Origin of the sequence: Pseudomonas sp. EggHat1 (assembly GCF_014892995.1) — a bacterium.
GTDB classification, from domain to species: domain Bacteria; phylum Pseudomonadota; class Gammaproteobacteria; order Pseudomonadales; family Pseudomonadaceae; genus Aquipseudomonas; species Aquipseudomonas chaetocerotis.
The window spans coordinates 57,672-112,862 of sequence record NZ_JACKQK010000013.1; the positions used below are offsets into that span (position 1 = coordinate 57,672).

The window sequence follows — 55,191 nt, forward strand, 5'->3', positions numbered from 1 at the left end:
CGACCTGGCCACTGCCTATATCCGCGATACCGAGCTGGCCTTCGGCGAGATCGCCTACCTGCTCGGCTTTGCCTCGGCCGAAGCCTTCCAGCGCGCCTTCAAACGCTGGCTCGGGCAAACGCCGGGCGACTACCGCCGCGCGCAGCGCAGAGCAAGCTGATCAAACAGCAACCTTGATCACCAAGCGTTCGCAACTTAGAATCCTTTTCATCCGCGTTTGCGGTCGCTTCTTACTCCTTTCATTCCGCGCCGGCCTTGCCGTGCGCGCCAACGACCCCGCGAACATGTCCAAGAAATCCCGCTCCAGACTCTGGTTTCTCGTCCACAGCTGGCTGGCCCTACCGGTCTGGTTCTTCCTGCTGATCATCTGTGTCACCGGCACCCTGGCAACGGTCAGCCAGGAGATCGTCTGGCTGGCCAACCCGGACGTGCGCGCCAGCAAGCCGTCCGATGATGCACAGCGCCTGAGCTTCGGCCAGGTACTGGAAGCGATCAATCGCGCCGAGCCGGAGCTGATCGTGCAATCCATCGGCCGCCCGGACGAAGATCACTTCGCCCTCACCGCGCGTGTCAGTTATCCCGACGGCAGCTCGCCGTTGCTGTACGTCAACCCTTACAGCGGCGCGATCCAGGGCGTCAGCCCGGAGTTCGACTTCCGCCAGTTCACCCGTGCCCTGCATGGCTGGTGGCTGGTGCCGTTCACCAACGGCTACAGCTGGGGCTGGTACCTGGTGTCGCTGATGGGTCTGCCGATGCTGCTGTCGCTGATCACCGGCCTGGTGGTCTACAAGAAGTTCTGGAAAGGCTTCTTCAGCCCACGCCTGCGCGTGGGCCAGGGTGCGCGCATCTTCTGGGGCGACTTCCACCGCCTCTCCGGCATCTGGTCGATCTGGTTCATCGCGGTCATTTCCATCACCGGCATCTGGTTCCTGATCCAGGCGATTCTCGGCGATACCCACGTGTCGATCTCCACCGAAGGCGTACCGCCGGTGGTGGCGCGCGAGGAAGTGCCGCTGGCGCCGAGCGCTGCCGAAGTGCCGCGCATCAGCCTGGACGCCGCCGTGCTCAAGGCCACAGACATCATCCCGGGCCTCGAGCCAAGTTTCGTCAGCCTGCCCGGCTATGCCTATGGCCATTATTCGGTCTGGGGCCGTGGCTGGTATCCGCTGATGTTCCAGTCCGCCTCGATCAACCCCTACAACGGCGACATCGACTCCACCCGCCTGCTCAGCGACCGCTCCGGTCTGGAGTTCGTCACCGAGTCCATGCGTCCGCTGCACACCGGCGACTTCGGTGGCCTGTGGGTCAAGTTGCTGTGGTTCGTCTTCGGCCTGCTGCTGAGCATGATGGTGCTCAGCGGCCTGCTGATCTGGACCAAGCGCACCGCCCAGGCCACGGTCGCTGCGGTTAAGCGGCCGGCACGCGCCGCCAAGCCGGTCCCGATCGTCGCCACCCGTGAAATCTCGGAGAGCCGCCCATGAGCAAGGCCGCAATCGCCCCTGCCCCGTCCGCTCTGGGCCGTTTTTGGTACAAGTGGCGCTTCCACATTAATGTGCTGCTGGTGCTGATCCCGCTGGGTTTCATGCCCAAGTACTTCCAGGATGTCGCGCTGTTCCGTGGCGACAGCGGCCTCGGCGAGCGTGAGTTCGGCGAAGTCCAGGTCGGCCCCTGGAGCCTGCGCCTGGCCGAATTCCGCAATCAGCCGCCGCAACTGGAAGGTCCGGCCGGCTATATGAAGAGTTTCAACGCCGCGCTGTGCCAGGCGTGCATCAGCCAGGTCAAGGTGGTCTACCTGCGCATCGGCAAGCCGCGCAGCCTGCGCGCTGCCGGGGGGCTGTTCTTCGGCAGCCCCTATCGCATGGGCACGAGCATTCCCATTCCGCCACGCACCAAGCCCGACGCCGAGTTGTGGATCACCGCCGAGGGCTGGGACGGCACAGTACATCAGGCATCCATCCCGCTGGCCGAGGCTTCGCCCGCCACCCTCGCCTGGCTGAAACAACAAGGAGACAAACCATGATCCAAAGTGCCCGCATCGGTCTGCTGATGCTCTGTACCGGCCTGTCCCCTCTGGCTCTCGCGCACAACCCGATCTGCGAATGCGAGGAGCACGGTACCGGCGAAATCGTCTGCACCGGCGGCTTCTCCGACGGCAGTGGCGCCCCCGGCGTGACCCTCGACGTGATCAGCTACGAAGAAGAGGTGCTGGTGCCCGGCAAACTCGGCGATGACTCCAGGCTCAGCTTCAAGCGCCCGGATGGCGAGTTCTACGTACTGTTCGACGCCGGCCCCGGCCACGTCGTGGAAATCGACCACACGGAAATCGCCAGCCAATGACCACCCAAGTGGTACGCCCGGCTGGCGCCGGGCATGAAAGCCTGTGGGTAGCCGTCCTCAGCCTGTCGATCATCCTGCTGGCCGCAACAGTCATCAGCCTGCGCAGCGAGAGTCACGAGGAAGAAAGCGTCGCCGCCCACCAGATCGATGCCCGCCGCGACCTCAACGCTGCCGAGCAAGGTATCCATACCGAATTGGTCGTAGCCCTCGACGAGATCCTGATGCTGCAGGACGAACTGCAGACCTTGCCCGAGCCGCAGCAACTGGCCGAAGAAGGCATTCCGCCCTTCACCAACGACTCCAGCACCGCCACCCGCGGCCACCATGTCTGGCAGCTGCTGCATGTCGGCGATGACTACGCCTACCAGGGTCTGAGCGGCGACAGCGCCGTCGCCGGCTCCTTTCTGTTGCTGGCAAGCCCAGCGGATGCCGACATCTGGCTCAACCGCTCCAGCGATGTCGTTGCCCCACAGAACCTGCATGCCGATGCCCTGATCGCCGCCGGCTGGCGCCAGGTCGCCAGCCAATACGACGCCGGCGTCACCCGCCAGCATCGCCACTGAATATCGGGAACCCCTCCATGCCCTCTCGCTTCGTCTCCCGCCGCCTGCTGGCCAGCCTGCTGCTGAGCCTGGGCGCCGCCCTCGCCCCCGCGCTCGCCAGTGCCGACAACCACCGCCTGCGTATCGGCATTACCTTGCACCCCTACTACAGCTACGTCAGCAATATCGTTGGCGACCGCGCCGACGTGGTGCCGCTGATCCCGGCTGGCTTCAACCCGCACGCCTACGAGCCGCGCGCCGAGGACATCAAGCGCATCGGCGACCTCGACGTGGTGGTGCTCAACGGCGTCGGCCATGACGACTTCGCCGACCGCATGATCGCCGTCAGCGAGAAGCCGGACGTCCCCGTGATCGAGGCCAACGCCCGCGTGCCTCTGCTCGCCGCCACCGGCCAGGCCGCGCGCGGCGCCGGCAAGGTGGTCAACCCGCACACCTTCCTCTCCATCACCGCCTCCATCGCGCAGATCAACAACATCGCCCGCGAACTCGGCAAGCTCGACCCGGACAACGCCAAGTTCTACAGCCAGAACGCCCGTGCCTACGGCAAGCGCCTGCGCGGACTGCGCGCCGAAGCGCTGGGCAAGCTGACCGACGCCAAGGGCAGCGAGCTTCGCGTGGCAACCATCCACGCTGCCTACGACTACCTGCTGCGCGAGTTCGGCCTGGAAGTCACCGCAGTGGTCGAACCGGCCCACGGCATCGAGCCGAGCCCCAGCCAATTGAAGAAGACCATCGACCAGCTCAAGGAACTGGACGTGCAGGTGATCTTTTCCGAGATGGATTTCCCCTCCAGCTACGTCGACACCATCCATCGTGAGTCTGGCGTGAAGATCTACCCGCTGACGCATATTTCCTATGGCGAGTACACCGCCGGTAAATACGAAGAGGAAATGGCCCGCAATCTCGACACCGTGGTACGCGCCATTCAGGACGAAGGCGTATGACCGCGCTCGAAATTGCGCCGCCGCGCCTGCAGGGCCCCGGCATCGAATTCACCGGCATCGATCTCAACCTCGGCCGCACACGGATTCTCGACAAGGTCAGCTTCCAGGTGCGCGCCGGCAGCGTGCACGCCCTGGTCGGCCCCAACGGCGGTGGCAAGAGCTCGCTGATCAAGACCCTGCTCGGGCAGATGCCGCACCAGGGCGAGCTACGCCTGCACTGGCCGGCCAGCCCCGGGACCATCGGCTATGTACCGCAGGCACTGGAATTCGATCGCGGCCTGCCAATGACGGTGGATGACTTCATGGCCGCCATGTGCCAACGCCGCCCGGCCTTCCTCGGGCTGTCGCGGCGCCACGCCCCGGCCATCGAACAGGCGCTGGCACGGGTCGGCATGCTCGATAAGCGCAAGCGGCGCATGGGCGCGTTGTCCGGCGGTGAGCGCCAGCGCGTGCTACTGGCTCAGGGTCTGGTACCCGAGGCGCAACTGCTGGTGCTCGACGAGCCGATGTCGGCGCTAGACGAGCCCGGCGTCCAGGTGTTCGAGCAACTGCTGCGCGACTGGCGCCAGGCCGGCACCACGGTGCTGTGGATCGAGCACGACCTGCAGGCCGTCGGTCGCCTCGCCGACCGCGTCACCGGGCTCAACCGCCGCGTGCTGTTCGACGATACGCCACAGCAGGTGCTTACCCCCGAGCGCCTGCTCGAACTGTTCTCCAGTCATCCGCGCCAGCAAGAGGCCTCGTCATGAGTTTCGAAGACATCCGCCTGGCGATCCAGGCCTGGGCCAGCGCCGGCTATTTGCCCGAGGCCCTGGCCTACGGTTTCGTGGTCAACGCCCTGCTCGCCGGCCTGCTGATCGGTCCGGTGCTCGGCGGCCTCGGCACGCTGGTGGTGGTCAAGCGCTTCGCCTTCTTCTCCGAGGCGGTCGGCCACGCTGCGCTGACCGGCGTGGCCATCGGCATCCTGCTTGGCGAGCCATACACCGGCCCCTACGGCAGCCTGTTCGGCTACTGCCTGCTGTTCGGCATCCTGCTCAACTACCTGCGCAACCGCACCGGCCTGGCGCCGGACACCCTGATCGGCGTGTTCCTCTCGGTGTCGCTGGCGGTCGGCGCCAGCCTGCTGCTGGTGCTCGCCGGCAAGATCAACATCCATATCCTGGAGAACGTACTGTTCGGCTCAGTGCTGACGGTCAACGCCCAGGACCTGGCGGTGCTGGCGCTGGTCTCGCTGCTGGTGCTGGGCCTGGCACTGCCGCTGTACAACCGCATCATGCTGGCCAGTTTCAACCCGCAACTGGCCAGCGTGCGTGGCGTCGCGGTGAAGCCGCTGGACTACCTGTTCGTGATGTTGGTGTCGCTGGTCACCGTGGCTGCAGTCAAGGTCATCGGCGCCATCCTGGTCGGCGCTCTGCTGGTGATCCCGGCTGCCGCGGCACGACTGCTCAGCCAATCACTGAAGGGCTTCTTCTGGCTATCGGTACTGATCGCCACCTGCAGCACACTGGCCGGTATCTTTCTGCCGATCGCCCTGGAGCTGCCGGTCCCCTCCGGCGCCGCGATCATCATGGTCGCCGGCCTCGCCTTCGCCATCGCCGCCATCGCACGCGGCACACTGCCTAGTCTGAAAGGGAACCTGGGATGACCCTGCAACGCCTGAGCCTTGCCCTCGCCGCCTGCGCCCTGCTCGCCGGTCCGCTGCACGCCGAAACACAGCCCGTGCGCATTCTCGCCAGCCTGCCGATCACCTACGGTCTCGGCGCCAGCCTGCTCGACGGCAGCGCCGTGCAGCTGCAACGCGCCGCCCCGGCCAACTTGCCGGCCAGCCGCCAACCCTCGTACTTCGCCGGCCGTGGCGCGGGCGCACTGGACAAGGCCGCGCGCGACGCCGACGCCGTGATCGGCCTGCGCTCGCTGTGGCCGGACGACCCGCTCTACCCGCTGGCGCGGCGCAGCAACATCCGCATCGTCGAAGTTGACGGCGCACGTCCGGTGGACGGCGCCCTGCCCGGCATCGCCCTGCGCAGCGACGGCGGTGACGCCCTGGCTAGCCAGCCCTGGCTCAACATCAACAACCTGGGACGCATGGCCGATGTGATCGCCGCCGACCTGAACCGCCTGGCACCTGAGGCCAAACCGCAGATCGAGGCCAACCTGGCGACGCTCAAGCAGCGCCTGCTCAAACTCAGCGCCGCCAGCGAAAGCCGCCTGGCAGAGCTGGATAACCTGAGTGTGGCCAGCCTGTCGGATCACTTCGACTACCTGATCGACGGCCTCAACCTCGACCTTGTCGAGCTGAGCGTGGCGACGGACGCCGAATGGACGGCCGAAAACCTGGCGCAGCTTAGCGCCGAGCTAAGGGACAACGACGTCGCTGTCGTGTTTGTCCAGCGCCAGCCGCCGGCCGATCTGGCCAAGGCGATCAGCGACGGCGGCAGCCGCCTGGTGCTGATCGAAGACAACCAGCAAGCACCCGTCGCCGGGCTGGAAACGGCCATCGGCCAGGTACTAGACGCCCTGTCGCCCTGATCGAAGCCCAAAGTCTCTGCCCGGGGCCTGAGTAGCCCGGATGAAATCCGGGAATGCCGCGCCCCGGATTGCATCCGCGCCATTAGAGCGAGCGGCAGCCGCTTGAGCAGCGCCTCATCCGGATCGGCCCCGCACACGAGCCTGTTTTCAACGCAGCAGTGCTGACGCGCAGCAGGGCCTGGACAGGCCCTTACAGCTCGGTAGCGTCCTCGACGCCATCCACTGCGCCCTGCTCAAGGGCGCTCAGCTCCAGCAGTTCTTCCTGATAATCATCCATTACTCGACCCTCCCGCATGATCCGTTCAACGACGACACAAGGTGCATGCCCATCAGGCTAGAGCGGCGGTATGAAGGCAATATGACGAAAAGTCGCGGGCAGGAGAAATGGCCATCGACACTGGCCAGGAGCTGTCTGCGTGGGAACGGCTTTAGCCGATGACAAGCATGCAAAGCTTGCCGCTCGAACGCCTGCCACAGAGAAGCAGCCGCACAAACGGCGGCCAATAAAAAACCCGCTGATCTCGCGATCAGCGGGTTTCGTATATGGCGCAGCGGACGGGACTCGAACCCGCGACCCCCGGCGTGACAGGCCGGTATTCTAACCGACTGAACTACCGCTGCGTGTCGGTTGGACTTTCGTCCAGAAAACTCTTGAAGCTTTATTGCATCTGATGGCGCCCTTGCGGACTCTGCCATCTCAAACCGATGAAACATCGATCTGGGAAATAATGGCGCAGCGGACGGGACTCGAACCCGCGACCCCCGGCGTGACAGGCCGGTATTCTAACCGACTGAACTACCGCTGCGCGTCGGTGGACTTTCGTCCTTCTCTCTAAGGCTATGGTGGGTGATGACGGGATCGAACCGCCGACCCTCTGCTTGTAAGGCAGATGCTCTCCCGGCTGAGCTAATCACCCATGTGCCTTAGCGAGGCGCGCACTTTATGCAGGCGGCGATGCTAAGTCAACACCCTGCTTGAATTTTTTCTGAAAAAGACGGATTCACCGCCCACCTCATTCCATCTCTCCACACAACTCGGCCGCCCTCAATAGCGCTGCTGTCAGGCTATGGCGCTCCCAATCGGCCAGTGCGGCGAAACGCTGGTTGAATTCTGGCGGCATCAACGACGGCGCCTGCCGGATCAACTCACGCCCGGCAGCACTGATCAGCAGCCACTGCCGGCGACGATCCTGATCATCGCGCTGACGCTGCAGCAGGCCGTGCTCCTCGAGACGATCGAGCAGACCGGAAAGCGTCGCCGCAGTGAGGCTGACGCGACTGCTGAGCACACTGGCAGTCATCCGCGTCTCGCTGGCCAGCACCTGCAGCACCATCAACTGCATGGGCGTCAGTCCGCCGAAGCGAGCCAGACGCTTGGCATGCACCTCACCCGCCTGCTGCAAGCGCCGCAGAGCCTGGAACAGGGGCATCTCGAAGGCCATGACAGATGACAAATCTATTTCAACAGGAACTTTTTTATCGGTCATAAGCACCAATTCATAACAACCAAAACTTTGACATGAAAGCATTTTTTTGTTTTGGTGTAAAAGGCTCGACCACGAGCCACTCCCCAACGGCAACACCGGTAAGGAACTATGTGCGGAATAGCTGGAGAACTACGTTTTGATCGACGCCCCGCGGACCTGGCGGCAGTCGAACGCATCACCCACCACCTGGCCCCTCGCGGCCCCGACGCCCACGGCTTCCACAGTCAGGGCCCCATCGCTCTGGGCCATCGCCGACTGAAGATCATGGATCTGGCCGAAGCCTCTGGCCAGCCGATGATCGACAGTGATCTCGGCCTGTCCATGGTGTTCAACGGCGCCATCTACAACTACCCCGAGCTGCGCGCCGAGCTTGAGACGCTGGGTTATCGCTTCTTCTCCGGCGGTGACACCGAGGTGCTGCTGAAGGGCTATCACGCCTGGGGCGAAAAGCTGCTGCCCAAGCTCAACGGCATGTTCGCCTTCGCCGTCTGGGAACGTGACAAGCAAAGCCTGTTCATCGCCCGCGACCGTCTCGGCGTCAAGCCTCTGTACCTGTCGCGTACCGGCGAGCGCCTGCGCTTCGCCTCGTCGCTGCCAGCCCTGCTGCAAGGCGGCGATATCGCCAAGACGCTGGATGCCGTCGCCCTCAACCACTATCTGAACTTTCACGCCGTGGTGCCGGCACCGCGCACCATCCTGGCGGGCGTGGAGAAGCTGCCGCCGGCCACCTGGATGCGCATCGACGCCGACGGCAAGGTCGAGCAGAACACCTGGTGGACGCTGCAATTCGGCCCGCAAGGCGATGAAACCGGCTACGGCCTGGAAGAATGGCGCGAGCAGGTGCTGGACACCATGCGCGAAGCCGTGGCGATTCGTCAGCGCGCGGCCGTGGACGTCGGCGTGCTGCTGTCCGGCGGCGTCGATTCGAGCATGCTGGTCGGCCTGCTGCGCGAAGCCGGTGTGGAGAACCTGCTGACCTTCTCCATCGGTTTTCAGGATGCCGGCGGCGAGCGTGGTGACGAATTCCAGTATTCGGATCTGATCGCCCAGCGCTTCGCCACCCGCCACCACCAGTTGCGCATTGGCGAGCACGAGATTCTCGATCAGTTGCCGCAGGCCTTCCGCGCCATGAGTGAGCCAATGGTCAGCCACGACTGCATCGCCTTCTACCTGCTCTCACGTGAAGTAGCCAAACACTGCAAGGTGGTGCAGAGCGGCCAGGGCGCCGACGAGCTGTTCGCTGGCTACCACTGGTACCCGCAGGTCGATGGCGCAGACGATGCCTTCGCTGCCTACCGCGCCGCCTTCTTCGACCGCGAGCACGACGAATACGCGGCCTGCGTGCAGCCTGCCTGGCTGACTGGTGACATGGCCGGCGAGTTCGTTCGCGAGCACTTCGCCATGCCCGGCGCCGATGCAGCGGTGGACAAGGCCCTGCGTCTGGACAGCACGGTGATGCTGGTCGACGACCCGGTCAAACGCGTGGACAACATGACCATGGCCTGGGGGCTGGAGGCGCGCACGCCGTTCCTCGACTACCGCGTGGCCGAACTGTCGGCGCGCATTCCGGCGCAGTTCAAGCTGCCTGACGGCGGCAAGCATGTGCTCAAGGAAGCGGCGCGCAAGGTCATCCCCAGCGAGGTGATCGACCGGCCCAAGGGCTACTTCCCGGTACCGGGTCTCAAGCACCTGGAGGGCGCCACCCTGGGTTGGGTGCGCGACCTGCTGCTCGACCCCAGCCAGGATCGTGGTCTGTTCAACCCGACCATGCTCGATCAGCTGCTGACCAACCCGCAGAGCCAGCTCACCCCGCTGCGCGGCTCCAAGCTGTGGCAGCTCGCGGCGCTCAACCTCTGGTTGAGCGAACAGGGTCTGTAACTCATGTGGAGCGGCCCTCGGGTCGCTCCTGCAGGATCAATGGTCGTAGCCCGGTAAAGCCGGGATTTGTCGCGACTCAATGACGATCCGGCTCGGACCGGACGTCGTGAACACGGACAGGGACTATTCCATGCGCTCCACTGCCTTCAACCAACGCCTGCTGCGCGGCCAGACACCCTCTTACGAGCGTCTGCAGGCACGCCTGGCCGAGGATCACACCAGTCAGCCCAGCCAGCCACAAGCCATTCATTGCGGCTGGGGCCGCCTGCTGATCGGCCATACCTACCCCGACGCCAGCGAGCTGGCCGAGTCGCTACTGGGCGAGCAGCCAGGCGAGCGCGATATCGCGCTGTATGTGGCTGCACCGCACCAGGTGCTAGCCCATGCGCCACAGCAACTGTTCCTCGACCCCTCCGACACCCTGCGCCTGTGGTTCACCGATTACCGCCCGGCGCGCCGCAGCTTCCGTGGCTTTCGCATTCGCCGAGCGCAGAACGACGCGGACTGGCAGGCGATCAATTGCCTGTACCAGACCCGCGGCATGCTGCCGATCGACCCGGCCAAACTCACTCCCTACAACGAGGGCGGCCCGACCTACTGGCTGGCCGAGGATGAAGACAGCGGCGCGGTGATTGGCAGCGTCATGGGCCTCAACCATCAGCGTGCCTTCCGTGACCCGGAAAACGGCAGCAGCCTCTGGTGCCTGGCAGTCGACCCGCAATGCAGCCGCCCAGGCGTCGGCGAGGTGCTGGTCCGGCATCTGATCGAACACGGCATGAGCCGTGGCCTGAGCTACCTCGACCTGTCGGTGCTGCACGATAACAAGCAGGCCAAGAAGCTCTACGCCAAACTCGGCTTCCGCGAGCTGCAGACCTTCAGCCTCAAGCGCAAGAACGGCATCAACCAGCCGCTGTTCCTCGGCCCCGGCCCACAGGCCGAGCTCAACCCTTATGCACGCATCATCGTCGACGAGGCACTGCGCCGCGGCATCGAGGTGCAGGTGGACGACGCCGATGCCGGACTGTTTACCCTCAGCCACGGCGGCCGACGCATCCGCTGCCGCGAATCGCTGTGCGACCTGACCAGTGCAGTCAGCATGACCCTGTGCCAGGACAAGCGCCTGACTCATCGCGCCCTGTCGCGCGCCGACCTCAGCGTGCCGGCGCAACGCCTGGCCGGTAGTGCTGAAGATAACGCCACGTTTCTCGCCGAGCATGGTTCGGTGGTGGTCAAGCCGGTCGACGGCGAACAGGGCCAGGGCGTGGCGGTCGATCTGCGTACGCCGGGCGAGGTGCAGGAAGCCATAGAGCGCGCCCGAGTATTCGACCAGCGCGTGCTGCTGGAGAGTTACCACGAAGGCCACGACCTGCGTGTGCTGGTGATCGGCTACGAAGTGGTGGCCGCAGCCATTCGCCGCCCAGCCGAAATCATTGGCGATGGCCGCCACAGCATCGGCAAGCTGATCGATGCGCAGAGCCGTCGTCGCCAGGCAGCCACTGGTGGCGAAAGCCGCATCCCCAAGGACGCAGAAACCCTGCGCACCCTGCACGGTGCCGGCCTCGACTACGACAGCGTGTTGCCAGCCGGTGAACGCCTGGCCGTGCGCAAGACCGCCAACCTGCACACCGGCGGCACCCTGGAGGATGTAACCGCGATCCTCCACTCGGCCCTGCGTGACGCCGCCATCAAGGCCGCGCGCGCCCTGGAAATCCCCGTGGTCGGCCTCGACCTGCTGGTGCCCGCTGCCGACCAGCCGCAGTACGTGTTCATCGAAGCCAACGAACGCGCCGGCCTGGCCAACCACGAACCGCAGCCAACCGCCGAGCGCTTCGTCGATCTGCTGTTCCCGCTCAGCCAGACACCAAGCTGAGCCTTCTCCCCCGGCCCTCTCCCACATTCGGGAGAAGGGAAACCCAACGCCGAGGAGCTTGCATGCAACAACTACCCGAACCCGATCTCGACTACATGCAGAAGGTACTGCTGGAGATGCTTGCCATCCCCAGCCCTACCGGTTTCACCGACACCATCGTGCGCTACGTCGCCGAGCGTCTCGAAGAGCTGGAAATCCCCTTCGAGCTGACCCGCCGCGGCACCATCCGCGCCACCCTGCGCGGGCGCCAGAGCGAGTACGAGCGTTTCGACCGTGCCGTTTCCGTGCACCTGGACACCATTGGCGCCATCGTTCGCGAGATCAAGGACAACGGCCGTCTCGGCCTGGCGCCGGTGGGCTGCTGGTCGAGCCGCTTCGCCGAGGGCAGCCGTGTCAGCCTGTTCACCGACAACGGCGTGATTCGCGGCAGCGTGCTGCCCCTGATGGCCTCGGGGCACGCCTTCAACACCGCCGTAGACACCATGCCGGTGAGCTGGGATCACGTCGAACTGCGCCTGGACGCTTACTGCGCCACGCGCGCCGATTGCGATTCACTGGGCGTCAGCGTCGGTGATTTCGTCGCCTTCGACCCGCTGCCGGAATTTTCCGAAAGTGGTCATATCAGTGCCCGTCACCTCGACGACAAGGCCGGCGTCGCCGCATTGCTGGCCTCGCTCAAGGCGATTCGTGACCACGGCCTGCAACCGATGATCGACTGCCACCCGCTGTTCACCATCACCGAGGAGGTCGGCTCAGGCGCCGCCGCTGCCCTGCCCTGGGATGTCAGCGAATTCGTCGGTATCGACATTGCCCCGGTCGCGCCGGGCCAGCAGTCCAGCGAGCATGCCGTCAGTGTGGCCATGCAGGACTCCGGCGGCCCCTATGACTATCACCTATCACGCCAGCTGCTGCGTCTGGCTGCCGAGCAGGAAGTACCGGTACGGCGCGACCTGTTCCGCTACTACCACAGCGATGCGCAATCGGCGGTCACTGCTGGCCATGACATTCGCACGGCGCTGCTGGCCTTCGGCTGCGACGCTACCCATGGCTACGAACGCACCCATATCGACAGCCTCAAGGCACTCAGCCGCCTGCTCACCGCCTACATGATGAGCCCGCCGGTATTCGCCAGTGACGCCCAGCCGGCGCAGGGCTCGCTGGAGCGCTTCAGCCATCAGCTGGAGCACGATGCGCAGATGGAAAGCGATACCCGTGTCCCACCTGTGGACAGCCTGGTCGGGCAACATGATCGGGACGCTTGAAGGGTTCAGCGCATAAAGGCAAAGTGACACGAAAGGACGACAGGGGAGCATCAGCTCCCCTTTTTCTGGCCTGCGTCAGTGGCCAACCTTCGGGCCGTCGCCAAGCGACGTTGAACATGACACTCCGGCCATCTCTCATGGCCTTCTGAGGTTCACGGATGCCTCGCGTCTTTCTGGCCTTGTTGCTGTTCTGGCTTGCCTGCCCAAGTTGGGCCCTTACGCCTGCGCCGCTCGATAGCGATGACATGCGTCTATCCCTGGGCCCTTACACCGGCTACTACGAAGACGTGGACGGCACCCTCAGCGTCGAGCAGGTGCGGGCACTGGATGACAATGCCTTCCGTAACCCCGGCGGCGAACACGCCAACCTTGGCAAGAACGCATCCGTATGGTGGTTCAAGGTTCGCCTGGTCAATGCGCTTGAGCATGAGCTGGGCGGCTATCTCGAAGTCAATTATCCGCTGCTCGATCATCTTCAGGTTCACCTGATCAGACCCGACGGCAAGCGTCTGGAACAGGAAAGCGGCGATAGCTTCGCCTTCTCCCAGCGGCCGGTACAGGTGCGCAACTTCTGGTTTCCCATGCAGCTGGAGCCTGGTGTCAGCACCCTGCTGATCCGCGTGGAAACCAGCAGCACAGTGTTCGTGCCGCTGTTCTTCGCCACCTACGGTGCCAGCGCAGCCGCGCAGGAAAACCTGATGGGCTTCAACGGCGCGTTCTACGGCGTACTGTTCGCCATGTTCTGCTACAACCTGTTCCTCTACCTGTCGCTGCGCGAATCGGCCTACCTCTGGTACCTGGCCTATAACCTCAACGTCGGTCTGCTCGCGGCCTGCTTCGACGGCATGCTGTTCAAGCTGCTACCCGAGCACGTGGCCTTGCAGTCGGTCAGCATCTACATCCTGATGTACGTGCACTGCCTTACGGCCATCCAGTTCAGCCGCCATTTCCTGCACGCGCGCCAGTATTTCCCGCTCCTGGATACCGGCTTGCGTCTGTTGATGCTGATCTGCGTCGGCTGCCTGCTGTCGGTGCCACTGATCGGCTTCGCCGCCTGGAACATCCTGGCCAGCGTTACCGTATCACTGGTGTCGCTGATCCTGCTGCTGACCGGCCTCTACGTATGGCGTCGCGGCGTGCGTTATGGCTCCTACTACACCCTGGCCTGGGCCATCCTGCTGTTCGCCTTCATCCAGGCCACCACTGGCTCCCTGGGGCTGGAAGTGTTCGGCGTATTCGGCGCCACGGTGGTGAAAATCGGTGTGACCATCGAGCTGATCACCCTGTCCATCGGTCTTGCCGACCGCATCAACCTGCTCAAGGAAGAAGGCTTCCAGTCGCGCCGTGCCGCCGAGCAAGCCGCCTTCGAGAGCCAGGCCAAGAGCCGTTTCCTGGCCAAGATGAGCCACGAGATCCGCACCCCGCTCAACGGCGTGCTGGGCATGCTGCAGCTGCTGCGCGAAACGCCTCTGGATCGTAGCCAGCGCTTCTACGTAGACACCATTTCCAGCTCCGGCAGTTCGTTGATGGCAGTGATCAACGACATCCTCGACTACGCCCGCATCGAATCCGGCAAGCTCAGTCTGGAGCAGATCGAGTTCGATCTCGAAGACATGATTTCCGAAACACTCAGCCTGTTCACCGGCCAGGCCCTGGATAAACGCCTACGCCTCTACGTCAGCCTGGAGAACGGCGTGCCACGGCGCATTCAGGGTGATCCGACGCGACTTAAACAGATCCTGATGAACCTGCTCAGCAACGCCCTGAAGTTCACTGCCGAAGGCCATGTGGCGGTCAGCGTCAGCCGCCGCAGCGACAGCCATGGCAACCCGCATCTGGTGATCGCCGTCAGCGACAGCGGTATCGGCATTAGTGAGCAGGCACTGGCGCAGTTGTTCGAATCCTTCGCTCAGGGCGATTCCAGCACCACCCGCCGCTATGGCGGCAGCGGTCTGGGGCTGGCCATCAGCAAGGAGCTGGTGGAGATGATGGGCGGCAGAATCGAGGTGCAGAGCACTCTTGGCCAGGGCACTCGCTTCGCTTTCGACATGCCGCTGCTGGCCGAACAGGAAGCACCCGACGAACTCAGCCGCCTGCTCGCCGGACGCACCGCCCTGCTCGCCTCGCTCGACGGCCTTGGTCTGGATGCCATGAGCCGCCTGCTCGGACGCTGGGGCATGCGTACCGAGCGCTGCCAGACGCCGGAGCGCCTGCAGGACTACCTGGAGGATTTCGCGGCGCCGCCACTGCTGGTGCTGATGGCGCCCTGGCCAGGTGGCGTCAACCACTGGCTTGACTCACTCAGGCCCAAGCTGCAGGCGCAACAGCGCGTGCTGCTGGTCTGCCCGCCCGAGGCCTGCCAGCAACTGCCGGCAAGCCACGAACTACGCCTGCAACACCTGGCCCAGCCAGTGGCGATCAACGCACTGCGCCAGGCCTTGAACGGGCTGTATGAAGAACCCAGAGCACAGGTACATCAGTTGGTCAGAGAAATACGCAGCGACAACAGCGAAGCCCCCTGCATTCTGGTGGCGGAGGACAATTCAGTGAACCAACTGGTGGTTCAGGGCTTTTTGAAAAAACGTGGCTACAGCGTGCGCCTGGTAACCGACGGCCAGGCGGCGGTGGACGAATATGGTCGCGACCCGGCTGCCGTGCACCTGATCCTGATGGATTGCGAAATGCCAGTGATGGACGGCTTCGAAGCCACCCGGCAGATTCGCCGCCTGGAGCGCAGCCAGCATCTCGCTGCCGTGCCCATCATCGCGCTGACCGCGCATATCCTCGAGGAGCACCGCCAGCACGGCCTGGATGCCGGCATGGACGATTTTCTCGGCAAACCGCTGGATAGCGCATTGCTCTACAGCACGCTGGAGCGCCATCTCAAGCGACCCGGCATGGTGCACTGAGAGAACTCGCAGCACGGCGCCTACGGCTCTATCATGGGCGCCAATAACTGGAGTCACTCGTTGTGCTGATCCCTGCTGACCTGCTGCAAGCCGACACCCTCACCGCCCTGATCGAAGATTTCGTCACCCGCGACGGTACCGATAACGGTGACGAAACCCCACTGGAAACCCGCGTACAACGCGTACGCCGCGCCTTGGACAAGGGCGAGGCAGTGATCGTCTTCGACCCTGAGAGCCAGCAGTGCCAACTGGCGATGAAGCGTGACGTGCCCAGAGAATGGCTGGACGCCCTCAACGACAGCCTCAGTGATTGACCGTGTGCGCCAGCATTACCGATAGCTGACACAGCGGCCGCCCGCTTTCGGCCTGCCACTGGTTGAAGGCGGCCTGCACGGCAGCCAGGTCTTTCAAACTGGTCGGCGCCTTGTCGATCACGCCCTGCGCCTTGAGCGCGGCGACCATGTCATCGGTGGGGACGAAAGTATCCTTGCCCACCATGCGCAGGAAGCGCGGCGCCGACAGACCGCCAAGTTGACTGCCATGCTTGGCCAGGTATTTCCACAGGCCGACGATGTCACTGACCGGCCAATCGGCGATCAGCGCGCCGAAACTGCCTTTCTCACGACGCACATCGAGGATGAACTGAGCGTTGCGCGGTACGCTTTTCAGCTTGCCCAGGTGGCGAATCAGCCGCGTATCCTGCATCAGGTTTTCCAGGCGTTCGGCGCCCATCAGCACCACCTTCTCCGGGTCGAAGCCGAAGAACACTTCCTCGAACGCCGGCCATTTAGCGTCCACCAGGCTGTGCTTGAGGCCGGCGCGAAAGATGCGCAGGCTGATCAGCGACAAGTAGCGGTCGTCACTCAGCGCTCGTAGTTCGGCGTCGCTACGCGGCTGCGGCAGCATGGCTTCCAATGCCTTGGCCGAGCCGAAGCGGTTGAGGCAGAACTCGTGCAGCCACTTGTAATCACGCATGAATCGAATCCTTCATGAAACGGATGACAGAGCCTGCACGCAGCGCGTAGAACACTCAAGTCCCACAAGCGGCGACGCTCACGTAGGGCGGGTGCAACCCGCCAGTCCCGGATTGGCGGGTTGCACTCGCCCTACCCGCGCAGACGCTCGGCAGCCTGGCGCAGTGTTGCTTCGGTAGCGATCCAGCCCAGGCAGCCATCAGTAATCGACACGCCGTAACGCAGCTCGCCGGAAAGCGCCTGGCAACCGTCGAACAGGTGGCTCTCCAGCATCACACCGCGCAGGCTGGCATCACCGGCCAGGCGCTGGTCGATCACAGACTCCAATACAGCCGGCTGGCGCAGCGGGTCCTTGCCACTGTTGGCATGGCTGCAGTCGACCATGATGCGCGGCGCTATCCCCTGGCGCTGCAGTGCCTCACGTGCAGCGCCGACGCTGGCAGCGTCATGGTTCGGCGCACCGTGGCCACCGCGCAGCACCAGATGGGTGTCCGGGTTGCCGGTAGTTTGCAACAGCGCCGGGTGACCAAGGTCATCGATGCCGAAGTGCTGATGCGGGTGCGCCGCCGAACGCATGGCGTCGCAGGCGATGCCAACGCTGCCGTCGGTGCCGTTCTTGAAGCCCACCGGCAGATCCAGGCCGCTGACCATCTCGCGATGCACCTGCGACTCGCTGGTACGTGCGCCGATGGCCGCCCAACCGAGCAGATCATCGAAGTAACCAGCGGCCATCGGCTGCAGCAGCTCAGTGGCCAGCGGCAGGCCGCGAGCGAGGATATCCAGCATCAGTTGCCGCGACTGGCGCAAGCCTTCGGCCATGTCGCCACTGCCATCGAGATGCGGGTCGTACAACAGCCCCTTCCAACCCACCGTGGTGCGTGGTTTTTCCACGTAGGCACGCATCACCAGCAGCAGTTGGTCATCGACCTGCGGGGCCAGCTCGGCCAAGCGCTCGGCGTATTCGAGGGCGCTGGTACGGTCATGCAGGGAACAGGGGCCGACCACCACCAGCAGGCGCGAGTCGCGGCCATCGAGCACGGCGCGAATGGCGTCACGGTCGGCGGCAATACGTTCGGCAAGTGCGGCGGGCAGCGGCAGGCGCTGGCGCAAGACGGCGGGGCTGGGCAGCGGCTGGGCGCTGCGGCGGGCGATGCTGGTGACGGTGGAAGCGAGTTGAGCGGAGCTGTTCATGATCTGGCGGTTCCTTGGCCGGCGCGGTCGATACCGCGGCGGCGCTAACTGAGTGTTCGTTGCAAAGGTGTCAGGGCGGTGGTGACGCTGCTAAATCGCCAGTCGTAGCGGTAGTTGCGGTAATAACGGTTCATCTGTGAGTCCTCGATCTGTGGCCGTTTTTCGGCCGGAAAAAACAAAACCCCCGGTCGGGTTGCCGACCGGGGGTTTTCTGGAAAACGTCTCTGGTGGCGACCCTGGTGTCTCAGGCCGCCTGTGGGGTATCAGGCGCGCCTGTGGCTAAACCAATACCCAAAGAAATAATACGCGGCAGCCGCGACCGACTGCGCACGAGCCAGCGCGGTGCTCGTGGCACCGGCTTGCAGCATGGACAGGAGGTTGAGGCTGGCGGACATGGAATTCTCCAAAGCGATGGCCGAACCATACTCCAGGCCTTTGCAGCCTGGCAAGCGTCGCGGCTAAAGCCCCTCCCACATGCGACGCGAGCCGTGGGAGGGGCGTAGGGTGGATGTCGCTTTTTACATCCACCGATACCGTTCACGGTGGATCGATGAAGCGTGATCCACCCTACAGGATGCCTTACAGGCTCATCACATCGAGGAAGCGCGGCGTGGCGCTGTCGTCGATCTTCAAGCTCTTGAAGTCGAACAGGTTGCGGTCGGCCAGTTGCGAGGGGTGCACGTTCTGCAGGGCGCGGAACATGATCTCGACGCGGCCCGGGCTCTTGCGCTCCCACTCCTGCAGCATCTCCTTGACCACCTGACGCTGCAGGTTTTCCTGCGAACCGCACAGGTTGCACGGGATGATGGGGAATTCCTTGAGCTGGCTGTAGGCCTCGATATCGGCCTCGGCGCAGTAGGCCAGCGGGCGGATCACCACGTTGCGGCCATCGTCGGAGAGCAGCTTGGGCGGCATGGCCTTGAGCGTGCCGCCGTAGAACATGTTGAGGAAGAAGGTTTCCAGGATATCGTCGCGGTGGTGCCCCAGCGCCATCTTGGTCGCGCCAATCTCGTCGGCGTAGGTGTACAAGGTGCCCCGACGCAGACGCGAGCACAGCGAGCAGGTGGTCTTGCCCTCGGGAATCTTCTCCTTGACCACCGAGTAGGTGTCCTTCTCGATGATGTGGTACGCCACGCCGACGGATTCCAGATAGGCCGGCAGCACATGCTCGGGGAAGCCGGGCTGCTTCTGGTCCATGTTCACCGCGACGATCTCGAACTGGATCGGCGCCACCTTCTGCAGGTACAGCAGCACGTCGAGCATGGTGTAGCTGTCCTTGCCGCCGGACAGGCAGACCATCACCTTGTCGCCATCCTCGATCATGTTGAAGTCGGTAATGGCTTCGCCGGCCAGGCGGCGAATGCGCTTCTGCAGTTTGTTCTGGTTGACCGAAAGGGTGCCCATGGTGCGTCGAAATCCGAGGGAGTGGGAACGAAAGCGCGACATTTTACGCACAATGGCGCCGCGCCCCTACCCCGATAGCAATGAAATGCTAGTCTCGGCCGATGAACGACGATCTCGACCCCAGCCTGGACCTCGCCGAGCAGGTACTGCAATTGCTGCAGGCAGCACCGGACGGCATTGCCGAATACACCCTGATCCAGCAATTGAAAGACCGCCACAGCGGCCACATACCCAATCTGCCCCTGGCCGACAAGCTGGTGCTGTTTCGCACGCATTTCCTGCTGTTCAACGCGCTTTATCGCCTGCGCGAGCGATTGTGGGAGGAGAACTTAAACCAGTTGCAGATCAGCCCGCTGTGTATCCGCCTGCTGCCGTATCAGCCAGGCAACGCAGCGCTCAGTGAGCGCGACGGACTGCGCGATTACTACCTGGATATGAGCAACCTGCAGGGCACCGACGAGCGCGACGTCGAGCGTCTGCTCACCAGCTTCTGGACACGCATGCAGGGCGGTGAAGAAAAGCAGGCCGCACTCGAGCTGTTCGAACTGGCCAATGAACGGACACTCGATCTGCCACGCATCAAGCTGCGCTACCGACAAATGGTCAGCGAGCATCATCCGGACCGAGGCGGCAGCACAGAGCGGTTGCAGTCGATAAACCTGGCCATGGAAATTCTTGAGCGCTATTACCGCTGACTTCTAGAGAGCGATTTGCTCTAAAGCCAGACACCACGCCTGCTCCAGGCCCTGCCTATACTGCGACATAAGGTCGCATAGATTTCGGCCCGACACCCGGTGGCGCTGTACACGCGCCTCGGGCGTTCGCTGGGGGGCGACCGTCATAAGAAAGAGGAGGTGTCTGGCATGATCCACCACGTTTGGGGGCTCTTCACCCATCCCGATCAAGAATGGCAAGAAATCCGTGGCGAGGAAGAATCCATCAGCCACATGTACCTGACTCACGTGCTGATTCTTGCGGCAATTCCCGCCATTTCAGCCTACATCGGCACCACCCAGGTTGGCTGGGCGATTGGTGACCGAGCACCGGTGATGCTTACCGAAGGCAGTGCGATGGTGATGACCATCATGTCCTACCTGGCGATGCTCGCCGGGGTAGCCGTGATGGGCGCCTTCATCCACTGGATGGCACGTACCTACGACGCCAATCCCAGCCTGAGCCAGTGCGTCGTATTCGCGGCCTATACAGCCACCCCGCTTTTCATTGGGGGGCTCGCAGCGCTCTATCCGCATCTATGGCTGGGCATGGTCGTGGGCACGGTCGCGATCTGCTACACCGTTTATCTGCTCTATGTCGGCATACCGACCTTCATGAACATCCCTGATGACGAAGGCTTCATGTTCTCCAGTTCCGTACTGGCGGTCGGCCTGGTCGTGCTGGTGGCGATGATCGCCAGCTCGGTCATTCTCTGGGGCATGGGCGTCGGCCCGGTCTACACCAGCTGATAGTCATTAGCAGCTAACCTACAGGCCGCCTTCGGGCGGCCTTTTCATTGGCAAGCGGCACAGGCTCCCGGCTTACGGCATAATTGGCACTCAGCCTGCACCAGCGCCTGTCCATGCCCGAACAGATTCACGCCCGCGTCGAAGCCTGCTACCAGCAGGCCGAAACCTTCTTCAAACAACGCTTTGCCCGCCCCGAGATCAGCTTCAAGCTACGCGGGCAGAAGGCGGGTGTCGCGCACCTGACGGAAAACAAGCTGCGCTTCAACCTGCAGCTGTACCGGGCCAACCAGGAAGACTTCCTGCACCAGACGGTGCCGCACGAAGTCGCCCACATGGTCGCCCACCAGTTGTTCGGCCCACGTATTCAGCCGCATGGCGAGGAATGGCAGTTGATCATGCGCGGCGTCTACGAGCTGCCGCCGCATCGCTGCCACAGCTACGAAGTCGAGCGGCGCAAGGTCAGTCGATTCATCTATCGTTGTAGCTGCGCGGATGGCGAGTTCCCCTTCTCGGCCCAGCGTCACGCCTTGGTCGCCAAGGGCCGCCGCTACTACTGCCGGCGTTGCAAGGTGACGCTGACCTTCAGTGGTGAGCAGCGCCAGGAGTGATCGGGCGCCGACGCACCGCTAGCGGCCTCTAGCCCTCGAACGATTGCAGCCACTGAGTGCGTGCACGTGCTTGCTCGGCATGGCACTCCGACTCCCAAAACCCGGTCCAGGGCGAACCTTGCACGCGGTTGCGGGCGTAGAGGCTGCAATCCTGCTCGCGAAGCTTGATCCACAGACGCTGGGCGTCCCGTAGTTCATTGGCGAGCGCCGGATCATACTGCTTGAGCGAAGCCATCACGCGATCATAAGTGCCTTGCAGCTCCTGCTCGGCGGCTTTCCAGACAGGTCCCTGACACATGAAGGCGGTCATGGCGCTGCCTTGCTGGCAGGGATCCTCTGAATTCTCAGCGGCCTGCACGGGTGCCAGGGTAACGGCCACATACATTGCCAAGCCCGATACGACGCCCGCCATCCTCCCTGAAATTCCGTTCATGCCTGACGCTCCGCTGCGATAAAGGCTCCCATCCTAAGCGGGTTCAACCGAACACGCGCGCCTCACTTAGCGCTGCAATTCGCTCGGCGTCATAACCCAACTCCACCAGCACTTCGGCGGTGTGTGCGCCAACCGCCGCCCCGACATGCCGGGGCGGCGCCAAGCCCTCGGAAAACTTCAGCGGGCAAGCCAGTTGAGATTGCGCGGGCAGCCCCTCGCGCGGCACCTCGACGACCAATCCACGGGCTTTGATCTGCGGATGCTGCACCGCCTCGGATAGCGGCAACATGGGTTCGACGCAGGCATCCAGCGCGGCGAAGACTTCGCACCATTGCGCGAAATCGCGCTTCTCGAACTCGATCTCGATCTCGCGCTTGAGCGCGCGTTGATCCTCGGGCTTGAGTGACAGGCCGCGTGCTGCCAGTTCGGGGCGGTCAATGGCGGCGCAGAACTGCTGCATGAACTGCGGTTCCAGACTGCCGACAGAGAACCAGCGACCGTCGCGCGTGCGGTAGTAGTCGTAGAAGCTACCGCCATTGAGCGCCTGGTTTTCCATTCCAGGCTCGACGCCGGCACCGAGGTAACCAGCGCCCGCCATGCCATGCAGGCTGAAGGCGCAGTCGGTCATGCTCACGTCGATCTGCTGTCCCTGACCGGTGACCTGACGCTGCACCACAGCCGCAAGCAGGCCGATCACCCCATGCAGCGAGCCGCCCGCCAGGTCGGCCAACTGTACGCCGAGCGGCAACGGGCCGCTGTCGCGGCGCCCGGTGTAGCTGGCGATACCGGCCAGCGCCAGGTAGTTGATGTCGTGCCCGGCGCGATCACGATAAGGCCCACTCTGGCCGTAGCCGGTGATCGACACGTAGATCAGCCGTGGATTGATCGATTTGAGCGTTTCATACCCGACGCCCAGCTTGTCCATCACGCCGGGGCGAAACTGCTCAAGCACGATGTCGTACTCACCGACCAACTGCTTGACCACCTCCACCGCCTCGGGTCGCTTGAGATCGAGTGCGATGCTGCGTTTGTTACGGTTGAGGTAGGCGTGGCTGGTGGAGGTTCCGCCATCGTGCGGCGGTAGCACGCGCACCAGGTCCATGCGCGTGGGCGACTCCACCCGCAGTACCTCTGCGCCCATATCGGCCAACAGCAGCGAGGCGAACGGCCCCGGCAGCAGCGTGGAAAAATCGAGAATCTTCAGCGATGACAACGGGCCGGACATGGTGACTCCAGATAAGAAAAAGTGGCGTAGGCGACTCAGCCTTCCCAGACGATGACGACATCGCCGGGCATCGCTGCAATTGCTTCGGCATACCGCACTTCCAGCACATTGCGGCGAATCTTCATGGTCGGCGTCATGCTGCCGTTGTCCACTGTCCAGGCCTCGCCGACCAGATAGAAATGACTGACACGCTCGTGCGCCTCCAGCCGTTGATTGACTGCATGCAGATGCTCGGACAACGACTGTTCGAGCAAGCTGCGTGGTTGCTGGTGGGCCGCAGGTGACAGCTCGATCAGCGCCAGCGGTTGATCCAGGTTGCTGCCCATCAGGCACACCTGCTCGACCCAATGACTCTTGGCGATCTCGCCTTCGATGGGCGCCGGCGCCACGTACTTGCCCTTGCTGGTCTTGAAGATGTCCTTCACTCGCCCAGTGATGCGCAGGTAGCCCGCCTCGTCCAGCTGGCCACGATCACCGGTGTGCAACCAACCATCCTTGAGGGTTTCCTCGGTTTTCTCAGCCTCACGGTAGTAACCCTGCATCAGGGTCTCGCTGCGCAGCAGGATCTCGCCGCTGGCGTCGATGCGCACCTCCAGATGCGGCATCGGCCTGCCCACGGTACCGAAGCGCACCTGTCCGGGGCGATTGAAACAACCGTAGGCGAAGTGCTCGGTCATGCCGTAACCCTCGCAAATGGTCATGCCCAGGCGCATATACCACTCCAACAGCCCGGTGGAAATCGCCGCCGCACCGGACACCAGCACCCGCGCACGATCCAACCCCAAGCCCGCCCGCACCTTGTGCGCCACCAGCCGTCCCAGCAGCGGGATACGCAGCAGACGCTCGAGCTTGTGCGCCGGCAATTTCTCCAGCACGCCCTGCTGAAAGCGCGTCCACAACCGTGGCACCGAGAAGAACACGGTGGGACGCACCTGACGCAGGTCGCTGGCGAAGGTCTCCAGCGACTCGACGAAGGCCACCGGTGCGCCGCAGTAAAGGCTGTTGAATTCAACCAGGAAGCGCTCGGCGGCATGCGATAGCGGCAGGTAGGAGAAGAACTGATCCTGCGGCGTCATTTTCAGCTCCGCCGTGGCGTTGGCCGCAGAGAACGCCATGGCGTGGGCCGAGAGCATCACGCCCTTGGGCTGCCCGGTGGTGCCGGAGGTATAGAGGATCGACAGCAGATCCTCGCCGCGTTGCAGATGCGCGCCGAGCAGCGGCTCATGCGCCGCCAGCAAGGCATGCCATTGATGCTCGGCGGGCATGGTCGGATAAGGCATCGCGATGCGGGTGATATGCGGCGCGATGCCGGTGGCCAGCTTGTCCTGCTCATCCAGCTTGCCAACCAGGATTACCTTGCAGCCCGCGTGCTCCAGCACATAGGTGATTTGTTCCGGCGCCTGCAGCGGATACAGCGGCACGCTGACCAGCCCGGCGTGCTGGATCGCCAGGTCGCTGATAAACCATTCGGCGCAGTTCTTCGCCAGCAGCGCAACGCGCTCGCCGGGCACGCAGCCCAGCGCCAGCAGTGCGCTGGCCAGGCGGCGCGCCTGCTCGTCGACCTGGCGCCAGGTGAAGTCGTGCCATACGCCATTGACAGGCTGGCGCAGCCAGACCGCGTCGGGTTGTCGATCCAGCCAGTGGTCAAAGCGTTCGAGAGGCAGTTGCAGGGTCATGGAGGTTACCTTCTTGTCCTTGGGGTTCACCTGCTCGTTGCAATGCGAGCGTTGCTGACGATAGACCACAGCCTCTCGCAGGCGGGTGCAACCCACCACAGAGCGCTCGTGGCGGGTTGCACCCGCCCTACACCGTTACAACTTCATCCCGCGACTGATGATTTCCTTCATGATCTCCGACGTGCCGGCGAAGATGCGCTGGATACGCGCGTTCGCGTACATCTTGCAGATCGGGTACTCCCACATATAGCCCCACCCGCCGTGCAGCTGCACGCCCTCGTCGACCACCTTGCACAGCAGCTCGGTGGTAAACAGTTTGGCCTCTGCGGCGACTTCTGCACTGAGCTTCTTCTGGTTGTGGTCGAGCACGCAGCGGTCGGTGAAAACCTGAGCCACATCGATCTGGGTGCGCATCTCGGCCAGCTTGAAGCGGGTGTTCTGGAAATGCGCCACCGGGCGGCCGAAGGCCTGGCGTTCCTTGACGTACTCGATGGTGGTCTGCAATGCCGCCTCAGCGCCGGCCACCGCGCCGCAAGCATTGGTCAGACGCTCCTGGGCGAGCATGTTCATCAGGTAGAAGAAGCCGCCCTTGGCATCGCCCAGCAGGTTGTCCTTCGGCACCTTGACGTCATTGAAGAACAGCTCGGCGGTGTCCTGGCTGTGCATGCCGAGTTTCTTCAGCTTCTTGCCGCGCTCGAAGCCGGGCATGCCGCGTTCCACCAGGAACAAGCCCATGGCGTGCTTGTTGGCCGGGTCGGTCTTGGCTGCGACGATCACCACATCGGCCAGATAGCCGTTGGAGATGAATACCTTGGAGCCGTTGAGCAGCCAGTGGTCGCCCTTATCCAGCGCCGTGGTGCGCATGCCAGCCAGATCGGAGCCGGCAGACGGCTCGGTCATCGCCACCGCGAGGATGGTTTCACCGCTGATGATGCCCGGCAGCAATCGCGCCTTCTGTTCGGCATTACCGTACTCGGCGATATAGGGGCCGCACAGCGCCGAGTGCAGCGGGATCATGAAACCCGGTTCGTTGATGCGCGCCAGCTCCTCGCACATGATCTGCTCATAGCGAAAGTCCTTGAGACCCGCGCCGCCGTATTCCTCATCCGCCCAGGGCAGTAGGAAGCCCATCTCACCGGCCTTGCGCCACACGCTGCGGTCGACCACCCCGGCGGCCTCCCACTCCTCCTGATACGGCACCACCTCTTTATCGAGAAATGCCGCGAAGGCGTCGCGGAACAGGTTGTGTTCGGTGTCGAAATGGTTGCGTTGCATGGGGCGGGTCCTCCGCTGTTGTTATGCCCTTGAGGTTAAGGGCCGCTCCGCAGCCCCTCAATGACCCATACGCTCAGCCTCGGTTGACCCAATCGCTCGGCTGGCTTGCCCTGGTCGGGAGCAACTGCCTACCATCGACCACCCTCGTTATCGGAAGCCCAGCATGCGCGAACGCACCATCGCCAGCCACTTCGTCCGTGCTGCCCTGCGCGGCGCGGATCGCCACGGCCTGGCCTGCGACCTGATCCTGCGTCAGGCTGGCATCCAGCCCGCTGTTCTGGTCGAGCCACGCGCACGCATCGCCCCCGAACAGTTCGCCCGGCTGATGCAGTTGCTGTGGGAAGCGCTGGACGACGAGTACCTGGGTTTCGGCCGCCAGCCGAGCAAACGCGGCACCTTCGCCATGATGGGCCACGCCATCATCCATTGCCGCAGCCTGGAAAAGGCGCTGAGTCGTGGCGCGATGTTCTACGGGCTGTTTCCCCACGCACCGAGCATCAGCCTGCAACGCGAAGGCGACTGGGCACGGCTGAGTGTCGACGACAGCCCACTGTGGGACCCGGATCATTTTCTCGTGGAAAGCCTGCTGGTGATATGGCATCGCCTCGGCAGTTGGCTGATCGGCCAGCGCATCCGCCTGGAAGAAGCCACCTTCGCCTACCCCGAGCCCGAGCATGCCGCCGAGTACGAATTGCTGTTCCCCGGCAGCCGCCGCTTCGGCGCCGGCTGCACCAGCCTGCTGTTCCACGCCCGCTACCTGGTCATGCCGTTGCTGCAGGACGAACGCACGCTCAAGCAATTCCTCCAGCACTCCCCCGCCGACCTGCTGGCCCGCCCCGACGGCGGCGACAGCCTGATCAGCCAGATTCGTCGCCTGCTCGGCCGCGACTGTCGCACCTGGCCGGACCTGGAACAGGTCGCCCAGCAACTGCACACCAGCCCACAAACCTTGCGGCGTCACCTGCGCGAGGAAGGCTCCAGCTTTCAGGAACTCAAGGACCACCTGCGCCGCGACCTGGCCATCTACCACCTGGGCCGCGATGAACTGGCGATTCAGGACATCGCCGAACAACTCGGTTTCTCCGAACCCTCGGCCTTTCATCGCGCCTTCAAGAAATGGACGGGGCTGACGCCAGGGGCGTATAGGGCGCAAGAGGCTTGAAACGGCGAATCGACAGCGACGCTCAGCCTGCCACACGCCGTAACCTATGCCTCGACCGCTCGGTCATTTCGCCCTAAATAATTGCACCGCAGTGCCGACACAGCCGTCAGCACCTACTCAGAGATTCCGCCAATGTTCGCGACCCGCCTGAAACAAGAGCTGCAAGCCTTACGCGAAGAACTGTCCTCGGTCGAACAGGTGCGCACCAGCCTCGATCAAGAGATGCTCGCGCTGATTCTCGATCCACAGGGTCGCATCGAGTCGGTGAACGCCAACTTCGAGAAGGAAATGCTCTACCGCGCCGATCAACTGCGCGGCCGCCCCCTGCTGGCGCTGATCCCGGAACATGTGCACAACCTGGACTTCCACCACCGGGTACGCCATGCCCTGGAGCGCGGCGAACATCTGGCCGGGGTCATCCGCCTGAAACGCGGCAACGGCGAAGAAGCCTGGCTGCGCTCGATCCTGCAGCCGCTACGCGACAGCCAGGGCCGGGTGCAGCGCTTCTCGATCTATGCCAGCGACCTGACGCGTACAATCGAGACCTCGCGCGAGCACGAAAACCTGATCAGCGCGCTGCAGCGCTCCACCGCCGTCATCGAATTCAACCTGAACGGTGAGGTGCTTACCGCCAACCAACGCTTCCTCGATTCGATGGGCTACAGCCTGACGCAGATTCAGGGCAAGCATCACAGGATTTTTTGCGACCTCGCCGAAGCCAACTCTCCACAGTACCAGCGGTTCTGGGAGCAACTGCGCCGTGGCGAATTCGCTACAGGTCGTTTCAAACGTCTGGACAGTCACGGACGCGAAGTCTGGCTGGAAGCCTCCTACAACCCTATCACCGACGCCCACGACAACCTGTATAAGGTGGTCAAGTTCGCCACTGTGATCACCGACCAGGTCAACCGCGAAGCGGCCATCGCCGAGGCCGCCAGCATTGCCTTCGAGACGTCGAAAGGCACGGATGACAGCGCCAAGAACGGTGCGTCGGTGGTGCAGCAGATGCTCGACACCATGCGCGAACTGGCCGCTCGCATGCAGGAGGCCGCGCAGGGCATCGAGGCACTGGACAAGCAATCCCAACTGATCGGAGCCATCGTCAAGAACATCAGCAGCATCGCCGACCAGACCAACCTGCTGGCCCTCAACGCTGCCATCGAAGCGGCGCGTGCCGGCGAGCAGGGCCGTGGTTTTGCCGTGGTGGCCGATGAGGTTCGCCAATTGGCTTCACGTACCAGCTCAGCGACGGAAGAAATCGCCCAAGTGGTCGGTCAGAACCAGCAACTGACCGAACGCGCGGTAGAGCTGATCGACCGAGGCAAGACCCAGGCCGAGTTGGGCCTGGAGCTTTCTGCCCAAGCCGGCCAGGTGATCACCGAAATTCAGGATGGTGCAAAGCTCGTGGTAAACGCGGTGGAGCGCTTCGCGACGCAACTCTAGAGACGTGTGCCCTTCATAGTCGCCCGAGTATTTTGCCGGTCCTGAGGCAGCAGCGGCTGTATTCAGTCGTACAGGCGTACCCTGAAGCAGGCGCCGCCCAGTTCGGAGTCGTCCAGGCTCAGTTCGCCGTCGTAGCTTTCGACGATGTCTTCAACCACCGCCAGGCCGATGCCCTGCCCCGGGTTCTGCGCATCCAGACGCTCGCCGCGCTGTAGTACCCGCGCACGCTGCTGCTGCGGTACACCGGGGCCGTCGTCCTCGATGGTGATCAGGCAACCTCCGGCCAGGGGTTGCAGCCTGACGCGTACACGATTCAGGCAGAGGCGGTACGCGTTCTCCAGCAAGTTGCCGAGCAGTTCCATCAGCGCACCACGTTCCATGGTGATCTGGCTGTGCTCGGGAACCTCCAGCGTCGCTTCGACGCGCTTGTCGCGATAGACCTTGTCCAGCGAGCGGCACAAGCCGTCGAGCACCGGCCAGACCTGCTCGCGATGGCGTACCAAGCCGCTGCGGCGCAGGCTGGCGCGCTGCAGCTGATAGCCGACCTGCTGACTCATGCGCTCGATCTGCGCCTGCATCAGCTGTGCCTGCTCGCGATTTTCGGAGTGCACGGCAAGGGTTTCGCCGATGCCCTGTAGCACGCTGAGCGGCGTTTTCAGGCTATGGGCGAGGTCTTCCAGCGAGTCGCGATAACGTTCGCGCTGACGCCGCTCGCTGTCGAGCAGACGGTTGAGGGAGTTGGTCAGGCGCAGCAGCTCGCGTGGATGCTCGTCACTCAGGCGCTGGCGAGTACCCGCCTCCACGCCATCAAGTTCATCGCTGAGGCCGCGCAGGCTGCGAAAGCCCCAGGTCAGGCCGAACCAGAGCAGGCCCAGCAACACCAGCAAGGCCATGCCCAGCCACAAACGCAACTGCCAGGCAAAACCGTTGAACAGCCCCTGGTATTCGCGCGTCGGCTGCATGGTCACGATGCTCAGCGCGGTTTGGTCGCCGCGCAGAAAATCCACTTCCACGTCGTATACGAAGTATTCCTGGCCGCTGTCGTCGCGAATGCGGATGAACTCGTGGCCGCGACCGTCGTAACGCGGCAGGTAGCGCACCAACTCGTCGATGGAGGAGCGTGAGCGCCAGATCAGCTGGCCCTCACGGTCGAAGATGAAACCCAGCAGGTGCGAGTCGAGGTTGTCGAATTCCTCGTCGGGCATCTTGTCCGGCATGTGCAACTGGCCGTCATGGATGCGCGCAGCAGATATCAGTGCAGCCGCGTCAGAGGCTAGACGTTTCTCCACGGTCTGTTCCAGGGCCATGAGAAACACACCCTGTAGCACCGGCATCAGCAACAGCATGAACAACATCGCCAACGCAGCGCTGGCCAACATCAGACGCAGTCGTAGCGAACCGAGACGCATGCGCAGCTTGCGTAGAACGACGCGAGCTCGACTCACGTGCAGCGCTCGTTGAACATGTAGCCCTGACCACGCACGGTTTCTATCGGCTTGCCGCCCAGCGGTGCCTCCAACTTGCGCCGCAAACGGCCCACCAATACCTCTATGACATTGGGATCGCGCTCGTCGTCGCCTGGATAGAGTTGCTCCATCAGGCGCTCCTTGGCCACTACCTGCTGGTGATGCAACATCAGGTACTCGAGGATGCGATACTCGTAGGCGGTCAGTTGCAATGACTGTTTATCGACTGTGGCTTGCTTGCGATTGAGATCCAGCACAAGGGACCCTGCCTCGATGGTCGACTTGGTGAACCCGGAAGAACGTCGTAGCAGCGCGTTCAGGCGTGCCTCCAGCTCTTCGAACTGGAACGGCTTGACCACATAGTCGTCGGCACCGCAGGAGAGGCCTTCGACCTTGTCCTGCCAGTTACCGCGTGCGGTAAGGATCAGAATTGGAAAGTTCTTGTCCTGGCTGCGCAGCTCACGGATCAGGTCGATACCGCTCATACCGGGCAGACCGAGGTCGACCAGGGCCAGGTCATGGTTGAAAGACTCAGCTCGGTACAGTGCTTCTTCGGCGGTGCGCACGGCATCCACCACATGCCCGTTTTCACTGAGGCGAGTGAACAGATGGTGACGCAGCAACGCCTCATCCTCCACCACCAGCAATTTCATTAGACTCTCCCTGATTTAAGGTGTAAAAGGGCCGGGCAGATGCCCGGCCTGGTAATGCCAAGTCGCCATCAGAAGGCGAAGTTGGCGCCGAGGTAGAGCTGCGCACTGCTATGTAGATCCAGCGACCCGGCCTTGCCTTCACCATGCGGTTTCATTTCCGTGCTGGCGTTGGTACGCAGGTAACGATAGCCGGCTTCGATCGATGTATTGCTGTTGAGTTCCTGCAGGATACCGGCCTGCAAACCTGCAGCAAATCCGATGTCGCTGTCACGGGAGAACCCGCGGCTTTCCTGCTCGAGCTTGACCAGGCCGGCGGTTACACCACCGAACAGCTTGGTGTTGTTACTGCCCAGCGGTACGAACATGTCGTAGCTGCCGAGCAGATTCTGCTGACGCAGTTTGTAGCCATTGTGACTGTCGGAGACATTCTCGTAAGTCGCGTAGTAGCGGTTATCGGCGGTCTTCTGGCCGGCACGCAGACCCCAGGTGCCCTCGCCATTGATCACCTTGTCCAGTTTGGGATTGCCGAGGTTGGCGTTCAACGCGTTGGACTTCTGGATGTTGTTGTCAGTCTGCCCCCAGGTCAGGCCGACGAAATTGTCATTGGCCTGAGCAGCGGTTGCGCCCAGGGCCAGGCAGGTCGCGAATGCGATACGGTTCAGGGTGATTTTCATTGCATCATTCCTCTCGTTGCAGTTTTGATCAACTCGGCAACAAGTCTGCGGGAAGGCTACTGAATCCCTGCTGAACCCTCCTTGAACCTGCACTGAACGAGCGGCAAACAGCCTAGATACGCCGTACCAGAGCCCCAGCGGCGACGAATAACGAGGCCAGAACAGCCAACAACGCCAGCCAGCCGGCGTGCTCCCAGACATAACCACCGACGTAGCCCACCAGGCTGGAGCCGAGGTAATAGGCACACAGGTACAACGCCGAGGCCTGCGCCTTGGCCCCCTGTGCATGGATACCAACCTGCCCGCTGGCAACCGCATGAGCCGCGAAGAAACCCAGGGTGAACAGCGCCAGCCCGATCACCACAGCGCTCAGCCACGGCCCTGCGCACAGGGCCACCCCAAGCAGCATCAGACCGATGCCGCCATGCAACACCTGGCGTGCGCCGAAGCGTGGGACCAGACGCCCTGCCCATCCGGCGCTGAAGATACCCAGCAGGTAGACGGTGAACAGCAGACCGATCACCGTCGCCGACAGGTTGAATGGCGCGCCGGCCAGACGAAAGCCGACATAGTTGAACAGCGCAACGAAGCCGCCCATGAGCAGAAAGGCCAGGGCGAACAGCACGCGCAGACGCGGGTTGCTCAGGTGCAGGACGAAGTTGCGCAGCAGCCCGCGCAAGGACAGCGGCTGGGCGGTGAAATGCCGAGAGGGCGGCAACAGCCAGATAAACAGCACCAACGCCAGCAAGCCGAGCCCGGCAATGCCGCCAAGCGCCCAGGGCCAGCCACCCAGGTCACTGAGCAGACCGGCCAGCAGGCGACCGAGCAACCCACCCAACGCCGTACCGCCGATATACAGCCCCATCGCCGCCGGAAGCGCTTCGGGGTCGAACTCTTCGCCGACATAGGCCATGGCCAACGCCGGCAAACCGCTCAGCGCCAGTCCCAGCAGCGCACGCAGAATCAGCAGGCTGCCCCACTCTTCTACCAGTGCGCAGGCGATCCCCAGCATCGCTGCCAGGCCCAGCGCCGCAGCCATGACCGGCTTGCGCCCCCAGCTCTCGGCCAGCGCACCGGATACCAGCAGGCATAGCGCCAGGCTCAGTGTGGTCAGCGACAGCGCCAGGCTGCTGCTGGCCGCAGAAACACGAAAGTGCGCCGCCAGCAGAGGTAGCAGCGGCTGCACGCAGTAGAGCATGGCGAAGGTAGCGAAACCGGCACAGAACAGCGCCAGAGTGGCGCGCCGATAACCGGCGCTGCCACGGCTGAGATGGGAAGCGGACATGGGCAGAACGACTCACGAGACATGGGGCAGGCAAGCAATGGATCACAACCCGAAAGCCGATCCAGCGCGCATGCCCGCGAATGAAATCAAGAGCAAATATTAGCACGCTATCGATAATCCGATCGCGCCTGCACAGGCTCGGACAATCGGCCTTGCCTTGATTCGGCTCAACGGACTTTGCCCTTACTAAAGCTAAGGTCTAGCCTCAGATACGGAACACAATGGAGCCGAGCGAATGGATACCCCGCCCGAGGGCAGAGACGCGAAAGGCCGGGAAACCCGCCTGTTCATCTTTCTCGTCGTCTGCCTCTTTCCCCTCCTTTCGGTCGCCTTGGTTGGCGGATACGGATTCATCATCTGGTTCATGCAGATGCTACTGGGACCACCTGGTCCACCCACCTGATCGTTGTTCACCAGACGGAGCCACGGAACATGGCCGCCCCCCTGCATATCGCCAGTCTGCTGGTACACGTACGGCCCGAACTGCTAGCAGCGGTAAAGGCCAACCTGCACCAGCTCGATGGCCTCGAGCTGCACCAGGAAAGCCCTCAGGGCAAGCTGGTGGTGGTGCTCGAAACCGAGCACGAGCGCCAAATCCTCACGCGCATCGAACAGATCAATGCGTTACCGGGTGTGCTCAATACCGCGCTGGTCTACCACGAACTCCTCGAAACAGAAGGAGACTCAGAATGAAGCTGTCTCGCCGTGAATTCGCCAAAGCCAATGCCGCTGCCATTGCTGCGGCTGCCGCCGGACTGCCGCTCATCAGCACTGCCAGCAACCTGATCACCGAGGCGGACATGACCCGCCTGGACTGGAACAAGGCGCCCTGCCGCTTCTGCGGTACCGGCTGCAGCGTGATGGTGGCCACCCGCGACAACCGCGTGGTGGCCACCCACGGCGACGTCAAGGCCGAGGTCAATCGCGGCCTGAACTGCGTCAAGGGCTACTTCCTGTCGAAGATCATGTATGGCGTCGACCGCCTCACACAGCCACTACTGCGCATGAAGAACGGTGTGTACGACAAGCAGGGCGAATTCCAACCAGTAAGCTGGGAGCAGGCCTTCGACATCATGGCGCAGAAGATCAAGCAGGCCATCGCCGAGCATGGCGCGGAGGCCGTCGGCATGTTCGGCTCCGGCCAGTGGACGGTGTGGGAAGGCTACGCCGCCAACAAGCTGATGAAAGCCGGCTTTCGCAGCAACAATATCGACCCCAATGCGCGCCACTGCATGGCCTCGGCGGTGATGGGCTTCATGCGCACCTTCGGCATGGACGAGCCGATGGGCTGCTACGACGATATCGAGGTCGCCGACACCTTCGTGCTGTGGGGCTCGAACATGGCCGAGATGCACCCGATCCTCTGGAGCCGGGTCACTGATCGTCGCCTCAGCCACCCGAACACCAAGGTCGCCGTGCTTTCCACCTTCGAGCACCGCAGCTTCGATCTCGCCGATATCCCGCTGGTGTTCAAACCGCAGACCGATCTGCTGATCCTCAACTACATCGCCAACCACATCATCGAAAGCGGCGCAGTGAACAAGGACTTCGTCGGCAAGCACACCAAGTTCGCCCGTGGCGCCGATGACATCGGCTACGGCCTGCGTGCCGACAACCCGCTGGAGATGCAGGCCAAGAACGCCGCAAAGGCCAATACCTGGGAAGACATTTCCTTCGAGCAGTTCGCCGCCTTCGTCAAACCCTACACGCTGGCGCGTACCGCGGAGGAGAGCGGCGTGGCGGCCGAGCGTCTCAAGGCCCTGGCCGAGCTGTACGCCGATCCCAAACGCAAGGTCATGTCGTTCTGGACCATGGGCTTCAACCAACACACCCGCGGCGTCTGGGCCAACAACCTGATCTACAACCTGCACCTGCTCACCGGCAAGATCAGCGAGCCGGGCAACAGCCCCTTCTCCCTCACCGGCCAACCATCGGCCTGCGGCACCGCGCGCGAGGTGGGGACCTTCTCCCACCGCCTGCCTGCCGACATGCTGGTAGCCAATCCCAAACACCGCGAAACCGCCGAGAAGATCTGGAAGCTGCCGCCCGGCACCATCCAGGAAAAGCCCGGCTTTCATGCCGTGGAACAGAGCCGCAAGCTCAAGGACGGCGTGCTCAAGGTCTATTGGACGCAGGTCAGCAACAACATGCAGGCCGGCCCCAACATCATGCAGGAGGTCCTGCCGGGCTGGCGCAATCCGCAGGCCTTCGTCATCGTCTCCGATGTCTACCCCACCGTCTCGGCCCAGGCCGCCGACCTGATCCTCCCCAGCGCCATGTGGGTTGAAAAGGAAGGCGCCTACGGCAATGCCGAGCGCCGCACGCAGTTCTGGCACCAGTTGGTGAAGGCCCCGGGCGAGGCCAAGTCAGACCTCTGGCAACTGGTGGAGTTTTCCAAGCGCTTCACCACCGATGAGGTCTGGCCCGCCGAACTGCTGGCCAAGGCCCCGGAATACAAGGGCAAGACGCTGTATCAGGTGCTGTTCGCCAATGGCCAGGTCGACCAGTTCCCCAGCGAGCAGATCGAGACCGGCTACGCCAATGACGAGGCTGCGGCCTTTGGCTTCTATCTGCAGAAGGGGCTGTTCGAGGAATACGCCCAGTTCGGCCGCGGACATGCCCATGACCTGGCGCCGTTCGACAGCTATCACGCAGCACGTGGCCTGCGCTGGCCGGTGGTCGATGGCAAGGAGACGCGCTGGCGTTACCGCGAGGGCCTCGACCCCTATGTGGAGAAAGGCAGCGGCGTGCAGTTCTACGGTTACCCGGACAAACGCGCATTGATCTTCGCCCTGCCCTACGAGCCGCCAGCCGAGGCGCCGGATGATGAGTTTCCGTTCTGGCTCAGCACCGGCCGTGTGCTGGAACACTGGCACACCGGCAGCATGACCCAGCGCGTCGAGGAGTTGCACGGCGCCGTGCCTGACGCGCTGGTGTACATGCACCCGGATGATGCCAAGGCGCTCGAGGCGCGGCGCGGCAGCGAGGTCAAGGTGATCAGCAGACGTGGAGAGATCCGCGCCCGCATCGAAACCCGTGGCCGCAACAAGCCGCCGCGCGGCCTGGTGTTCGTGCCCTTCTTCGACGCCAACAAACTGATCAACAAGGTCACCCTGGACGCCACCGATCCGATCTCCAAGCAGACCGATTACAAGAAGTGTGCGGTGAAGATCGAACTGGTCAGCCTGGCCTGAGGAGAGCCGTCATGAGCCTGCGTTTCCTGCCTCTGCTACTGCTCACCGCCTTCAGCCTGGCCGTCGCCGGTGAGCTCAATTACCCACTCGATGCCCCCGCTCCGGACGGTCGCCGCCCAGGCGGCACCCTCAGCCAGACACTCCCAGCCCCAGTGCTGGGCAATGAGGAAAACAAGGATCTGCGCCGCGAGCGCAACTACCCGGAACAGCCACCGACCATCCCGCACAGCATTCGCGGCTACCAGGTGGACGCCAACGGCAACAAGTGCCTGACCTGCCACAGCCGGGCTGGCAGCGCCCGCAGCCAGGCACCGATGATCAGCATCACCCACTACATGGACCGTGACGGCCAGCCGCTCGCTGCGGTGTCACCGCGACGCTACTTCTGCACCCAGTGCCATGTGACTCAGCAGGACGTTAAGCCCCTGGTCGGCAACAGCTTCCGCAATATCGACCACCTGCTCGATGACGAAGCAGCCGGCACGGCAAAACCCTGAGGAGGCCTTCCATGAAGTCGTTAATGGCCCTGTTCAAGGAGTACTGGGGCATCCTGCGTCGCCCGAGCGTGCATTACAGCCTGGGTTTTCTCACACTCGGTGGTTTCATCGCCGGAATCATCTTCTGGGGCGGCTTCAACACTGCGCTGGAGGCCACCAACACCGAGCAGTTCTGCATTTCCTGCCATGAGATGCGCGACAACGTCTACGTCGAACTGCAGGACACCATTCACTACAGCAACCGCTCCGGCGTGCGTGCCACCTGCCCGGACTGCCACGTGCCGCACCAGTGGACGGACAAGATCGCGCGCAAGATGCAGGCGTCGAAGGAGGTCTGGGGCAAGATCTTCGGTACCATCAACACCCGTGACAAGTTTCTCGCCCACCGCCGCGAGCTGGCCGAGCACGAATGGGCGCGGCTCAAGGCCAACGACTCGCTGGAGTGCCGCAACTGCCACAACTTCGATTACATGGACTTCACCAAGCAGAGCATGCGGGCCCGGCAAATGCACTCCAGCGCCCTGGCCAGCGGCGAGGCCACCTGCATCGACTGCCACAAGGGCATCGCTCATCAGTTGCCGGATATGAGCGGCGTGCCGGGTTGGTAAGCGCCATGGCCTCCCCACAGCGTGTCACAGGCCCACAAAGCGGAGACCTCGGCATTCGTTATGCATACGGAATACCCTGCGCGTTTCTAGTCTCCGCGCAGTTGCTGCAACTCTTTGAGCAGGCCTGCGGCAGTCTGCTCACCGACCAGGCGCTCGCGCAACTTGCCGTCCGCATCGACGATATAGGTCACCGGTAGCACGTCATTACGCGGCAGCTCGAAACGCGCCGCCGGGTCCTGCGCCAGCACGGTGAACCGAATGTCAAAACTGTCCGCTGCACGCTTGAGGTCATCGCCCTGCAGGGCGTCGAAATTGACGCCGATCACTCGCGCCGACTGGTTCTTCAGCTCTTCTTCCAGGGCGTTGAGCTCGGGAATTTCCGTGCGGCACGGTGCGCACCATTCAGCCCAATAATTAATGACTAGCCACTGGCCATCCAAGCTCTCAGCCGTTACCTTTCGTCCATGCTGATCAAGGCCGTAATCTTCGGCACAAGCCGTCAGCAGCAGAGCGGCGCAGATACCCATAACAGCCTTGCCGACATTCCGGAGCCCTAAGCCCATGTACTCGATCCTCGTCCACCCGGGGTTGATATGACGCTGGATGCCCTGCGCCTGGAAGTACCGGACATCCGCGAGGACAACAGCGTATCGCCGGCGGAAATTGTCCAGCGACTCGCGACGGCTCGCCACCTGGAGCAGGAAAATGGCCTGCAACACGTACTGGGCCTGTTGTTTTCGCTCAATCGCAGCGCCCTGACCTTACTGGAAAGGCAGCGTGCGCTGCAAAACTTCAGTGACGAGTACCGCCATTACGCCGGCCTTGCCAATCGCCAGCATCCGCCAAGCACTCTGTTCGTGCGTTTCTGCGGCGAGCTGGCGATCGGTTTCAAACGCCTGCTGCTGCAAATCCTGCAGGGGCGTCAACCATCGATGCCGCACCTGGCCTGGTGCCTGTACATGGCCCAGCACTTCCTTGCCCAGCAGTTGCTGCGCCACTATCAGCTGTACCAGGAGCCACCCGCAGCGCTCTGGCGCGACAGCCACTTGCTGTATTGGATCGGCGAGCATCAGCAGTGCCTGGACGAGCCAGTGGCGGCGGCCTTCGAGCCGAAGCCGGCCAGCACCCTGCGCGGTCTCTACCAGCAGATGCTGCTATTGGCCCTGAGCAACCCCTTCCACCTCGATGAAGGCGAGTGCCTGACTCTTTTCAGCGCACTGGCGCCTCTGGCCGCGCTGGCCAGGTTGCAAGCCTGGGACGAGGAAGACGAAATCGAAGGTCCGGTAGTCGACCTCAGCGAATCACAGGCCTGCCTGAGTTTCGAACAACGTATCGAAGGCGAGGCCGCCAACCTGCGCCGCTTCGAACTGGGAGCTCTGCTGATCGCGCTGCATGAACCAGCGCCACTGCAAAGCACGCAGGAGCGTCAGTTGCTTGAACGAGTACGTCAGCACTGGCTGGGACGCCAGCAACGTCGCCATGAACGCGCCGAACTGGACGGACAATGCAGCCTGGTGGTCGGCCTGCCAGCCATTCATGCGCAACTGCTGGACAAGCTGCCACAACGCACCGAGGCACAGATTCTCGACGCCAGTCCAGGCGGCGCGCGCCTGCTGTGCAACGCCAACGAGGGCGGGCAACTGCAGGTCGGGCAACTGGTTCTGCTGCTTACCAATGGCACACCGACTCTGGCATTGGTGCGCTGGCGTCATCTCAATAGCGAAGGCTTGCACCTCGGGCTGCGCTATCTGAAAGGCCTGCCACGGCCGGTCTGGCTGCGACGCGCCCCCAATGCGCAGACTCATCCGGGTGTATTGCAGAGTACCCCGGCACCGGGCAACGGCTGGCACCACGGCCTGTGGCTGCCCAACGGCCAGTTTGCCTCCGGCGAGCACCTTTGGCTGCAACTGGTCAGCGTGCATAATCAGGCGATCCTCCCTCTTCCCGAAAGCAACCTGCAGACCTCATCGGTTACTCGTCACCCGCTGCGCCTGGCCTGATACGCGAAACTGCGACTCCAGTCACGCGGTCTGTCCGCCGAGTGCACAGTTTCGCCAGCAGGTGGCTGCTTATAATTCCCGGTACTAACGTCTCACCTAGCCTGGAATTTCACCATGTCCCAAGCGCAAGACAAGCTGATTGGCTCCGTGCCCTCGCGCATCGTCGACGCCGCTCACCTGCTGGTCACGCCCTACGAGGGGCGCGTAGCCGAATACAACGTCGCCACCTGGCTGCAACTGCCGGGGCTGGCCAACCTGCCGGTGTCGCTGCTGGTGAGTTATCGCGATGGAGACAAGCGTCGCGAGGTCAATGTCGACCACGGCAAGGTCAATGCCCATGGCAAGATCCTGCTCTCCGGGATCGCTCGCATGCCGGTGCGGCTGAAGATCGAAGACATGCAGGTGCGCCTGCGCTCGGCGGTGCCGGCGCAAAGCCTGGTAGTCGAGGAATTCTTCGTTCAAGCCGTCGAATTGGCCAACAGCGAGAGCCGCCAGGCCATGGCCTGAGACAGAACTGGAACATCAAACCCCGCGCATCGACGCGGGGTTTCGCTTTCAGCCTGAGGAAACTCCGGAGCTGGGCGTAACCTGCGGATTTGAGTCGTCAGCGTCTGGCTGCAGGTTTTCGGCAGCAACATGCTCGAGCAGCGACTCCGGCCAACGTGCGAAGTGCAGCCCAGTGATTCGGTTGAGCCGCGTCAGCGCTTCCTGCGGATCGCGTCGATGAAGGTGGATTACCCTGTTTTTTACCGTCATTACTGCCTGCGTCCTCAGCGATCCCTGCCTTGCTGGCAGTTCGATAGCAACTGACCTTGCATTTGCTAGAAGCGTGCCAGCCCTTCTACAACGCATTCATTGCCGCCACGCCTTTGCTCAGAGCGCATCAGGCCTGGGCAACGCCTGAAAGTGACGTTTTTCGTCACCCTCCATTACGCTTCCTCAGCCCTTCCCCGGCAACCAGTCCGCCAGACTGGCGCCGAACTGCTCCTCGCGCTCCGCTTGCATGCGTTCCATTCCCTCGCGCAATGCCGGATACCAGGGCTCGTCAAGCTGAGCGGGCAGTTGCGAGAGGCTCGGCAACGGCCAAGGGCTGCACTCGAGTAGTTGATGCAGGGAAAAATTATGCAGGTCACGGCACAGCACCCAACCTCCACCGCTGGCCTTGCATGCCAGGTGCTCGCGCTCGAGGAAGTCCATCACCTGGCTCCACTCGTCCTCGGGTAAACGCCAGCCAGCACGCTGCATATCACCATAATGCAGGACTTCGCCCTTCTGCTGACGCTTGAGCAACAGGCGCAGCACCACTAGCAGAATCAATCCCTTGGGGATGGGTTCGCGGCGCCAGTGCCGTGGTTGCGAGAGGCCGTACACCAGCTCGGCGCCCAGCAGCACGATCAACCAGGACAGATAGATCCACAGCAGAAACAGCGGCACCGTGGCGAAGGCGCCGTAGATCAGGTGGTAACCGGGAAACAGGCGCACGTATAGGCCGAACAGTGCCTTGGCCACTTCGAACAGTACGGCGCTGAACAAACCGCCCAGCAACGCATGGCGCAAGGGCACCCGAGTATTCGGGACCGCCGCATAGAGCAAGGTAAAGGCTGCGATGCTCGATAGCAGCGGCGCGAAGGCAAGCAGGGTCTTGGCGCCCAAGACGGCATCCGGCCCGGAAATCAGCGACAGCGAGGCGATATAGGTACTGATCGCAAAACCTGCCCCCAGTAGCAACGGCCCGAGGCTGAGGATCGCCCAGTACAGCAGAAAGCTGGACATACCGCGGCGCGGCTGACGCACCCGCCAGATCACGTTGAAGGTCTTTTCGATGGTCACCAGCATGAGGAAGGCGGTGACAGCCAGCAGCCCCACGCCGAACCAGGTCAACTGCCGCGCCTGAGTGGTGAACTCGCGCAGGTACTCCTGCACCGTCTCGCCAGTGGAAGGCACGAAGTTATTGAAGATGAAACCCTGGATGTCCTCGCCCACGTCCTTGAATGCCGGAATCGCCGAAAGCATGGCGAAGGTCACGGTCATCATCGGCACCACGGCGAACAAGGTGGTGTAGGTCAAGGCAGCCGCATTGCCTGCGCCACGGTTCTCCACGAAACGCTTGTAGAGACTCAGCCAGAACCCCAGCCAGTCCTTAAAACGAACCCGCATGCCCTCTCCTTAGCTCTCAAACCTTACAGACAGTGCGCCGCGTGAAAAGGTCGCAGCAAAGCGACCCAGCGGTTTGCGTGCATCCGCGCACCAGGCGGTTAGAATAGCCGCCACCTCAAGCCGGATGCGAGCCACCATGACCGACCTGACCCTCTACCACAACCCGCGCTGCTCGAAATCCCGCGGCGCTCTGGAGCTGCTGGAAGCCCGCGGCCTGCAACCGCAGGTAGTGCGCTATCTGGACGCACCACCCAGCGCTGGCGAACTCAAGAGCTTGCTCGGCAAGCTGGGCATCAGCGCCCGCGAACTGTTGCGCAGCGGCGAAGACGAGTACAAGGCACTAGGCCTGGGCGATACCGGTTTGAGCGAGGCGCAGCTGATCGAGGCCATGGTCAGGCATCCCAAACTGATCGAGCGCCCGATTCTGATCGCTGGCGACAAGGCCGTGATCGGCCGCCCACCGGAAAAAGTGCTGGAGCTGCTGGCATGAGCGCGCCTTATATCCTCGTGCTCTACTACAGCCGCCACGGCGCCACCGCGCAGATGGCCAGGCAGATCGCCCGTGGTGTCGAGATGGCCGGCCTGGAAGCACGTCTGCGCACGGTGCCGGCGGTATCCAGCGAATGCGAGGCCGTTGCGCCGAGCGTGCCGGAGGACGGCGCCATGTATGCCACCCTGGACGACCTGAAGAACTGCTCGGGCCTGGCCCTGGGTAGCCCGACCCGTTTCGGCAACATGGCCGCACCACTCAAGTACTTCATCGATGGCACCAGCAACCTGTGGCTCACCGGCGAACTGGTTGGCAAACCAGCCGGCGTGTTCACCTCCACCGCCAGCCTGCATGGCGGCCAGGAGACCACCCTGCTGTCGATGATGCTGCCTCTGTTGCACCACGGCATGCTGGTCTGCGGCCTGCCCTACAGCGAATCGGCCCTGCTCGAAACCCGCGGCGGTGGCACGCCCTACGGCCCCAGTCACCATGCTGGTGGTGACGGCAAACGCGCGCTGGACGAGCATGAAACAGCCCTTTGCCGCGCACTGGGTCAACGCCTGGCGCAAACCGCCAGCAAACTGGAGCGCTGAACGTGGCCCGAGCGAAGAAACCCTTGCCCAGCCTCGAATGGCTGGAGCCACGGGTCAAACTCAGTCGAGCGCTGAGCCTGTTCAGTTTCATCGCTTTACTGACCCTGCTGCTGGTGTGGAATCTGGGCTTCGCCGATCTGCATGGCGCGCGGGTCGGCGTAGTGCTGGCCATTCAGCTGCTGCCGCTGGCGCTGCTCGCCCCCGGGATACTGATGGGCAATGCCCGCGCCCACGCCTGGGCCTGCTTCGTGGTCAATATCTACTTCATCCAGGGCGTACTGGCCGCCATCGATCCGGCGCGTGCACTGTTCGGCGCGCTGGAGGCGGTAATCAGCTTCGGCCTGTTCTGCACGGCGCTGCTGTATACGCGCTGGCGCTTCCAGTACGACCGCAAGTTGGCAGGGGAATAAGCAACAGTCTTAAGCCGCGCTATTCAGGGGGCTTAGTTGGTACGCACGGGCGCTGAATCGGGCTGTAGTGGGGTTTGGAGACAGGCAGAGCGATGCGCCGACCGACGTATGTTGGCTTGCGGCTTGCCGCTACCAGCCCAGCGTTTCCTTGAGAAAGGGAATGGTCAGCTTGCGCTGGGCCTGTAGCGAAGCCTGATCCAGGCGCTCCAGCAACTCGAACAGCGCGCTCATGCTGCGTTCGCCACGGGTGAGGATGAAGCGACCGACCTCGTCGCTCATCTGTAGGCCACGACGCGAGGCACGCAGCTGCAGGGCGCGTAGCTTGTCTTCATCGGACAGCTCATGCAGCTGGAACACCAGCGAAAGGGTCAACCGCGACTTCAGATCGGGCAGTTGAATGGGCAACTCGCGCGGCGACATGGTGCCGGCCAGCAACAGACGCCGGCCGCTGTCACGCAGACGATTGAACAGGTGGAACAAACCCTCCTCCCAATCGCTGCGGCCAGCCACTGCATCGAGATCATCGAGACAAACCAGCTCGCACAGCTCGAGGTTGTCGAGCAGTTCCGGGCCGTGTTGCACCACCTCGCCAAGCGGCAGGTACACCACCGCCTCGCCGCGCTGCTCGAAACGCAGGCAGGCGGCCTGCAGCAAGTGGCTGCGCCCCACGCCCTCAGTGCCCCACAGATAGATCAGGCTTTCCGTCCAGCCGGCATCGGCCTCGCACAGACGCTCGACATAGCCCAGGGCCGCGGCATTGGCGCCGGGGTAGTAGTTGGCGAAGGTGGCGTCGTCACGCAGACGCACCCCCAGAGGCAGCTGGATTGGTTTCATGCAGGGCTCGGCGGCTCATCAGAACCGCTGTTGGACTCTCCGTAAAGACCGGAAAGTTTATACAAATCATGGGCATGGCGCAGCAGAACCATGATCACTGCGGCAACCGGCAAGGCCAGCAGCACGCCGGTGAAGCCAAACAGCTGGCCGCCAGCGAGGATGGCGAAGATCACTGCGACCGGATGCAAACCGATGCGATCACCCACCAGCATGGGCGTCAGGACCATACCTTCGAGCAGTTGGCCGATCATGAACACCACACCGATGCCGATCAACGGATAGGGCTCAAGACCGAACTGGAACAACGCGGCAGTCAACGCCGCACCGATACCGACGATGAAGCCCATGTAGGGCACGATGCTCGCCAGGCCAGCCAGCACACCGATCAGCAACCCCAGCTCCAACCCCACCAGCATCAGACCAGAGGCGTAGATGATGCTTAGCGCCAGCATTACCATCAACTGGCCACGCAGGAAGGCACCGAGCACCTCGTGGCATTCGCCAGTCAGCTTGACTACCAATCCTTCGCGCTGGCGCGGTAGCAGACGACGCAGGCGCTCGACGAGCACATCCCAGTCGCGCATCAGGTAGAAGCTCACCACCGGAATCAGCAGCAGGTTGCCCAGCCAGGCCAGCAGCGCCAGGCCCGAAGACGTGGCCTGAGCCAACACCATCTTGAGCACATCGGTGGTCTTGCCGATGTTATCGGTGAAGACCTGCTTGAGCTGATCGATCTGCAGCAGGTCATCCTGCAAACCCAGATGTGATTGCGACCAGGGCAACGCCGTGCCCTGCAGCCAGTCGAGCATTTCCGGCGCCAGCTGGTACAGACGCACCAGCTGTCGTCCCAGCATGGGCACCAGCACCAGCAACAGGATCAGCAGCGCCAGCGCGAACAGCGTGAACACCACCACTACGCCGCCGGTGCGCGACAGGCGGTGCCGCTCGAGGCGGTCGACCAGCGGGTCGCCCAGATAGGCCAGCAGGATACCGATCAGGAACGGGGAAAGAATCGGGTGTAACAGGTACAGCAGCCAGCCGAGCAGGAACAGCCCAGCCATCCATAGCCAACGGGTGGAATCGGTCATGCTCGCGTCCTCAATGCGAAACGGCGCCAGGAAGGCGCCGCGGAACTGGGCTGTGGTCTACCCGACAGGAATTCTACCAACGAAAGCGCAACTGATCGGTGCGCGGTTTCACCTGCGGAGCCTCGGTTGTAGCGGCCTCCGGGTTCTCTACCGGCTCAGCGGCATCGAGCGGCTCGCTGACTTCCTGCAACTGCCCCAATGCCAGTTGCGCACGCAATTGCTCCGGGCTAGCACTGACCTGATAGACCAGGCGCTGGCCATCGATCTCCTGCAAACGCGCGGCGAAGGGTTCGAGCAAGCGCTCCAGCGCCGCGAAACGACCCAGGTCTGCACCTTCGATTACCAGCGTCAGGCTTTGCGCAGCACCAGGTTTGACCAGAAAACGCGGGGCCAGGCGCTCGGCCACCGCCAGCAGCACGGCATCGGCCAACGCAGCCTGATCGGCGCCTTCGGCTTTGCCCTGTTCACGCTCGTCGCCCAACCACAGGCGCCAGGTGGCCTGCCAGTTACCGCTGCTCTCGGTCGCCTGCACGGCCAGCAAGGCATCGGCGCCATAGCGCTCGGAGGCCTCGCGCAGTGCCTGCGGATCGTTGGCCAGCAAGGCATCGGCATTGCCCAGCGCCTGCTCGCTCAGGTCCGCCAGCGGCAGACGCAGCGGCAGGCCACGATGCTGAGCAGCATCGCGTAGCAACGCCGATGCACTCTGGCTTTCGCCAACCAGTTGGCTGCCTTCCGGCGATTCGTTGAGCCACCAGGTGAGAATGGCCGGACGGTTGGCGCCCCACAGGGCCAGGCCTGCCTGGCGCAGTTGGTGATCGGTGCTGGCTGGATCGAACTCGACCAACAGCGCTTCACCTTCATAGCCGTACTGACTGACGATCTGTTGCGGGTCCTTGCGCAGACCTTCCAGCCCAGCGCTCTGCAGCGCCTTGGCATCACCGGTCAAACGCAGCACCAGAGTCTGCAGGGCCTTCTGCATGGCCGCGTCACGGCTTTCCGGCTGCTGATCCGCCACGGGTTCACGCACCTGATAAAGACCGGTAACCGGCGCGGCCAATGCCGGAAGGCTCAGGAGCGACAGACAAAAGAACAGCAGACGGATGGGCAAACGCATTGGGGCGGACTCTCGCAAGGGATGGCTGCACGGAGGGCGGCCACAAAGGCCTATACCTTAAACAGCCGCTCAAGCCCCGGCAACCAGAGCCCGTGCCTGCGACGAAGCGCATGCACGCGAGTGGCCGCTACCGGGCAAGCCTGATAAAATCGCGCGCCTTCGCCAGCCGGTACGCGCGCCGGGCTCCTTGGATGAGCCTGCGCCACGTCGGCGCCTACACGAACTCCCCATCCAAAGGCCCGGATCTATGAGCAAGCAACCCTCCATCAGCTACAAGGACGCAGGCGTCGACATCGATGCCGGTGAAGCCCTGGTCGAGCGCATCAAGGGCGTGGCCAAGCGCACTGCGCGTCCGGAAGTCATGGGTGACCTGGGCGGCTTCGGCGCCCTGTGCGAGATCCCGGCCGGCTACAAGCAACCCGTCCTGGTGTCCGGTACCGATGGCGTCGGCACCAAGCTGCGCCTGGCGCTGAACCTGAACAAGCACGACAGCATCGGCCAGGACCTGGTCGCCATGTGCGTCAACGATCTGGTGGTCTGCGGCGCCGAGCCGCTGTTCTTCCTCGACTACTACGCCACCGGCAAGCTCAACGTCGACGTAGCCGCCACCGTGGTCACCGGCATTGGCGCCGGTTGCGAACTGGCTGGCTGCTCCCTGGTCGGTGGTGAAACCGCCGAAATGCCGGGCATGTACGAAGGCGAAGACTACGACCTGGCCGGTTTCTGCGTCGGCGTGGTGGAAAAGAGCGAAATCATCGACGGCTCCAAAGTCGTGACTGGCGACGCCCTGATCGCCCTGCCCTCCTCCGGCCCGCACTCCAACGGCTACTCGTTGATCCGCAAGATCATCGAAGTCTCCGGCGCCGACATCGAGCAGGTGCAACTGGATGGCAAGGCCCTGGCAGACCTGCTGATGGCGCCGACCCGCATCTACGTCAAGCCGTTGCTGAAGCTGATCAAGGACACCGGCGCGGTCAAGGCCATGGCCCACATCACCGGCGGCGGCCTGCTGGACAACATCCCGCGCGTACTGCCGCAAGGCGCCCAGGCGGTGATCGACGTCGCTAGCTGGAATCGCCCGGCCGTGTTCGACTGGCTGCAGGAAAAGGGCAACGTCGACGAGCACGAAATGCACCGCGTCCTGAACTGCGGCGTCGGCATGGTCATCTGCGTCGCTCAGGATCAGGTCGAAACCGCCCTGGCCAGCCTGCGCGCCAGCGGCGAGCAACCCTGGGTCATCGGCCAGATCACCGAAGCGGCAGAAGGTGCAGCCCAGGTTCAATTGAACAACCTGAAAGCCCACTGATGCCCTGCAATGTCGTCGTCCTGATCTCCGGGTCAGGCAGCAATCTGCAAGCGCTGATCGACAGCGTTGCCCACGACGGCAATCCGGCCCGCATCGCCGCGGTTATCTGCAACCGCGCCGGTGCCTATGGTCTGGAGCGGGCGAAACAGGCCGGGATCGCTACCGAACTGCTTGACCACAAGCAGTTCGACGGCCGCGAAGCCTTCGATGCCGCCCTGATCCAGGCCATCGACGCCCACCAGCCTGATCTGGTGGTGCTGGCCGGCTTCATGCGCATCCTCACGCCTGGCTTCGTGCAGCATTACTCAGGCCGCCTGCTGAATATCCATCCGTCACTGCTGCCCAAGCACAAAGGGCTGCACACCCATCAGCGCGCCCTGGAGGCCGGCGATACCGAGCACGGCTGCAGCGTGCACTTCGTGACAGAGGAACTCGATGGTGGCCCTCTGGTCGTACAAGCTGTGCTGCCAGTCATGGCAGACGACACGGCCGAAAGCCTTGCGCGCCGCGTTCATCAGCAGGAACACCAGATCTATCCTCTGGCTGTACGCTGGTTTGCCGAAGGCCGCTTGCGTCTTGGCGCTCAAGGCGCAATGCTGGATGGCCAGCCGCTGCCCGCCAGCGGCCATCTGATTCGAACCTAGGAGACTCTATGCGTCGTGCCCTGCTGTTCGCCCTGACACTGTTCAGCCTGCCCGCCCTTGCCGAGGACCTGCAGCCCTTCTCCGCCAGCTACACTGCGGACTGGAAGCAGCTACCGGTCAGTGGCAGCGCCGAGCGTAGCCTCAAGCGCGAAGATGACGGCCGCTGGACCCTCAACTTCGAAGCGTCGATGCTGGTCGCCGGCCTCACCGAAGAAAGCACCTTCCGGGTCGACAACCAGACCCTGATGCCACTGACCTACCGCCTCAATCGCAGCGGCCTGGGCAAAGGCAAGAAAGTCGAGCAGGACTTCGACTGGGAACAGAAGCAGGTCATCGGCACCGACCGTGGTGACGCCGTGCGCTTCCCGCTCAATCGCGGCCTGCTGGACAAGTCCACCTACCAGATCGCCCTGCAACAGGACGTCGCGGCCGGCAAGAAGAGCGTGAGCTATCAGGTGGTCGACGGTGACGAGATCGAAACCTACGACTTCCGTGTGCTGGGCGAAGAAGTGGTACGTACCAAGGCCGGCCTAATCGACGCGATCAAGGTCGAGCGCGTGCGGGACCCCACGCAGAGCACCCGCAAGACCGTGTTGTGGTTCGCCAAGGACTGGGGCCACCTGCTGGTGCGCCTGCATCAGGTGGAAACCGACGGCAAGGAATACCAGATCATGCTCAAGGACGGCACCGTCGCCGGCAAGCCGGTCGAAGGTCGTCGCGACTGATTGGCAAGCGCACAAAAAACCGGGCTAATGCCCGGTTTTTTTTATGGTTTTTTGCATTCTCGCGGAGAGGATACGCTTGACACCGGGCTGGCAATTAAGTGTTAGCTGTCGATGACTTGGCACTATCCATTAGCACGCCGCCTGGCCTGATGGGTTTCGCCCCTTACGGGCGACTCACTTTCTTTGCTTGTGCAAAGAAAGTAAGCAAAGAAACACACCCCTACATACGGCCCCTGCTGCGCCGGGGTTCCCTCGCTCCATCACCACTCCAGGGGCCCGCCACGAAGGGCCATCCCTGGCCCATCGTGGCTCTCGCGACATCCATGTCGCTCAACCCCTTACGCGGTGATTCCACTCGGCCTCCTGAAGGGGACTTGGGCGTCGTCTGTACCATCGCAGTTGAAGAGCAAAGGCAAGGCACAGACGCCGCCAATTTCAATTTCGCGAAGATTACGCAAGCTCGCGGCCCGGTCCCCTTCAGGAGGCCGAGTGGAGGTGTTGCGTAGGGGAGCGAGCCGCATGGATGCGGCGAGATACCGATGGCGGCCCCGCTTAAAGGGCCAGGGATGGCCCTTGTAAGCCGGCCCCCGGAGCAGCGCCGGAATGAGGAAACGCAGCGAAGCGAAGTAACAGCCGCAGGCTGGCCCGAAGGGTGAGCAAAGCGAATCAAGGTGTGGCGCCCGTAAGGGGCGCAACCCAAACGCTCAGCGCACGCGGTAATGGATAGTGCTAAGCCCGTGAGCAATACGCACACAAACTTGCCAGTCCGGTATCAACTGGCACTTTCCCCAAACTATGCGAAGAACTTTTTTATTGCCTGTTCCGGGCGCTGGCTGGCAGCACCCGGTAATAGCTCAATCCTGACTCACGGCACCGATCTTGTGGATCGACAGGTCGGCGCCGTTGTATTCCTCTTCCTGACTCAGGCGAATGCCCAAAGACACCTTGAGCAGGCCGTACACCACGAAGCCACCGACCAGCGCGACCACCACGCCCAGCGCAGTGCCGATCACCTGGCTGGCCAGGCTGACGCCTCCCAGGCCACCGAATGCTTCGAGGCCGAAGATGCCGCAAGCGATGCCGCCCCAGATGCCGCACAGGCCATGCAGCGGCCAGACGCCGAGCACGTCATCGATCTTCCACTTCACCTGAGTCGCGGTGAATGCCCAGACAAACAGAGCACCGGCAATCGCGCCAGTGGCCAGGGCGCCAATCGGGTGCATCAGGTCCGAGCCGGCGCAGATGGCGACCAGACCAGCCAGCGGGCCGTTGTGCAGGAAGCCTGGGTCATTGCGCCCTACCAGCAGCGCGGCGACGGTACCACCGACCATGGCCATCAGCGAGTTGACCGCCACCAGGCCACTGACGCCTTCGAGCGTCTGCGCACTCATCACGTTGAAGCCGAACCAGCCGATGATCAGAATCCACGAGCCCAGCGCCAGGAATGGAATGTTCGACGGCGCCATGGCCACCAGCTTGCCGTCGCGATAGCGACCATTGCGACGCCCCAGCAACAACACCGCGCCGAAGGCCAACCAACCGCCCATGGCATGCACCACCACCGAACCGGCAAAATCATGGAAGCCTGCACCGAAGCGAGCCTCGAGCCAGGCCTGGAAACCGTAGTTGCCATTCCAGATCATGCCTTCGAAGAAGGGATAGACGAACGCCACGATCAACGCCGTGGCGCATAGCTGCGGGCCGAACCTGGCGCGCTCGGCAATACCACCGGAGATAATCGCTGGAATCGCCGCCGCGAAGGTCAGCAGGAAGAAGAACTTCACCAGACCGTACCCATGGTTCTCCGTCAGCACCGCGGCCGGCTCGAAGAAGTTGATGCCGTAGGCGATCCAGTAGCCGATGAAGAAATACGCCAGGGCGGAGATGGCGAAATCCGAGAGAATCTTCGATAGCGCGTTGACCTGGTTTTTCTGCCGCACCGTTCCCACTTCAAGGAAGGCAAACCCGGCATGCATGGCCAGGACCATGATTGCACCCAGCAGGATGAACAGGGTATTGGAGCCGTGGATCAGCGTGGCCACGGCACTGTTGATGTTTTCCATCGAGAAAGAAAACTCCGGAGGCAGAAGAAAAAGCACCAAACAAAGGCACAAAACCGAAAATGCGCACCACAATGCAGCCAACACATGCAGCGCGCCCTCGAAAAGTGCTGTCTGACGGCCCCAAAATAGCGCCACCAAAGACTGACTGATCGATGCTTATTTCTTGTTAATCAAATGGTTATGCGCGAAATTGACCATCCTGAGCCGCACCGAGAAAGCCCCATCACAGGGCATTTCGCGACCTTCGCGCACCAGCAAAATGCAATCGCTATACCAAACACCAAACCGGTCACTTCACGACTATTCTTGCGGAACCCTCACGCTGCAGAGCACTCGTAAACAGTACATACCCAACGCAGAGGACTGCTCACCATGCCACGCAAAGCCGCTACTCCAAGCACCAAGGACGCCCTGCTGGATGAATTCCAGGCTCTGGTCAGCGACACCGAGAAGCTCCTGCAACATTCCGCCAGCCTCGCTGGTGAACAGGCCGAAGCGCTGCGCGATGACATTCGCAGCAGTCTTGACCGTGCCCGCGACACCTTGCACAAAGCCGAGTCCGGCCTGCGCGAACAGGGCAAGATCGCCGTCGACGCCACTGAGGATTACGTGCACAAGCACCCGTGGCAGGCGCTCGGCCTGTCGGCCGCTATCGGCCTGGTGCTCGGCCTGCTGATAAGTCGCCGTTGACAGCGCCCATGTCCAACGGCCCCTCGCCACGGCGCCTGGGTGCAGCCCTGTTGGGCCTGCTCCAGGGCCACGTGGCGCTGCTCGCTCATGAACTCGAAGACCAACGCAACCAGGCACTACGTGCGCTGCTCCTTGGCGGTCTGTGCCTGGCCTTCGCTCTGCTCCTGCTGATAGGTCTGTCCGCTCTGCTGCTGATCGTCTACTGGGATACGCACCGCCTGGCAGTCGCCACCGGCCTGTGCCTGTTCTACGGTTTTGGCCTGCTCGTTTGCGGCGCCTGGCTGCTGACCAGTCTGCGCAACGCCGAGCCGCCGTTCAGCGCCAGCCTTGAAGAACTGCAACGTGACCGCGAGCAACTGCTGCCATGACGCCGACCCTACCTCCAGGCGCCTCGCGCCGTGAACTTCGTAAAGCCGTGCTGCGCATGCGTCTGGAGATGCACCGCCAGGAACTGCGCCATGAAATGCTGCAGATCAGCCAACCACTCAAACAGGTACGCGAGTACGGACAGCGCCTGCGCCAGGGCAATGCACCCTTTTTGCTCACTGGTGGCGCACTGGCACTGGCCGGGCTGCTCGGAGGCAAACGCGGTTGGCGTCGCTGGTTACGCCTGGCATTGATCATTGCACCGCTACTTCGGCGCCGGCAAAGCGGCATCGACTGAAGCGGAAGCTGGTCTAGACCTGGGCTGGCCGCGATCTTGCTTGGTTGAGCAACCCAGCCGCCACCAGGCGGCTCAACCGCTCAGCGCTAAGGACACCCCAGGTGATCGACGGACTGCCTTTTGCCGTCTTCCAACCCTTCATCGACACCGCCACCGGCCGTATCGCCGGCGTCGAAGCGCTGGCTCGGTTGCGCGATGCCAACGGCCAGGCACATTCGGCCGGGCCGCTTTTCGCTGATCCGAAAACCCCGCCCGCCGCTCTGCGCCGCCTTGACCGGCAAGTGCGCGAAGATGCCCTGCGGCGCTTCCACCAAGCCCCCGCGGACTGGTTCCTGAGCCTGAACATTTCACCACGCTGGATCAGCCGCCTGCGCCCGGCGCAGCCACTGCCCAGCCTGATTCAACTGCAGCGCAGCGGTATCGACCCAGCACGCATCGTCTTCGAGATCACCGAACTGGGCGGTGCCAGCCAGCGCTTACCCGACGTGGTAGCGCGCTACCGTGAGGCCGGAGCACGCATCGCCATCGACGATTTCGGCGCTGGCTATTCGCAGCTCGACCGCGTGCTGGCACTGCAGCCGGACATCCTCAAGCTGGACATGCGCCTGTTCCAGGAGGCCGCTCGCGGCGGCCCTAGCGGCGAAGTGGTCAAGGCGCTGGCCCAGATGGCCGAAAAGACCGGTTGCTGGATCATCGCCGAAGGGGTGGAAACCGAAGCCGAGCTGAACTTCGCCCTGGAGTGCGGCGCCCGTTACGTCCAGGGGTTTCTGTTCGCCAGGCCGGAGGAAGAGCTGTTCGCCAGCGACGCCTTCGTCGGCCGTTTCGCGCGCCTGCGTGACAGCTACGTACAGCAGAAACTCGCCGAGCGCGCGCGCCTGGTCAGCCTGCGCCAGCAACTGGCCGAATTGATGTCCGAACTCAGGTTCTGGGCCGAAAGTGGCGCCCCGGCAACGAGCCTTAAGGCGCCGGACAACTATCCCTGGCTGTTGCGCATCTATCAGTGCGACCGCCACGGCACCCAACTCACACCCAACCTGCAGTGGCGCCAGAACATCTGGCAGGCCGATGACCGCTACCTTGGGCATAACTGGTCATGGCGTCCCTACTTCTATCAACTGCTGGCCGAAGGCTGGGAAGAGCGGCGCCTGACGCTCTCCACCACCTACCGCGATGCCACCACCAACCAGTATTGCCTGACGGCAGGCCAGTTCATCGACAATGGTCGTCGCCTGCTGCTGGTGGACATCGACGCTGCCGGTTTCTGAGGAGGCAGCTAGGCTTAAGCAACAGGTTGTCGGACTTCTCTCGGCACAGTCGAACCAGGCGTTTCTCGGATACATCCCTGCCCACAGAAGCTTCGCGCCGAACGGCTGAATGATCTGCCCCAGTCTTCGAGGCTGCGCTTATGCCCTGGCTAGCCCTGCGCCTGCTCACCCCGCTGCTGCTCAGCGCCAGCGTACTGGCCGCCGTGTCCCCGACCTATCACGGCGACATCGCTCCGCTTCTGGCCAACCGCTGCCTGGTCTGCCACAGCGGCGCGCAGGCCCCATTGGGCCTGCGCCTGGACAGCCTGGAAAATCTGTTGCGCGGCAGCCAGCGCGGGCCGGTGGTCCACGCTGGCGATGCCGCCGGCAGTGAGCTGCTGCGCCGCCTGACAGGCAGCAGCCAACCACGCATGCCGCTGAGCGGCCCGCCCTTCCTCGATGCCGCCGAGATCACCATGGTCGAACGCTGGATAAACGCCGGCCTGCCAGCAGGCAGCGAAATCGCCACCCGGCCTGCCGTCACCCTGCCAACGCCTGACGAGGCGATCGACTACCGCCACGTCGAAGCCATCCTGCTACGCCGCTGCGCTACCTGCCATTCCGCCAGCGGCCTGATGGGTCCGGCTCCCGAGGGTTATCTGCTGTCGAGTTACGCAGCAACCCTGGCCAGCAACGACCGCGCCCGCGTGGTGCCCGGTAACCCCGCAGCCAGCGAGCTGGTGCGGCGCATTCGTGGCCAGGCGCGACCGCGCATGCCTTACGACGGCCCGCCCTATCTAACGGATGCGGAAATCGACCTGATCGTGGCCTGGATCGAACAAGGCGCACGCGATGCTACCGGGCAGCCAGCAGCCGTGCCGGTGGGCGCCCGAGTACGTCTGCATGGCCGCCTGGATGATGCCGGCAAGCTGGACGGGCTGGCGCTGCTGATCGATGCCCGCACGCGCCTCGACGATGCACCACGCCCCGGCGCCTACGTGCAGGTGCGCGGCCGCCTCGATGCTGGCGGCCGCGTGCAAGTAGAACGTCTACGCCTGCGCTAGCTGCTCGGCAGGCGCCTCATGCGGACGATAAGCGGTGTGCACCACCTTGCTGTCGACATGATTGATGGTGGACAAGATCTGCGCGGCATCGGTCTGCGACGGCGCCATGGTCCAGCGGTCCAGCGCGTCGTTGCCGATGCGCAGCATGCCGGTATGGCTGAGGTCGTTGAGGTCAACCACCGGGTCGACGTCATAAAAACCCAGGGCGCGACGCAGTTGCTCGATATCGGCGCGCGCGCCGGTAAGGAACTGCCAGCCCGGACCGATATGGTGGCGCTCGACGTACTCGCGCAGACGCTCGGGGCTGTCCAGCTCCGGTTGCAGCGTCAGCGAATACAGGTGCACATCGCGTCCGGCACGTTCACCGAGCATCTCCTGCACCAGGCGCAGGTTGGCGGTGGTGGCCGGGCAACTGTTGCTGCACTGGGCGTACATCATGTTGATCGCCACCACCTTGCCGCGCACCAGGTCGTCGTAGAAGCGCACTTCACGCCCCTCGTGGGTCAGCAGCGGTACATTGGGAAAGCGCGTACCGCCCACCCCGGCCAACGGCGCGGCTGGCTGCTGCAGGCTACTGCCCGAGTGCCAGGCGGCCCAACCGAACGCGGCAACGCCAAGCCCTGCCAGCACCTTTCTTCGCGTATTCATGGCAAACCTCCTGCTGGCTCAGACGATGTCAAAACGCAGCATCATGGCGTGGTCTTCGTGGATCAGGTTGTGGCAGTGCATCACGTACTTGCCCTTGTAATCGCGAAAACGCATCAGCACGCGCAGAACCGTACGGTCGGAAATGTTGAACACATCCTTGCGGCCGCGCTCATGCACCGGGATGACCACGTTGCGGCCATCGGTGGTCTTGCTCAGCAGACGGCCCTCCTCGAAATGGATATGTACAGGGTGATCCCAGCCGTCATCGACGCTGTACAACTCCCAGATCTCCATGGCTCCCATGGGCACCAAAGCGCGCGGAACATTGAGATTGATGAACTGACCATTGATCGCCCACATGTTCTGTCGGCGCTCGAAGAGGAACCTGCGCACCGGCAGTGCCGCCAGCTGGGCGGTCGTCGGCAACGGCGGCAGCGGCCGCAGGGT

56 protein-coding genes, 3 tRNA genes and 2 pseudogenes (2 of these 61 running past the window's edge) are annotated in these 55,191 nt (G+C 63.1%); 38 read left to right on the forward strand and 23 right to left on the reverse strand.

Annotated elements, in window-relative coordinates:
• The 9 genes from INS93_RS19095 to INS93_RS19135 all read left to right on the forward strand — a co-directional run.
• Positions 1-160 carry the 3' end of an AraC family transcriptional regulator gene (locus INS93_RS19095; protein WP_192984902.1) on the forward strand. 884 nt of this gene lie to the left of the window's left edge, so the window shows 160 of its 1,044 coding nt (coding positions 885-1,044); its start codon lies off the left edge, out of view; its stop codon occupies positions 158-160.
• Positions 161-284: 124 nt separating this feature from the next.
• On the forward strand, positions 285-1,481 hold the full coding sequence (locus INS93_RS19100) for a PepSY-associated TM helix domain-containing protein (protein WP_192984904.1): 1,197 nt from the start codon (positions 285-287) through the stop codon (positions 1,479-1,481).
• Positions 1,478-2,020: a thiamine pyrophosphate-binding protein gene (locus INS93_RS19105; protein WP_192984906.1), complete on the forward strand. Its 543-nt coding sequence runs from the start codon at positions 1,478-1,480 to the stop codon at positions 2,018-2,020. Before INS93_RS19100 ends, INS93_RS19105 begins: the two co-directional genes overlap by 4 nt.
• Entirely contained in the window at positions 2,017-2,337 is a 321-nt protein-coding gene (locus INS93_RS19110) for a hypothetical protein (protein ID WP_160017504.1), read from the forward strand. The genes INS93_RS19105 and INS93_RS19110 overlap by 4 nt, the downstream gene beginning before the upstream one ends.
• Positions 2,334-2,900, forward strand: coding sequence for a DUF6162 family protein (locus tag INS93_RS19115; protein WP_160017503.1), 567 nt, complete (start codon positions 2,334-2,336; stop codon positions 2,898-2,900). Before INS93_RS19110 ends, INS93_RS19115 begins: the two co-directional genes overlap by 4 nt.
• A 17-nt stretch (positions 2,901-2,917) precedes the next feature.
• Positions 2,918-3,844, forward strand: coding sequence for a metal ABC transporter substrate-binding protein (locus tag INS93_RS19120; RefSeq protein ID WP_192984908.1), 927 nt, complete (start codon positions 2,918-2,920; stop codon positions 3,842-3,844).
• On the forward strand, positions 3,841-4,593 hold the full coding sequence (locus tag INS93_RS19125) for a metal ABC transporter ATP-binding protein (protein WP_192984910.1): 753 nt from the start codon (positions 3,841-3,843) through the stop codon (positions 4,591-4,593). Before INS93_RS19120 ends, INS93_RS19125 begins: the two co-directional genes overlap by 4 nt.
• Positions 4,590-5,489 carry a metal ABC transporter permease gene (locus tag INS93_RS19130; protein ID WP_192984912.1) on the forward strand — a complete coding sequence of 300 codons (900 nt, stop codon included), beginning with the start codon at positions 4,590-4,592 and terminating at the stop codon, positions 5,487-5,489. Before INS93_RS19125 ends, INS93_RS19130 begins: the two co-directional genes overlap by 4 nt.
• Positions 5,486-6,373: a metal ABC transporter solute-binding protein, Zn/Mn family gene (locus INS93_RS19135; RefSeq protein WP_192984914.1), complete on the forward strand. Its 888-nt coding sequence runs from the start codon at positions 5,486-5,488 to the stop codon at positions 6,371-6,373. Before INS93_RS19130 ends, INS93_RS19135 begins: the two co-directional genes overlap by 4 nt.
• A gap of 544 nt (positions 6,374-6,917) precedes the next feature.
• Here INS93_RS19135 and INS93_RS19140 read toward each other — a convergent pair.
• The 4 genes from INS93_RS19140 to INS93_RS19155 all read right to left on the reverse strand — a co-directional run bounded on the left by INS93_RS19140 (position 6,918) and on the right by INS93_RS19155 (position 7,860).
• Positions 6,918-6,994 (reverse strand) — tRNA-Asp (locus INS93_RS19140).
• Between the two features lie 108 nt (positions 6,995-7,102).
• Positions 7,103-7,179 (reverse strand) — tRNA-Asp (locus INS93_RS19145).
• Positions 7,180-7,214: 35 nt separating this feature from the next.
• Positions 7,215-7,290: transfer RNA gene (locus INS93_RS19150), tRNA-Val, on the reverse strand.
• A 96-nt stretch (positions 7,291-7,386) separates the two neighbouring features.
• The gene (locus INS93_RS19155; RefSeq protein WP_160017498.1) at positions 7,387-7,860 is read right to left on the reverse strand and encodes a MarR family winged helix-turn-helix transcriptional regulator; all 474 of its coding nucleotides are present in this window, start codon (positions 7,858-7,860) and stop codon (positions 7,387-7,389) included.
• 108 nt (positions 7,861-7,968) lie between these two features.
• Between INS93_RS19155 and INS93_RS19160 the strand changes: the two genes are divergently transcribed.
• From INS93_RS19160 to INS93_RS19180, 5 genes are all read left to right on the forward strand, one after another.
• Positions 7,969-9,738 carry an N-acetylglutaminylglutamine amidotransferase gene (locus INS93_RS19160; RefSeq protein WP_192984916.1) on the forward strand — a complete coding sequence of 590 codons (1,770 nt, stop codon included), beginning with the start codon at positions 7,969-7,971 and terminating at the stop codon, positions 9,736-9,738.
• A 130-nt stretch (positions 9,739-9,868) separates the two neighbouring features.
• Positions 9,869-11,608 carry an N-acetylglutaminylglutamine synthetase gene (ngg, locus tag INS93_RS19165; RefSeq protein WP_192984918.1) on the forward strand — a complete coding sequence of 580 codons (1,740 nt, stop codon included), beginning with the start codon at positions 9,869-9,871 and terminating at the stop codon, positions 11,606-11,608.
• Between the two features lie 62 nt (positions 11,609-11,670).
• Positions 11,671-12,870 (forward strand): osmoprotectant NAGGN system M42 family peptidase, encoded by a 1,200-nt coding sequence (locus INS93_RS19170; RefSeq protein ID WP_037000027.1) that lies wholly within the window; start codon positions 11,671-11,673, stop codon positions 12,868-12,870.
• A gap of 158 nt (positions 12,871-13,028) precedes the next feature.
• Complete coding sequence (locus INS93_RS19175) at positions 13,029-15,779, forward strand: hybrid sensor histidine kinase/response regulator (protein ID WP_192984920.1); 2,751 nt, start codon at positions 13,029-13,031, stop codon at positions 15,777-15,779.
• Between the two features lie 62 nt (positions 15,780-15,841).
• Entirely contained in the window at positions 15,842-16,093 is a 252-nt protein-coding gene (locus tag INS93_RS19180) for a YheU family protein (protein ID WP_192984922.1), read from the forward strand.
• Here the strand turns inward: INS93_RS19180 and INS93_RS19185 are convergent.
• From INS93_RS19185 to ttcA, 3 genes are all read right to left on the reverse strand, one after another.
• A complete protein-coding gene (locus INS93_RS19185) occupies positions 16,083-16,754 on the reverse strand; it encodes a DNA-3-methyladenine glycosylase I (protein WP_192984924.1) in 672 nt (223 codons plus the stop codon). The two genes, INS93_RS19180 and INS93_RS19185, sit on opposite strands and share 11 nt — an antisense overlap.
• Positions 16,755-16,885: 131 nt before the next feature.
• Positions 16,886-17,944: a 3-deoxy-7-phosphoheptulonate synthase gene (locus tag INS93_RS19190; RefSeq protein ID WP_160017493.1), complete on the reverse strand. Its 1,059-nt coding sequence runs from the start codon at positions 17,942-17,944 to the stop codon at positions 16,886-16,888.
• A 579-nt stretch (positions 17,945-18,523) separates the two neighbouring features.
• Complete coding sequence (ttcA, locus tag INS93_RS19195) at positions 18,524-19,348, reverse strand: tRNA 2-thiocytidine(32) synthetase TtcA (protein WP_192984926.1); 825 nt, start codon at positions 19,346-19,348, stop codon at positions 18,524-18,526.
• Positions 19,349-19,449: 101 nt separating this feature from the next.
• On the opposite strand from ttcA, the gene INS93_RS19200 reads away from it, so the two are divergent.
• From INS93_RS19200 to INS93_RS19210, 3 genes are all read left to right on the forward strand, one after another.
• Positions 19,450-20,043 (forward strand): DNA-J related domain-containing protein, encoded by a 594-nt coding sequence (locus INS93_RS19200; protein WP_192984928.1) that lies wholly within the window; start codon positions 19,450-19,452, stop codon positions 20,041-20,043.
• A 168-nt stretch (positions 20,044-20,211) separates the two neighbouring features.
• Positions 20,212-20,811 (forward strand): Yip1 family protein, encoded by a 600-nt coding sequence (locus INS93_RS19205; RefSeq protein ID WP_192984930.1) that lies wholly within the window; start codon positions 20,212-20,214, stop codon positions 20,809-20,811.
• A 113-nt stretch (positions 20,812-20,924) separates the two neighbouring features.
• Positions 20,925-21,419 (forward strand): SprT family zinc-dependent metalloprotease, encoded by a 495-nt coding sequence (locus INS93_RS19210; RefSeq protein ID WP_192984932.1) that lies wholly within the window; start codon positions 20,925-20,927, stop codon positions 21,417-21,419.
• Positions 21,420-21,447: 28 nt separating this feature from the next.
• Here INS93_RS19210 and INS93_RS19215 read toward each other — a convergent pair whose 3' ends face one another.
• The 4 genes from INS93_RS19215 to INS93_RS19230 form a co-directional block, all read right to left on the reverse strand.
• Positions 21,448-21,852, reverse strand: a complete 405-nt coding sequence (locus tag INS93_RS19215; protein ID WP_192984935.1) for a lysozyme inhibitor LprI family protein — start codon at positions 21,850-21,852, stop codon at positions 21,448-21,450.
• A 43-nt stretch (positions 21,853-21,895) separates the two neighbouring features.
• Entirely contained in the window at positions 21,896-23,077 is a 1,182-nt protein-coding gene (locus INS93_RS19220; protein ID WP_192984937.1) for a CaiB/BaiF CoA transferase family protein, read from the reverse strand.
• 35 nt (positions 23,078-23,112) lie between these two features.
• Complete coding sequence (locus INS93_RS19225) at positions 23,113-24,753, reverse strand: AMP-binding protein (protein ID WP_192985026.1); 1,641 nt, start codon at positions 24,751-24,753, stop codon at positions 23,113-23,115.
• A gap of 135 nt (positions 24,754-24,888) precedes the next feature.
• Complete coding sequence (locus tag INS93_RS19230) at positions 24,889-26,028, reverse strand: acyl-CoA dehydrogenase family protein (RefSeq protein WP_192984939.1); 1,140 nt, start codon at positions 26,026-26,028, stop codon at positions 24,889-24,891.
• A gap of 163 nt (positions 26,029-26,191) precedes the next feature.
• Here INS93_RS19230 and INS93_RS19235 point away from each other — a divergent pair, with 163 nt between their 5' ends.
• The 3 genes and pseudogenes from INS93_RS19235 to INS93_RS25140 all read left to right on the forward strand — a co-directional run.
• Positions 26,192-27,190 carry an AraC family transcriptional regulator gene (locus INS93_RS19235; protein ID WP_192984941.1) on the forward strand — a complete coding sequence of 333 codons (999 nt, stop codon included), beginning with the start codon at positions 26,192-26,194 and terminating at the stop codon, positions 27,188-27,190.
• 222 nt (positions 27,191-27,412) lie between these two features.
• Positions 27,413-28,051 (forward strand): annotated as a pseudogene (locus INS93_RS25135) (PAS domain-containing protein); the annotation flags it as partial.
• 153 nt (positions 28,052-28,204) lie between these two features.
• Positions 28,205-28,633: pseudogene (locus tag INS93_RS25140) on the forward strand (methyl-accepting chemotaxis protein); the annotation flags it as partial.
• 62 nt (positions 28,634-28,695) lie between these two features.
• Here the strand turns inward: INS93_RS25140 and INS93_RS19245 are convergent.
• The 4 genes from INS93_RS19245 to INS93_RS19260 all read right to left on the reverse strand — a co-directional run bounded on the left by INS93_RS19245 (position 28,696) and on the right by INS93_RS19260 (position 32,711).
• Positions 28,696-30,078, reverse strand: coding sequence for an ATP-binding protein (locus tag INS93_RS19245; RefSeq protein WP_192984945.1), 1,383 nt, complete (start codon positions 30,076-30,078; stop codon positions 28,696-28,698).
• Positions 30,075-30,752 (reverse strand): response regulator transcription factor, encoded by a 678-nt coding sequence (locus INS93_RS19250; RefSeq protein WP_160017482.1) that lies wholly within the window; start codon positions 30,750-30,752, stop codon positions 30,075-30,077. Before INS93_RS19250 ends, INS93_RS19245 begins: the two co-directional genes overlap by 4 nt.
• Positions 30,753-30,820: 68 nt before the next feature.
• On the reverse strand, positions 30,821-31,426 hold the full coding sequence (locus tag INS93_RS19255; RefSeq protein WP_192984947.1) for an outer membrane beta-barrel protein: 606 nt from the start codon (positions 31,424-31,426) through the stop codon (positions 30,821-30,823).
• Between the two features lie 112 nt (positions 31,427-31,538).
• Positions 31,539-32,711 (reverse strand): MFS transporter, encoded by a 1,173-nt coding sequence (locus tag INS93_RS19260; protein WP_192984949.1) that lies wholly within the window; start codon positions 32,709-32,711, stop codon positions 31,539-31,541.
• A 235-nt stretch (positions 32,712-32,946) separates the two neighbouring features.
• On the opposite strand from INS93_RS19260, the gene napE reads away from it, so the two are divergent.
• The 5 genes from napE to INS93_RS19285 are packed head-to-tail and all read left to right on the forward strand — an operon-like array spanning position 32,947 to position 37,010.
• Entirely contained in the window at positions 32,947-33,114 is a 168-nt protein-coding gene (napE, locus tag INS93_RS19265; protein ID WP_192984951.1) for a periplasmic nitrate reductase, NapE protein, read from the forward strand.
• Positions 33,115-33,143: 29 nt separating this feature from the next.
• On the forward strand, positions 33,144-33,404 hold the full coding sequence (locus INS93_RS19270; RefSeq protein ID WP_192984953.1) for a chaperone NapD: 261 nt from the start codon (positions 33,144-33,146) through the stop codon (positions 33,402-33,404).
• Complete coding sequence (napA, locus tag INS93_RS19275) at positions 33,401-35,905, forward strand: nitrate reductase catalytic subunit NapA (RefSeq protein WP_192984955.1); 2,505 nt, start codon at positions 33,401-33,403, stop codon at positions 35,903-35,905. Before INS93_RS19270 ends, napA begins: the two co-directional genes overlap by 4 nt.
• Positions 35,906-35,916: 11 nt before the next feature.
• Positions 35,917-36,402 carry a nitrate reductase cytochrome c-type subunit gene (locus INS93_RS19280; protein ID WP_192984957.1) on the forward strand — a complete coding sequence of 162 codons (486 nt, stop codon included), beginning with the start codon at positions 35,917-35,919 and terminating at the stop codon, positions 36,400-36,402.
• 11 nt (positions 36,403-36,413) lie between these two features.
• Positions 36,414-37,010, forward strand: coding sequence for a cytochrome c3 family protein (locus tag INS93_RS19285; RefSeq protein ID WP_192984959.1), 597 nt, complete (start codon positions 36,414-36,416; stop codon positions 37,008-37,010).
• A gap of 86 nt (positions 37,011-37,096) precedes the next feature.
• Here the strand turns inward: INS93_RS19285 and INS93_RS19290 are convergent, their stop codons facing one another.
• Positions 37,097-37,573 (reverse strand): TlpA disulfide reductase family protein, encoded by a 477-nt coding sequence (locus tag INS93_RS19290; protein ID WP_226945628.1) that lies wholly within the window; start codon positions 37,571-37,573, stop codon positions 37,097-37,099.
• Positions 37,574-37,603: 30 nt separating this feature from the next.
• On the opposite strand from INS93_RS19290, the gene INS93_RS19295 reads away from it, so the two are divergent.
• Together INS93_RS19295 and INS93_RS19300 are read left to right on the forward strand one after the other, a co-directional pair.
• Positions 37,604-39,010 carry a PilZ domain-containing protein gene (locus INS93_RS19295; protein WP_160017479.1) on the forward strand — a complete coding sequence of 469 codons (1,407 nt, stop codon included), beginning with the start codon at positions 37,604-37,606 and terminating at the stop codon, positions 39,008-39,010.
• A 114-nt stretch (positions 39,011-39,124) separates the two neighbouring features.
• Positions 39,125-39,517 carry a hypothetical protein gene (locus INS93_RS19300; RefSeq protein WP_192984961.1) on the forward strand — a complete coding sequence of 131 codons (393 nt, stop codon included), beginning with the start codon at positions 39,125-39,127 and terminating at the stop codon, positions 39,515-39,517.
• Between the two features lie 432 nt (positions 39,518-39,949).
• Here INS93_RS19300 and INS93_RS19305 read toward each other — a convergent pair whose 3' ends face one another.
• Positions 39,950-41,167 (reverse strand): YihY family inner membrane protein, encoded by a 1,218-nt coding sequence (locus tag INS93_RS19305; RefSeq protein ID WP_192984963.1) that lies wholly within the window; start codon positions 41,165-41,167, stop codon positions 39,950-39,952.
• Between the two features lie 136 nt (positions 41,168-41,303).
• Between INS93_RS19305 and arsC the strand changes: the two genes are divergently transcribed.
• From arsC to INS93_RS19320, 3 genes are read left to right on the forward strand one after another with little or no spacing between them, the layout of a single operon-like run.
• Complete coding sequence (arsC, locus tag INS93_RS19310; RefSeq protein ID WP_192984965.1) at positions 41,304-41,657, forward strand: arsenate reductase (glutaredoxin); 354 nt, start codon at positions 41,304-41,306, stop codon at positions 41,655-41,657.
• Positions 41,654-42,250, forward strand: coding sequence for an NAD(P)H:quinone oxidoreductase (gene wrbA / locus INS93_RS19315; RefSeq protein ID WP_192984967.1), 597 nt, complete (start codon positions 41,654-41,656; stop codon positions 42,248-42,250). The genes arsC and wrbA overlap by 4 nt, the downstream gene beginning before the upstream one ends.
• Positions 42,251-42,252: 2 nt before the next feature.
• Positions 42,253-42,660 carry a DUF2069 domain-containing protein gene (locus INS93_RS19320; RefSeq protein WP_192984969.1) on the forward strand — a complete coding sequence of 136 codons (408 nt, stop codon included), beginning with the start codon at positions 42,253-42,255 and terminating at the stop codon, positions 42,658-42,660.
• 129 nt (positions 42,661-42,789) lie between these two features.
• Here the strand turns inward: INS93_RS19320 and hda are convergent, their stop codons facing one another.
• The 3 genes from hda to INS93_RS19335 form a co-directional block, all read right to left on the reverse strand.
• Complete coding sequence (hda, locus tag INS93_RS19325; protein ID WP_192984971.1) at positions 42,790-43,494, reverse strand: DnaA regulatory inactivator Hda; 705 nt, start codon at positions 43,492-43,494, stop codon at positions 42,790-42,792.
• Positions 43,491-44,582, reverse strand: a complete 1,092-nt coding sequence (locus INS93_RS19330; RefSeq protein ID WP_192984973.1) for an AI-2E family transporter — start codon at positions 44,580-44,582, stop codon at positions 43,491-43,493. The genes hda and INS93_RS19330 overlap by 4 nt, the downstream gene beginning before the upstream one ends.
• Positions 44,583-44,655: 73 nt before the next feature.
• Positions 44,656-45,696 (reverse strand): DUF2066 domain-containing protein, encoded by a 1,041-nt coding sequence (locus tag INS93_RS19335; RefSeq protein WP_192984976.1) that lies wholly within the window; start codon positions 45,694-45,696, stop codon positions 44,656-44,658.
• Positions 45,697-45,943: 247 nt separating this feature from the next.
• On the opposite strand from INS93_RS19335, the gene purM reads away from it, so the two are divergent.
• From purM to INS93_RS19350, 3 genes are read left to right on the forward strand one after another with little or no spacing between them, the layout of a single operon-like run.
• Positions 45,944-47,002 (forward strand): phosphoribosylformylglycinamidine cyclo-ligase, encoded by a 1,059-nt coding sequence (purM, locus tag INS93_RS19340; protein ID WP_192984978.1) that lies wholly within the window; start codon positions 45,944-45,946, stop codon positions 47,000-47,002.
• Positions 47,002-47,646, forward strand: coding sequence for a phosphoribosylglycinamide formyltransferase (purN, locus tag INS93_RS19345; protein WP_192984980.1), 645 nt, complete (start codon positions 47,002-47,004; stop codon positions 47,644-47,646). Before purM ends, purN begins: the two co-directional genes overlap by 1 nt.
• Before the next feature lie 8 nt (positions 47,647-47,654).
• Positions 47,655-48,371, forward strand: coding sequence for a DUF3108 domain-containing protein (locus tag INS93_RS19350; RefSeq protein WP_192984982.1), 717 nt, complete (start codon positions 47,655-47,657; stop codon positions 48,369-48,371).
• Positions 48,372-49,225: 854 nt separating this feature from the next.
• Here INS93_RS19350 and INS93_RS19355 read toward each other — a convergent pair.
• The gene (locus INS93_RS19355) at positions 49,226-50,434 is read right to left on the reverse strand and encodes an ammonium transporter (RefSeq protein WP_192984984.1); all 1,209 of its coding nucleotides are present in this window, start codon (positions 50,432-50,434) and stop codon (positions 49,226-49,228) included.
• 372 nt (positions 50,435-50,806) lie between these two features.
• Between INS93_RS19355 and INS93_RS19360 the strand changes: the two genes are divergently transcribed.
• From INS93_RS19360 to INS93_RS19380, 5 genes are all read left to right on the forward strand, one after another.
• A complete protein-coding gene (locus tag INS93_RS19360; RefSeq protein ID WP_003461988.1) occupies positions 50,807-51,124 on the forward strand; it encodes a DUF883 family protein in 318 nt (105 codons plus the stop codon).
• A gap of 8 nt (positions 51,125-51,132) precedes the next feature.
• Positions 51,133-51,492: a phage holin family protein gene (locus tag INS93_RS19365; RefSeq protein ID WP_160019604.1), complete on the forward strand. Its 360-nt coding sequence runs from the start codon at positions 51,133-51,135 to the stop codon at positions 51,490-51,492.
• The gene (locus INS93_RS19370) at positions 51,489-51,788 is read left to right on the forward strand and encodes a hypothetical protein (protein ID WP_192984986.1); all 300 of its coding nucleotides are present in this window, start codon (positions 51,489-51,491) and stop codon (positions 51,786-51,788) included. The genes INS93_RS19365 and INS93_RS19370 overlap by 4 nt, the downstream gene beginning before the upstream one ends.
• Before the next feature lie 101 nt (positions 51,789-51,889).
• Positions 51,890-53,053 (forward strand): EAL domain-containing protein, encoded by a 1,164-nt coding sequence (locus INS93_RS19375; protein WP_192984987.1) that lies wholly within the window; start codon positions 51,890-51,892, stop codon positions 53,051-53,053.
• A gap of 140 nt (positions 53,054-53,193) precedes the next feature.
• The gene (locus INS93_RS19380; protein ID WP_192984990.1) at positions 53,194-54,096 is read left to right on the forward strand and encodes a c-type cytochrome domain-containing protein; all 903 of its coding nucleotides are present in this window, start codon (positions 53,194-53,196) and stop codon (positions 54,094-54,096) included.
• Here the strand turns inward: INS93_RS19380 and INS93_RS19385 are convergent.
• Positions 54,082-54,744 carry an SCO family protein gene (locus INS93_RS19385; protein ID WP_160019608.1) on the reverse strand — a complete coding sequence of 221 codons (663 nt, stop codon included), beginning with the start codon at positions 54,742-54,744 and terminating at the stop codon, positions 54,082-54,084. The two genes, INS93_RS19380 and INS93_RS19385, sit on opposite strands and share 15 nt — an antisense overlap.
• 18 nt (positions 54,745-54,762) lie before the next feature.
• Positions 54,763-55,191, reverse strand: the 3' end of a protein-coding gene (locus INS93_RS19390; RefSeq protein WP_192984992.1) for a multicopper oxidase domain-containing protein. It continues 1,377 nt past the right edge of the window; only the last 429 of its 1,806 coding nucleotides appear in the window; its start codon lies off the right edge, out of view; it ends in the stop codon at positions 54,763-54,765.

Bases quoted from the DNA above. Each gene is read 5' to 3' on its own strand.
- INS93_RS19100 (WP_192984904.1), top strand. From the start codon at position 285: ATGTCCAAGAAATCCCGCTCCAGACTCTGGTTTCTCGTCCACAGCTGG.
- INS93_RS19105 (WP_192984906.1), top strand. From the start codon at position 1,478: ATGAGCAAGGCCGCAATCGCCCCTGCCCCGTCCGCTCTGGGCCGTTTT.
- INS93_RS19110 (WP_160017504.1), top strand. From the start codon at position 2,017: ATGATCCAAAGTGCCCGCATCGGTCTGCTGATGCTCTGTACCGGCCTG.
- INS93_RS19115 (WP_160017503.1), top strand. From the start codon at position 2,334: ATGACCACCCAAGTGGTACGCCCGGCTGGCGCCGGGCATGAAAGCCTG.
- INS93_RS19120 (WP_192984908.1), top strand. From the start codon at position 2,918: ATGCCCTCTCGCTTCGTCTCCCGCCGCCTGCTGGCCAGCCTGCTGCTG.
- INS93_RS19125 (WP_192984910.1), top strand. From the start codon at position 3,841: ATGACCGCGCTCGAAATTGCGCCGCCGCGCCTGCAGGGCCCCGGCATC.
- INS93_RS19130 (WP_192984912.1), top strand. From the start codon at position 4,590: ATGAGTTTCGAAGACATCCGCCTGGCGATCCAGGCCTGGGCCAGCGCC.
- INS93_RS19135 (WP_192984914.1), top strand. From the start codon at position 5,486: ATGACCCTGCAACGCCTGAGCCTTGCCCTCGCCGCCTGCGCCCTGCTC.
- INS93_RS19155 (WP_160017498.1), bottom strand. From the start codon at position 7,860: ATGACCGATAAAAAAGTTCCTGTTGAAATAGATTTGTCATCTGTCATG.
- INS93_RS19160 (WP_192984916.1), top strand. From the start codon at position 7,969: ATGTGCGGAATAGCTGGAGAACTACGTTTTGATCGACGCCCCGCGGAC.
- ngg (WP_192984918.1), top strand. From the start codon at position 9,869: ATGCGCTCCACTGCCTTCAACCAACGCCTGCTGCGCGGCCAGACACCC.
- INS93_RS19170 (WP_037000027.1), top strand. From the start codon at position 11,671: ATGCAACAACTACCCGAACCCGATCTCGACTACATGCAGAAGGTACTG.
- INS93_RS19175 (WP_192984920.1), top strand. From the start codon at position 13,029: ATGCCTCGCGTCTTTCTGGCCTTGTTGCTGTTCTGGCTTGCCTGCCCA.
- INS93_RS19185 (WP_192984924.1), bottom strand. From the start codon at position 16,754: ATGCGTGATTACAAGTGGCTGCACGAGTTCTGCCTCAACCGCTTCGGC.
- INS93_RS19190 (WP_160017493.1), bottom strand. From the start codon at position 17,944: ATGAACAGCTCCGCTCAACTCGCTTCCACCGTCACCAGCATCGCCCGC.
- ttcA (WP_192984926.1), bottom strand. From the start codon at position 19,348: ATGGGCACCCTTTCGGTCAACCAGAACAAACTGCAGAAGCGCATTCGC.
- INS93_RS19200 (WP_192984928.1), top strand. From the start codon at position 19,450: ATGAACGACGATCTCGACCCCAGCCTGGACCTCGCCGAGCAGGTACTG.
- INS93_RS19205 (WP_192984930.1), top strand. From the start codon at position 20,212: ATGATCCACCACGTTTGGGGGCTCTTCACCCATCCCGATCAAGAATGG.
- INS93_RS19210 (WP_192984932.1), top strand. From the start codon at position 20,925: ATGCCCGAACAGATTCACGCCCGCGTCGAAGCCTGCTACCAGCAGGCC.
- INS93_RS19215 (WP_192984935.1), bottom strand. From the start codon at position 21,852: ATGAACGGAATTTCAGGGAGGATGGCGGGCGTCGTATCGGGCTTGGCA.
- INS93_RS19220 (WP_192984937.1), bottom strand. From the start codon at position 23,077: ATGTCCGGCCCGTTGTCATCGCTGAAGATTCTCGATTTTTCCACGCTG.
- INS93_RS19225 (WP_192985026.1), bottom strand. From the start codon at position 24,753: ATGACCCTGCAACTGCCTCTCGAACGCTTTGACCACTGGCTGGATCGA.
- INS93_RS19230 (WP_192984939.1), bottom strand. From the start codon at position 26,028: ATGCAACGCAACCATTTCGACACCGAACACAACCTGTTCCGCGACGCC.
- INS93_RS19235 (WP_192984941.1), top strand. From the start codon at position 26,192: ATGCGCGAACGCACCATCGCCAGCCACTTCGTCCGTGCTGCCCTGCGC.
- INS93_RS19250 (WP_160017482.1), bottom strand. From the start codon at position 30,752: ATGAAATTGCTGGTGGTGGAGGATGAGGCGTTGCTGCGTCACCATCTG.
- INS93_RS19255 (WP_192984947.1), bottom strand. From the start codon at position 31,426: ATGAAAATCACCCTGAACCGTATCGCATTCGCGACCTGCCTGGCCCTG.
- INS93_RS19260 (WP_192984949.1), bottom strand. From the start codon at position 32,711: ATGTCCGCTTCCCATCTCAGCCGTGGCAGCGCCGGTTATCGGCGCGCC.
- napE (WP_192984951.1), top strand. From the start codon at position 32,947: ATGGATACCCCGCCCGAGGGCAGAGACGCGAAAGGCCGGGAAACCCGC.
- INS93_RS19270 (WP_192984953.1), top strand. From the start codon at position 33,144: ATGGCCGCCCCCCTGCATATCGCCAGTCTGCTGGTACACGTACGGCCC.
- napA (WP_192984955.1), top strand. From the start codon at position 33,401: ATGAAGCTGTCTCGCCGTGAATTCGCCAAAGCCAATGCCGCTGCCATT.
- INS93_RS19280 (WP_192984957.1), top strand. From the start codon at position 35,917: ATGAGCCTGCGTTTCCTGCCTCTGCTACTGCTCACCGCCTTCAGCCTG.
- INS93_RS19285 (WP_192984959.1), top strand. From the start codon at position 36,414: ATGAAGTCGTTAATGGCCCTGTTCAAGGAGTACTGGGGCATCCTGCGT.
- INS93_RS19290 (WP_226945628.1), bottom strand. From the start codon at position 37,573: ATGGGCTTAGGGCTCCGGAATGTCGGCAAGGCTGTTATGGGTATCTGC.
- INS93_RS19295 (WP_160017479.1), top strand. From the start codon at position 37,604: ATGACGCTGGATGCCCTGCGCCTGGAAGTACCGGACATCCGCGAGGAC.
- INS93_RS19300 (WP_192984961.1), top strand. From the start codon at position 39,125: ATGTCCCAAGCGCAAGACAAGCTGATTGGCTCCGTGCCCTCGCGCATC.
- INS93_RS19305 (WP_192984963.1), bottom strand. From the start codon at position 41,167: ATGCGGGTTCGTTTTAAGGACTGGCTGGGGTTCTGGCTGAGTCTCTAC.
- arsC (WP_192984965.1), top strand. From the start codon at position 41,304: ATGACCGACCTGACCCTCTACCACAACCCGCGCTGCTCGAAATCCCGC.
- wrbA (WP_192984967.1), top strand. From the start codon at position 41,654: ATGAGCGCGCCTTATATCCTCGTGCTCTACTACAGCCGCCACGGCGCC.
- hda (WP_192984971.1), bottom strand. From the start codon at position 43,494: ATGAAACCAATCCAGCTGCCTCTGGGGGTGCGTCTGCGTGACGACGCC.
- INS93_RS19330 (WP_192984973.1), bottom strand. From the start codon at position 44,582: ATGACCGATTCCACCCGTTGGCTATGGATGGCTGGGCTGTTCCTGCTC.
- INS93_RS19335 (WP_192984976.1), bottom strand. From the start codon at position 45,696: ATGCGTTTGCCCATCCGTCTGCTGTTCTTTTGTCTGTCGCTCCTGAGC.
- purM (WP_192984978.1), top strand. From the start codon at position 45,944: ATGAGCAAGCAACCCTCCATCAGCTACAAGGACGCAGGCGTCGACATC.
- purN (WP_192984980.1), top strand. From the start codon at position 47,002: ATGCCCTGCAATGTCGTCGTCCTGATCTCCGGGTCAGGCAGCAATCTG.
- INS93_RS19350 (WP_192984982.1), top strand. From the start codon at position 47,655: ATGCGTCGTGCCCTGCTGTTCGCCCTGACACTGTTCAGCCTGCCCGCC.
- INS93_RS19355 (WP_192984984.1), bottom strand. From the start codon at position 50,434: ATGGAAAACATCAACAGTGCCGTGGCCACGCTGATCCACGGCTCCAAT.
- INS93_RS19360 (WP_003461988.1), top strand. From the start codon at position 50,807: ATGCCACGCAAAGCCGCTACTCCAAGCACCAAGGACGCCCTGCTGGAT.
- INS93_RS19365 (WP_160019604.1), top strand. From the start codon at position 51,133: ATGTCCAACGGCCCCTCGCCACGGCGCCTGGGTGCAGCCCTGTTGGGC.
- INS93_RS19370 (WP_192984986.1), top strand. From the start codon at position 51,489: ATGACGCCGACCCTACCTCCAGGCGCCTCGCGCCGTGAACTTCGTAAA.
- INS93_RS19380 (WP_192984990.1), top strand. From the start codon at position 53,194: ATGCCCTGGCTAGCCCTGCGCCTGCTCACCCCGCTGCTGCTCAGCGCC.
- INS93_RS19385 (WP_160019608.1), bottom strand. From the start codon at position 54,744: ATGAATACGCGAAGAAAGGTGCTGGCAGGGCTTGGCGTTGCCGCGTTC.